The sequence below is a fragment of the Ruegeria sp. CF4 genome (assembly GCF_056537345.1).
The window spans coordinates 113,868-171,538 of the sequence record NZ_JBQFRJ010000005.1 but is presented as its reverse complement, the minus strand read 5'-3'; the positions used below and the strand labels follow the sequence as shown (position 1 = coordinate 171,538).

General features: G+C 55.4%; 44 protein-coding genes, 1 tRNA gene and 1 pseudogene (2 of these 46 cut by a window edge). 27 read left to right on the top strand and 19 right to left on the bottom strand.

Going from position 1 to position 57,671, the window contains the following annotated elements; genetic code table 11:
- Positions 1–357, top strand: the 3' portion of a protein-coding gene (locus ACR0NF_RS13120) for an HAD family hydrolase (RefSeq protein WP_480778392.1). 312 nt of this gene lie to the left of the window's left edge; only the last 357 of its 669 coding nucleotides appear in the window; the start codon falls outside the window, past its left edge; it ends in the stop codon at positions 355–357.
- Between the two features lie 244 nt (positions 358–601).
- On the opposite strand, the gene ACR0NF_RS13115 is transcribed toward ACR0NF_RS13120, so the two are convergent.
- Both ACR0NF_RS13115 and ACR0NF_RS13110 read right to left on the bottom strand, forming a co-directional pair.
- On the bottom strand, positions 602–1,360 hold the full coding sequence (locus ACR0NF_RS13115; protein WP_480778391.1) for an SDR family oxidoreductase: 759 nt from the start codon (positions 1,358–1,360) through the stop codon (positions 602–604).
- A gap of 267 nt (positions 1,361–1,627) precedes the next feature.
- Positions 1,628–1,954 carry a winged helix-turn-helix transcriptional regulator gene (locus ACR0NF_RS13110; RefSeq protein ID WP_480778390.1) on the bottom strand — a complete coding sequence of 109 codons (327 nt, stop codon included), beginning with the start codon at positions 1,952–1,954 and terminating at the stop codon, positions 1,628–1,630.
- Between the two features lie 116 nt (positions 1,955–2,070).
- On the opposite strand from ACR0NF_RS13110, the gene ACR0NF_RS13105 reads away from it, so the two are divergent.
- A complete protein-coding gene (locus ACR0NF_RS13105) occupies positions 2,071–2,361 on the top strand; it encodes a YciI family protein (RefSeq protein ID WP_480778389.1) in 291 nt (96 codons plus the stop codon).
- Between the two features lie 202 nt (positions 2,362–2,563).
- On the opposite strand, the gene ACR0NF_RS13100 is transcribed toward ACR0NF_RS13105, so the two are convergent.
- Positions 2,564–2,896, bottom strand: a complete 333-nt coding sequence (locus tag ACR0NF_RS13100; protein ID WP_480778388.1) for a bactofilin family protein — start codon at positions 2,894–2,896, stop codon at positions 2,564–2,566.
- A 270-nt stretch (positions 2,897–3,166) separates the two neighbouring features.
- Here ACR0NF_RS13100 and ACR0NF_RS13095 point away from each other — a divergent pair, with 270 nt between their 5' ends.
- Positions 3,167–3,892: a gamma-glutamylcyclotransferase gene (locus ACR0NF_RS13095; RefSeq protein WP_480778387.1), complete on the top strand. Its 726-nt coding sequence runs from the start codon at positions 3,167–3,169 to the stop codon at positions 3,890–3,892.
- 172 nt (positions 3,893–4,064) lie between these two features.
- Here ACR0NF_RS13095 and ACR0NF_RS13090 read toward each other — a convergent pair whose 3' ends face one another.
- Positions 4,065–4,955 carry an AraC family transcriptional regulator gene (locus tag ACR0NF_RS13090; protein WP_480778386.1) on the bottom strand — a complete coding sequence of 297 codons (891 nt, stop codon included), beginning with the start codon at positions 4,953–4,955 and terminating at the stop codon, positions 4,065–4,067.
- A gap of 161 nt (positions 4,956–5,116) precedes the next feature.
- Here ACR0NF_RS13090 and ACR0NF_RS13085 point away from each other — a divergent pair, with 161 nt between their 5' ends.
- A complete protein-coding gene (locus ACR0NF_RS13085) occupies positions 5,117–6,070 on the top strand; it encodes an SDR family oxidoreductase (protein ID WP_480778385.1) in 954 nt (317 codons plus the stop codon).
- 241 nt (positions 6,071–6,311) lie between these two features.
- A complete protein-coding gene (locus tag ACR0NF_RS13080) occupies positions 6,312–6,686 on the top strand; it encodes a nuclear transport factor 2 family protein (protein WP_480778384.1) in 375 nt (124 codons plus the stop codon).
- Here the strand turns inward: ACR0NF_RS13080 and ACR0NF_RS13075 are convergent.
- The 4 genes from ACR0NF_RS13075 to ACR0NF_RS13060 form a co-directional block, all read right to left on the bottom strand.
- Entirely contained in the window at positions 6,683–9,949 is a 3,267-nt protein-coding gene (locus tag ACR0NF_RS13075; protein ID WP_480778383.1) for an adenylate/guanylate cyclase domain-containing protein, read from the bottom strand. The two genes, ACR0NF_RS13080 and ACR0NF_RS13075, sit on opposite strands and share 4 nt — an antisense overlap.
- Before the next feature lie 568 nt (positions 9,950–10,517).
- Positions 10,518–11,090: a carboxymuconolactone decarboxylase family protein gene (locus ACR0NF_RS13070; RefSeq protein ID WP_480778382.1), complete on the bottom strand. Its 573-nt coding sequence runs from the start codon at positions 11,088–11,090 to the stop codon at positions 10,518–10,520.
- An 847-nt stretch (positions 11,091–11,937) separates the two neighbouring features.
- Positions 11,938–12,450, bottom strand: coding sequence for a hypothetical protein (locus ACR0NF_RS13065; RefSeq protein ID WP_480778381.1), 513 nt, complete (start codon positions 12,448–12,450; stop codon positions 11,938–11,940).
- A 694-nt stretch (positions 12,451–13,144) separates the two neighbouring features.
- Complete coding sequence (locus ACR0NF_RS13060; protein WP_480778380.1) at positions 13,145–13,729, bottom strand: 2OG-Fe(II) oxygenase family protein; 585 nt, start codon at positions 13,727–13,729, stop codon at positions 13,145–13,147.
- Between the two features lie 117 nt (positions 13,730–13,846).
- Between ACR0NF_RS13060 and ACR0NF_RS13055 the strand changes: the two genes are divergently transcribed.
- Complete coding sequence (locus ACR0NF_RS13055) at positions 13,847–15,178, top strand: preATP grasp domain-containing protein (protein ID WP_480778379.1); 1,332 nt, start codon at positions 13,847–13,849, stop codon at positions 15,176–15,178.
- Positions 15,090–16,001 carry a fatty acid desaturase family protein gene (locus ACR0NF_RS13050; protein WP_480472793.1) on the top strand — a complete coding sequence of 304 codons (912 nt, stop codon included), beginning with the start codon at positions 15,090–15,092 and terminating at the stop codon, positions 15,999–16,001. The genes ACR0NF_RS13055 and ACR0NF_RS13050 overlap by 89 nt, the downstream gene beginning before the upstream one ends.
- Positions 16,002–16,487: 486 nt before the next feature.
- On the opposite strand, the gene ACR0NF_RS13045 is transcribed toward ACR0NF_RS13050, so the two are convergent.
- From ACR0NF_RS13045 to ACR0NF_RS13010, 8 genes are all read right to left on the bottom strand, one after another.
- Positions 16,488–17,171, bottom strand: coding sequence for a type 1 glutamine amidotransferase (locus tag ACR0NF_RS13045; protein WP_480778378.1), 684 nt, complete (start codon positions 17,169–17,171; stop codon positions 16,488–16,490).
- A 10-nt stretch (positions 17,172–17,181) separates the two neighbouring features.
- The gene (gene speB, locus ACR0NF_RS13040; protein ID WP_480472789.1) at positions 17,182–18,153 is read right to left on the bottom strand and encodes an agmatinase; all 972 of its coding nucleotides are present in this window, start codon (positions 18,151–18,153) and stop codon (positions 17,182–17,184) included.
- Entirely contained in the window at positions 18,137–18,949 is an 813-nt protein-coding gene (locus ACR0NF_RS13035) for an ABC transporter permease subunit (RefSeq protein WP_480472787.1), read from the bottom strand. Before ACR0NF_RS13035 ends, speB begins: the two co-directional genes overlap by 17 nt.
- Positions 18,949–19,839: an ABC transporter permease subunit gene (locus ACR0NF_RS13030; protein WP_480472916.1), complete on the bottom strand. Its 891-nt coding sequence runs from the start codon at positions 19,837–19,839 to the stop codon at positions 18,949–18,951. Before ACR0NF_RS13030 ends, ACR0NF_RS13035 begins: the two co-directional genes overlap by 1 nt.
- A gap of 56 nt (positions 19,840–19,895) precedes the next feature.
- Entirely contained in the window at positions 19,896–21,035 is a 1,140-nt protein-coding gene (locus tag ACR0NF_RS13025) for an ABC transporter ATP-binding protein (protein WP_480472785.1), read from the bottom strand.
- 70 nt (positions 21,036–21,105) lie between these two features.
- Positions 21,106–22,188, bottom strand: a complete 1,083-nt coding sequence (locus ACR0NF_RS13020) for a polyamine ABC transporter substrate-binding protein (protein ID WP_480472783.1) — start codon at positions 22,186–22,188, stop codon at positions 21,106–21,108.
- A 48-nt stretch (positions 22,189–22,236) separates the two neighbouring features.
- On the bottom strand, positions 22,237–23,547 hold the full coding sequence (locus tag ACR0NF_RS13015; RefSeq protein ID WP_480472781.1) for an NAD(P)/FAD-dependent oxidoreductase: 1,311 nt from the start codon (positions 23,545–23,547) through the stop codon (positions 22,237–22,239).
- On the bottom strand, positions 23,547–24,896 hold the full coding sequence (locus tag ACR0NF_RS13010) for a glutamine synthetase family protein (protein ID WP_480778377.1): 1,350 nt from the start codon (positions 24,894–24,896) through the stop codon (positions 23,547–23,549). Before ACR0NF_RS13010 ends, ACR0NF_RS13015 begins: the two co-directional genes overlap by 1 nt.
- 131 nt (positions 24,897–25,027) lie before the next feature.
- Here ACR0NF_RS13010 and ACR0NF_RS13005 point away from each other — a divergent pair, with 131 nt between their 5' ends.
- The 4 genes and pseudogenes from ACR0NF_RS13005 to ACR0NF_RS12990 form a co-directional block, all read left to right on the top strand.
- Entirely contained in the window at positions 25,028–25,726 is a 699-nt protein-coding gene (locus ACR0NF_RS13005) for a GntR family transcriptional regulator (RefSeq protein WP_480778376.1), read from the top strand.
- A gap of 163 nt (positions 25,727–25,889) precedes the next feature.
- The gene (locus ACR0NF_RS13000) at positions 25,890–27,392 is read left to right on the top strand and encodes an aldehyde dehydrogenase (protein ID WP_480778375.1); all 1,503 of its coding nucleotides are present in this window, start codon (positions 25,890–25,892) and stop codon (positions 27,390–27,392) included.
- Positions 27,393–27,503: 111 nt separating this feature from the next.
- Positions 27,504–27,755: a transposase gene (locus ACR0NF_RS12995; RefSeq protein ID WP_480472773.1), complete on the top strand. Its 252-nt coding sequence runs from the start codon at positions 27,504–27,506 to the stop codon at positions 27,753–27,755.
- A gap of 93 nt (positions 27,756–27,848) precedes the next feature.
- Positions 27,849–28,292, top strand: a pseudogene (locus ACR0NF_RS12990) (IS5 family transposase); the annotation flags it as partial.
- A gap of 289 nt (positions 28,293–28,581) precedes the next feature.
- Here ACR0NF_RS12990 and ACR0NF_RS12985 read toward each other — a convergent pair.
- Positions 28,582–28,666, bottom strand: a tRNA-Leu gene (locus ACR0NF_RS12985).
- Between the two features lie 755 nt (positions 28,667–29,421).
- Between ACR0NF_RS12985 and ACR0NF_RS12980 the strand changes: the two genes are divergently transcribed.
- The 12 genes from ACR0NF_RS12980 (at position 29,422) to ACR0NF_RS12925 (ending at position 45,142) form a co-directional block, all read left to right on the top strand.
- A complete protein-coding gene (locus ACR0NF_RS12980; RefSeq protein ID WP_480472771.1) occupies positions 29,422–29,835 on the top strand; it encodes a hypothetical protein in 414 nt (137 codons plus the stop codon).
- Between the two features lie 2 nt (positions 29,836–29,837).
- Positions 29,838–31,838, top strand: a complete 2,001-nt coding sequence (locus ACR0NF_RS12975) for a dynamin family protein (protein ID WP_480472769.1) — start codon at positions 29,838–29,840, stop codon at positions 31,836–31,838.
- Positions 31,839–31,846: 8 nt separating this feature from the next.
- Complete coding sequence (locus tag ACR0NF_RS12970; RefSeq protein ID WP_480472767.1) at positions 31,847–33,505, top strand: dynamin family protein; 1,659 nt, start codon at positions 31,847–31,849, stop codon at positions 33,503–33,505.
- Between the two features lie 38 nt (positions 33,506–33,543).
- A complete protein-coding gene (locus ACR0NF_RS12965) occupies positions 33,544–33,945 on the top strand; it encodes a hypothetical protein (RefSeq protein ID WP_480472765.1) in 402 nt (133 codons plus the stop codon).
- A 23-nt stretch (positions 33,946–33,968) separates the two neighbouring features.
- Positions 33,969–34,811 carry a hypothetical protein gene (locus ACR0NF_RS12960; RefSeq protein WP_480472763.1) on the top strand — a complete coding sequence of 281 codons (843 nt, stop codon included), beginning with the start codon at positions 33,969–33,971 and terminating at the stop codon, positions 34,809–34,811.
- A gap of 70 nt (positions 34,812–34,881) precedes the next feature.
- Positions 34,882–36,921 carry a dynamin family protein gene (locus ACR0NF_RS12955; protein WP_480778374.1) on the top strand — a complete coding sequence of 680 codons (2,040 nt, stop codon included), beginning with the start codon at positions 34,882–34,884 and terminating at the stop codon, positions 36,919–36,921.
- Positions 36,918–38,204, top strand: coding sequence for a dynamin family protein (locus tag ACR0NF_RS12950; protein WP_480778373.1), 1,287 nt, complete (start codon positions 36,918–36,920; stop codon positions 38,202–38,204). Before ACR0NF_RS12955 ends, ACR0NF_RS12950 begins: the two co-directional genes overlap by 4 nt.
- A gap of 339 nt (positions 38,205–38,543) precedes the next feature.
- On the top strand, positions 38,544–40,724 hold the full coding sequence (locus ACR0NF_RS12945) for a serine/threonine-protein kinase (protein WP_480472757.1): 2,181 nt from the start codon (positions 38,544–38,546) through the stop codon (positions 40,722–40,724).
- Positions 40,725–40,927: 203 nt separating this feature from the next.
- Positions 40,928–41,926 (top strand): FHA domain-containing protein, encoded by a 999-nt coding sequence (locus ACR0NF_RS12940; protein ID WP_480778372.1) that lies wholly within the window; start codon positions 40,928–40,930, stop codon positions 41,924–41,926.
- The gene (locus ACR0NF_RS12935; protein ID WP_480472753.1) at positions 41,926–42,705 is read left to right on the top strand and encodes a PP2C family protein-serine/threonine phosphatase; all 780 of its coding nucleotides are present in this window, start codon (positions 41,926–41,928) and stop codon (positions 42,703–42,705) included. Before ACR0NF_RS12940 ends, ACR0NF_RS12935 begins: the two co-directional genes overlap by 1 nt.
- 23 nt (positions 42,706–42,728) lie before the next feature.
- Positions 42,729–43,991 carry a substrate-binding periplasmic protein gene (locus ACR0NF_RS12930; protein ID WP_480472751.1) on the top strand — a complete coding sequence of 421 codons (1,263 nt, stop codon included), beginning with the start codon at positions 42,729–42,731 and terminating at the stop codon, positions 43,989–43,991.
- Between the two features lie 44 nt (positions 43,992–44,035).
- On the top strand, positions 44,036–45,142 hold the full coding sequence (locus ACR0NF_RS12925) for a peptidoglycan-binding protein LysM (RefSeq protein ID WP_480472749.1): 1,107 nt from the start codon (positions 44,036–44,038) through the stop codon (positions 45,140–45,142).
- A gap of 368 nt (positions 45,143–45,510) precedes the next feature.
- On the opposite strand, the gene ACR0NF_RS12920 is transcribed toward ACR0NF_RS12925, so the two are convergent.
- Positions 45,511–47,724 carry an NADP-dependent isocitrate dehydrogenase gene (locus ACR0NF_RS12920; RefSeq protein ID WP_480472747.1) on the bottom strand — a complete coding sequence of 738 codons (2,214 nt, stop codon included), beginning with the start codon at positions 47,722–47,724 and terminating at the stop codon, positions 45,511–45,513.
- Positions 47,725–48,295: 571 nt separating this feature from the next.
- Between ACR0NF_RS12920 and ACR0NF_RS12915 the strand changes: the two genes are divergently transcribed.
- Together ACR0NF_RS12915 and ACR0NF_RS12910 are read left to right on the top strand one after the other, a co-directional pair.
- Positions 48,296–50,029 carry a type I secretion system permease/ATPase gene (locus ACR0NF_RS12915; RefSeq protein ID WP_480658693.1) on the top strand — a complete coding sequence of 578 codons (1,734 nt, stop codon included), beginning with the start codon at positions 48,296–48,298 and terminating at the stop codon, positions 50,027–50,029.
- Positions 50,029–51,336, top strand: coding sequence for an HlyD family type I secretion periplasmic adaptor subunit (locus ACR0NF_RS12910; protein ID WP_480472743.1), 1,308 nt, complete (start codon positions 50,029–50,031; stop codon positions 51,334–51,336). The genes ACR0NF_RS12915 and ACR0NF_RS12910 overlap by 1 nt, the downstream gene beginning before the upstream one ends.
- Before the next feature lie 3 nt (positions 51,337–51,339).
- Here the strand turns inward: ACR0NF_RS12910 and ACR0NF_RS12905 are convergent, their stop codons facing one another.
- A complete protein-coding gene (locus tag ACR0NF_RS12905) occupies positions 51,340–53,385 on the bottom strand; it encodes a dockerin type I domain-containing protein (protein ID WP_480778371.1) in 2,046 nt (681 codons plus the stop codon).
- A 220-nt stretch (positions 53,386–53,605) separates the two neighbouring features.
- Between ACR0NF_RS12905 and ACR0NF_RS12900 the strand changes: the two genes are divergently transcribed.
- Together ACR0NF_RS12900 and ACR0NF_RS12895 are read left to right on the top strand one after the other, a co-directional pair.
- Complete coding sequence (locus tag ACR0NF_RS12900) at positions 53,606–57,445, top strand: Ig-like domain-containing protein (RefSeq protein WP_480778370.1); 3,840 nt, start codon at positions 53,606–53,608, stop codon at positions 57,443–57,445.
- An 18-nt stretch (positions 57,446–57,463) separates the two neighbouring features.
- Positions 57,464–57,671, top strand: the beginning of a protein-coding gene (locus tag ACR0NF_RS12895) for a SapC family protein (protein WP_480472737.1). Its footprint extends 608 nt past the window's final position; the window shows 208 of its 816 coding nt (coding positions 1–208); the start codon lies at positions 57,464–57,466; its stop codon lies beyond the right edge, outside the window.

Here is a 57,671-nt window from a genome sequence, read left to right as displayed (position 1 = left end):
CTGGCAGTTGCAACTTCCACCAATACAGAGAGAGCCTGTTCGCAACTGGAAAAGTCAGGTTTATTCAAACATTTTGACTGTGTGATTGGTGGTGACATGGTCTCAAAGCACAAGCCGGACCCAGAGGCCTATCACAAGGCGGCAAAGCAACTTGGGTATCCGGCCTCAAATTGCATAGCATTTGAAGATAGTGAAATGGGAACGCGTGCGGCAGTAGCATCCGGTGCCAGAACGATACAAGTCCCCGACTTGCTACCTCCCTCGGAAGCCCTGAAAGCACTAGGACATCACATTGCTCCCGACCTAATAAAGGGAGCGATTGCCGTTGGATTGATTTCAATTCAAGACGTAGTCTGAGCGGCAGTTTTGTCCGCGTCTAGGTCATTCGCGAATTTGCAGTGCTTCAGATGGTGGTCAATGTCTGCTTCGGTGAAGCTGCACTGCAGCGTCAACTAAGTTGATCAATGTCGGGTACGGGCCGCGAATGGCTGTGCGAAACTCTCTGATCTTAGCCTATGCCGCGGCGCCTCCGAGGTCGGTTGAGAGCCCATTTTACCGGATGCTGCACTGTAAACGAGTGACCGCTTCAGCGACATTTACATCACGGAGCCAGACCACCTGCGACAGTTAGGACTGTGCCTGAAACGAACTCTGCTTGAGCTGATGCCAACCAAAGAGCGGCTTGGGCGATGTCGTCAGAACGGGCAATGCGCCCTAAAGGCGTCTTCGCCGCAACGGCACTCGGCCTATCTGGATTTCCCTCTCGTGCGTGCATGTCAGTCGCCGTCGATCCAACACGAATTGCTGTGACGCGAATACCGAGCGGTCCCAGCTCCTTTGCCGCTCCAATCGTAAGCGTTTCAAGCGCACCCTTGGACGCTGCATAGTGAACGTATTCACCCGGCGATCCCAACGTTGCCGCGAGCGATGACATGTTGACAATAGTACCTCCTGCGCCGCCACGATCTGTGCGCATACGACTTAGAGCTTCCTGAAGGCAGTAGATTGCACCAAAAACATTGGTTGCAAACGTATTTGCAAGAGTGCCTGCTTCCAGTTCCGCAAGAGGACTGGATCCACCGATAATACCGGCATTGTTGACCAGGCATGAAATTGGCCCGAAGCTCTCATCACATTCTGCGAACATAGCTGAGACGGCTTCTCTATCTGCGACATCCGCTTGGACAGCAAAAGCGCGGACGCAATTTGTTTTGCATTTTTCGACAGTTTCGAGAGCGCCCGGTTCATCGTGGTGATAGTTCACATATATGTTGTAGCCAGCTTCAGCAAAGGCCTGTGCAGTTGCGGCACCGATGCCCTTGCTGGCACCTGTAATGAGGACAACGGGTCGCATGGTCATATTGTCGTATCGCACGATTTCAGCATGTTGACGACTAAATTGAACACTACCTGAAGCTATCGTTGTGCATCCAATCCTTCCGCAAGAGCTGCCGTTAGCTCAATCGAGGCGAGCGGGCACTTGTCCGCCTTGCTACCATCTACGTGCTTCGCGGAGAACGACAGGTAAGAGCCCATCTTGCCCGATGCTGCGCTCTGCACAAACGGCGGGTGCTCTAGTGAGGTGGCAAAACTAAATCTCCAGTTTCTGGTTCCCGATGTGCTGCTATCAGTGCCGATTTCGACCCAGCCACCATGCGTGCATTTCTTCGAACATTGGTTTGAGCGCCAATCCGTCCTTTGTTGCACTATATTCAACGCGAGGCGGTATCTCCGTGAAGACCTCACGCTTCACTAAGCCATCTGCTTCAAGCGCGCGGAGTTGGTTCGTGAGCATCGTTTGGGAGATGCCATCAATGTCGCGGCGCAATTCACCGAACCTCTTTTTTCCGCGGAATATCAGCTCCTTCAAAATCGAGAGTTTCCACTTTCCACCGATCATCGTGAAGATGATTGGTGCGGTACACGGGTCGTCTTTCTTTTCGGGATTACACACCAAAATTCTCCAGTTTTCACTGTTACTACGGAAAAACTGCCTACTTTTCAAATTAATGTAGTGGTGCAACATCCGGCTAAATCAACACTTCTACAGGACATCGGAGAGCGGTGAATATGCACGTCATTCTACTGAAATTCGGAGAAAACAAAGCTTCAGCACCAGAACACATGGCAGATCACAAGGCTTGGATAGCTCAAGGGGTGTCCGATGGCGTTTTCCAATGCGTTGGTTCGCTGGATATAGGCGGTGGTTTTATCCTCGCGCACGGACAAGACGACACAGACTTGCGCCAACGCATTGCAGCAGACCCATTTGTAGAACATAATGTTGTGTCTGCTGAAGTTCTCCAAATTGATGTGAACCAAACGGTTCCTGAACTGTCGTACCTCGCAGAGGCAGACTAAGTTTCCAGACATGAGTGGGCCTCAAAAGCTGCCAATACCGAAAGTGAACCAGCCAACCTACACAATCGGCTCATTCAACGAACAAGCAGTTTGCTCGGCAACTGCCTTGAAGATATGCACCGTCGCTTTGAAGACTTACTCAAAACAATGCATCAAACATGTCTGAACTGTAACCACGCGATCGGTCTCTGGCAGGCATGCCCTACTGCCCGCCCGTAATACTGACCTTACCCACAACTCTGGCGCCGCTTTCAGTTGCCATCGTCTTGGCCGATACATCAGCCTGAATCTGTGCGCTCGACGCAATCTTCAGTTCGTCGCATTTCAGACTGCCTTTTTGCTTACCTTCAATAACAATCTTATTAGCTGACAATGCGCCGTCGACCGATCCGCCGATCTGAACGCTGATTGTCTCAGCGCTAACGTCTCCAAACACGCGGCCCTTGACCTCGACGCTTCCCGCACTTGAGTTGAGATCGCCTTCAATTATCAGATCTTCTTCAATGATTGAGCTTGCCACATCGAGATCCTCCAAGTGAGTTATCAGATACCCTATTTCGGATATCAGACTATGGCCACCGTCGTTCAAAGTGAATTGTTCCGTTAACAACAATGGGCCGCGCATGGGCGCAAGAATTAACATTGCAGGAACCCTGCCAATGTTCATTGCGCAGCTTCGATCGGGCCTTCATGCTGGAGATGTTGGATCGGCATCCGAGGGCGTTTTCCAATCCTTCAGCTCTTCCTACCCTGTCTGGACGGTCTTATGGTCGCTTCTAACCCGATATTCCTTCAGGAGTGCTCGATGCCGTTTCCAGATCATGTATTTAGACATGCGCCCGCTTTGCGTGGAAGAATTACGCCACCAGATACGTCCGAGATGCGGTTCGGGTACGAACGTTTCGCTGAACTCGACGCACAAGCGCTGGAAGAAGGTTGGCCACCGGGGTGGCGCATGAGCCATGAGGACCGCGAGGCCAATCGGCAAGAAATCCTTGCCGGCCGCTTGAAGACGGACCTTTGGGTGTTTGCCTATGGCTCGCTCATCTGGGACCCAGCCGTGCATGTAGCGGAGTATCGACGCGGACTTCTTCAAGGCTGGCACCGCAGCTTCTGTATGCGCTTGGAAGGCGGGCGTGGCAGCCACGACCGTCCGGGGCTGATGGCCGCGTTGGATGACGGCGGGCAATGTGACGGTGTTGTCTTCAGAATAGCAGCGGGTCTGGTAGATCAGGAAACAAAGTTTCTGTGGCATCGCGAAATGTTTGCCGGTGCTTATGAGCCGCGTTTCCTAGAAGTCGATACGCTGCAAGGTTCGGTGGAAGCCCTGGTGTTCGTTATGGATCAAAGCAACCGTCGATACCTGCCGAACCTCGACCAAGAAGAAGCGGCAAAGATGATTGCGGTAGCCGAAGGCGGTCTTGGCTCGAACTTCGACTATCTCCATTCCCTCGTCGGCCACTTGAACGAACTGGAAATTGAAGATCGCGAAATGCGTCAATTACTAGATCGCGCCCTTGTGCATCGATAAATGTAGATCAGGACTCATTGGTCTCCTTAGACGGATCGTAATACTCGTCCCTTCCGGGTAGCGCGGCCAAAACAAGGGCGACTCAAACCGGGCACTCAAATATGGAACAGTATGCTGCAGTCGCAGCCCGCTTTCCGGACCTTCACTACGCGCCTGAAATGGCAGGTGCTCTTTAGTTCAGTCGTTCGGACAACTGCGCCACGTGGCTCCATTGCCGGGGTGACTGTCCGTACATTCGCTTGAACTCGCGACTGAATTGAGAAGAGCTTTGATATCCCACATCCCAGGCCGCCTCTGATACGGTCTTTCCTTCGGCGATTTTCATCGCAGCGTTGTTCAGGCGCATCGATTTGATGAACTGGATCGGGGACATGGTCGTGGCTTCTTTGAACCGCCGATGGAAGACTGCGCGGCTCATACCCACATGGTCTGCCATATCGGCGATGGTAACCTGTTCCTTCAGGTGGTTCGAGAGATAGTCGATGGTACGCGCGATTTCGTTGCCGACACCAAAGGCACGCCTTGCGGCGGCCCCGGCCTCACCCATGAGCACCGCATAACACAACTCGCGCAATCGCCCCGGTCCTAGGACCTCCAGATCAACCGGATTGTCGAGCAGCTCTAGGAGCCGCAACAAAGCCTGCGTGAACCCCGCATCCCAAGACGCAAAAGCCAAAGCCGACGGCGCTTCGCCCCGAGACTGTCTATTGCCACCGGCAGCCGTCTCGATCTCCATGTTGAGCTCGCGCATCATTCGTGGATCCAAAGTGATCACCACTCCGAGTAGAGGATCTTCTTCAGACGCCTTTGGCGTACCCGCTTCGACCGGCAGGGTCATTGGGCACAGCAGATATTTGTCGCTGGCATAGACGTGGTGCTCACCGTCCAGCACAGCTTCTTTGGTCCCACTTAGAATGGCCACCACCGTGGGTTCGTAGACGGCAGGGACGCAAGGCATTGCCTCAGTCACCCGAAAAAGCTGGACACCCTGAAGCGCGATATCGAAAAGGCCCGCCTCTGGCAGATGGCGCTCGACTAGCACTTTGATGTGTTCTTTGCTCATGCTTTTTAGCTAGCAGAGAACTTTCATTTTTGCAATGTAGATGGGACGATTGTGCAACTAATCGAGAGGATATCGCCTGTTTCCGTGCCTGCCTAGGTTCTATCTGTACTTTCAAGCAACGATACCGTGAACCGCCAGCCCGGGCTGGCAGGAGACAGAAAATGGCAGATACGACACTTGGACCCAAAGGTTGGACACCCGAGCGCCTCGGCGACCAGTCAGGCAAAACGTACATCATCACCGGCGCAAACGCTGGCGCAGGTTTTCAAGCCACACGCATTCTTTTAAAGAAGAACGCCAAGGTGGTGATGCTAAACCGCTCGGCCGAGAAATCCGAGGCCGCAATAGCAGACCTAAAACGGGAATTCGGCGCGGAAACCGATGTGAGCTTCATTCGCATGGACCTGTCCGTACTGGATAGCGTGCGCGAGGCCGCCGAAGAGGTTCTGAAGACAGTACCACGCATCGACGCGCTGATTAATAACGCCGCCATCGCGCAGGTGCCGACGCGCAAGCTGACTGTAGACGGGTTCGAAAGCCAACTTGGCACCAACCACTACGGACATTTTCTGCTCAATGGCCTGCTCTTCGACCGCATCGCCGAAAGCAAGGGCCGGATCGTGGTCGTCGCCAGCCTCGGCTACAATATGGGTCTCAAGACCATCAAGTTCGACGATATGAACTGGGACGAGGGCTACGGCGCAAACACTGCTTACTCGCAGAGCAAGCTCGCGCAGATGATGTTTGCCTACGAATTGCAGGACCGGCTGGCCGCTGCGTTGCGCAAAGATGTAGAGATTTTCGTCTGCCATCCTGGCTCATCGGCGACCTCTCTGATCACAACAAGCGGCAGCCGAACGATGCGCTTCATCTGGTGGTTGCTGACCAAGACACCGATGGTTCAGACTGCAGAACAAGGCTCGTACCCTGAGGTCATGTGTGCGACCGAAGAGACCCTGACCGAGCAACGCGCACTCTACGGCCCAACAGGCCGCATGGAAGCGGTCGGCCCGGTCGGCAAGGGCACACTAAACGCTCACGCCTATGATAAAGCCGTCATGACACGGCTTTGGGATGAGTCCGAAAAAGCCGTCGGGTTCGAGTGGAGCCCCTGACCCAGAATAGCAAAGTTTCACCGCCGCCCTACGTGAGGGTCGCTTTTGAACCGGCCCAATCCTGCCGTTCACCGACCGCCCAAGATGCTGCGGTGCGGCCCGTCAGATCGGCCATTCGTTCGTTCCGGTGACATCACCACCCACGCGGCAGGTATGCGTCCAGACTTGCGACCTCCGTGACCAGACCCAATCGTGATAGCATGCTTGCCAGAAGAGCGACTCTGAGGGAAGGAGCATTTCAATGTCGGCAGAGAAGCAACTGGAAAACCTTAAGGCAAGCTGGGCGGCGCTTGCGGAAGGAGACATGGACAAGCTCGCCGGATTCTACGCGGAAGAGATGATTTTCGTGCTGCCCGGACAGGAGAATGTGTTGCAAGGCCGTACGGCATTCAGGGCTGCGCTGGACCGGATTGGAGAGGCTTTGCCGCCCGGCTTCGACATTAAGGATCTACGCTACTGCCCCGGTGAAAACGAGATCGTGAACATCGTGGAGTTCACTTCAGACAAGCTACCGGGCGGTTCGCAATGTGCGGTATTGTTCAGGTTCGGCACCGATGACTTGGTGATCGAGGAGCGATGGTACATCGATACCGAGCAGTGGAAGGTTGCGTTTTAGAGGGATGCATCGATCCGTGCGGCGGCATGCGTAAATCCTATGGCGAGCGCCTCGGCGCGTATAGTTCGGAGGCGTGCCTTTACATCCTCGCCGCGCCCGTCGCGAGCGAGGGCGCGACCACGTTCGCCGAAGAACCGGCTCCACGGCAGAGGTTCGCCGCTGGTGTATATCTCTAACTGTTCGGCGTACCGGTCGGCCTCGTCCCAATCCCTGAGATCGAGGGACACCTCGATAGCGTCACGATAGAACCAGAGCGGATTGTGTGCACCGACGCCTTGCACGACGAGTTCCTCTCCCTCCGCCAGGATCTCTCGCTGACGGTCACCGTCGCGGGTGACGAGCGCGAGGCTGCCAAGCGCCCGCCCGCCGAGGAAGCGCATGCTGGACTCTGACTGGTGAAATGCGTCAACCGCGCTCACAACCAAGCGTTCTGCCTTAGCATGGTCGCCCTGGAGCGCAGTCGCGCGGCCGAGATACTCGCGGCCAACATTTTCGAGATTTACCGAGCCGATCCGTTTTGCGACATCGATGGTGCTCAGCGCCCAGTCCCTGGTTGCCGCAATGTCAAAGAGCTCCAACGTGTAGATACCGACCAGTAGGGCCACCACCTCGGCGCGCGGATTGAAGTGCGATCTTGCCAGCTGCAGCGCTTCCTCGCAGTCCGCGAGGGCATCCTCTGTACGGCAGAGAAAGAGCAACGTCTGGCCGCGCATCGCAAGATTTGCCGCAATCGCGTCGTCGAGGCCGTGCTCACGGCCAAGAGAAACACAATCATCAAACCGTGCGTGGGCCGAGATCATCCGCGCTGCGGCAAACTCGGCGTCACCCAGATTGCCCTGCGCCTGCGCCTCTAGTTCCCGGGATCCCGCTTGCCGGGCGAGATCCAGCGATCGGCGGTTCTCGGCAAGACCAGCTGCGGTGTCGCCGCGTACGAAATGCACGCCTGCCTTAAGCTGGCAAATCCGGGCGCGCTCGTTCAGGAGAGGCGCGTCGCCCGCCTCGCGAAGCGCGTTTGAAAGCGTATCGAGCACGTCGTCGTAGGCCTCAGCGATGCGTTGCGCCTCGCCGATCCCGATAAGCGCCCTAGATCGTTCTGCTCCGCTATCTGCGGCATCATGGGCGGCGCGATATGCTTCGATCATCTGGTCGGTCTTGCCGAGGCGCCTCGACAGATCGCCCAGCAGCATTTGCAGATCGTATTGCTCTGGACCCGTTGAGAGCTCACTTCCGCGCGCGGCGAGTTGCATTGCGGTTTCGTAGCGGACTCGCGCCGCTTGGTCCTGCGCCGCCGCCAGAGCAGCGGCCGACGCCTCAGGCGAATCTGCGCAGTCGAGGTGCTGAGCATGCAAGATCAGATGGCTGGCTCGATAGTGCTCGGCTGCACGCAGATGAAGTTCGCGTCGCCTGTCGCGCAGGATCGACGCATTGACGCCTTCACGGATCAGGGCATGGGCGAAAAGATGTTCCTCACCCTCGAGCCTGACAAGCCGATGCCGGATGAGTGTCTCGCATTCGTAGGTAGGTTTCCCTATCAGATAGCGAAGCGCCGATAGTTCAAAGCGATTTCCGAGGACCGATGCCGCCATGATCGCCTCGCGATCGCGAACCGGAAGCCGGTCGATCCGTGCCAGCACAAGGCCGTGGATCGTATCCGGCAAAATTGTGCTCTGAACGTGGGATAGGTTACGCATCATCTGCTCAAGAAAGAGCGGGTTTCCTTCCGCACGCTCAACCAACTGCCCGAGGTCGATGGCAGGCCCATCGGCCAAGGCTTCGGCAAGCTGAACCGCATCTGCCTCTCGCAGCGGCTGCAACTCGATCGACGTTATCGGGCAGCCTCGGAAGAACCGGACAAAATCGGGGGAAAGTGTCCACCCCTCAATCCGGCTCGTCAGCATGAGAATTGCCGGGCAATAGGCCAGATCCGCTGCCAAGCCAGAGAGCACGTCAATCGTTGCCTGTTCCGCCCAGTGCACATCCTCCATAACAATTAGCCGTGGCGCCCGTGCGGCCTGCGCTGCGATAAGCGCACCAAGCGTCACGCCGATGCCGGCGAGCCGTTCATCGCTCGGCATCTTGGAATAGATCCGCTGCAAGTGGTTGGGCTGTGGTAGATCAAGCAAGTCGTTTAAGAAAACCAAATTCTCCGTGGCGGCGCTCCCGTCAACGAGAATCTGGTCAAGCATCTTGTGGCGTTCTGCTGCGTCTGTCTGAAGCGGCAATCCCAACAGGGTCGAGGCAAGGTCGCGCAGAACGCGAGGGCCACGGGCTGCGCCAAAATCGACAATGTGTACTCGGTGAGTTGTAAAACCCTGTGCGTCGGCGATCCCAATATATTCCTCGGTCAGCCGCGTTTTTCCGGTCCCAGCCTCGCCGCGTAACAACACGATATGTCCGGAGCCGTCCGCTCGGACGCACTCGGTGATTGACGTGAGCTGGCGTAGTTCAGCGGCGCGGCCAACAAAGGTCGTTGCGTAATCCGTTTGCTGCGATTCTCGGAAACACTCGAAGGCCCAGATCGGAACTGCCGCATCTAACCCCTGCACCGACGCCTCGCCCCGGGAAACAAAATCAGCAATCTGCGAGGTCGCTCGGTAGACCGATTCAGAAACCAGCGTCTCTTCAGGCGCCGCTATGCCGTCGAGACGGGAGGCCAAGTTCACGGTATTGCCGGTTACCGTGTACTCGTCATGTTGCTCGCTGCCCGTCCGACTGGCGACAACCTGACCGGAGGCGATCCCGATGTGGGCGCTTAGATCGAGACTTAGTCTATCGGACAGCTCGCGCATTGCATCGTGGATTTCTGACGCTGCACGCAGCGCCCGTTCAGGATCATCGGAGTGAGCGATCGGTGCGCCAAAGACGGCCATGACACAATCGCCGATGTGCTTATCGACCCTCCCAGCGTAGCTCTCGACGACCGCGTCCACGGCGGCGAAGTAGTTGTTCAAGAGCTTGTGTGCCTCCTCCGGGTCCAGACGTGCTGAAAGCCGCGTGTAGCCCGTTAAATCAGCGAACAACACCTTGACCTGTCGTCTTTGGCCAATAGCCGCTCCGGCACGATACGGAGTTACCTCGGTCGCTATCGCGGCGGCCTCGTTGACTGCCTTGAGAATCTTTTTCCTGTGACCAAGCAGTACACCGATTGAGGCCAGATCCGCGTCGGTCAATTCAGGCAACGTTTCGATGTCTATCGCGTTCTGCTCGAAGATCGCGACGTACCTGTCTAGACCAAGCTCCCTAAGCCATTCAGTGATCGACATCCGGAAAACACCCGAGGATAAAACCCGGTGCGACAATAGCAGACGCACGAAAATATGTCGCCGCCTCCCGATAGGTGACGAACTAGATGCGGTGCGCGAATCGTACGTGTGTCTTTCCAATGACTCGCTTTGGGCAGCAAGAGTTCCATCGCTCGCACGGCGATGGGTCGGTTTATCATCGTTCGCGTTGGTTAACACACCGCACTCAATCGATCACAAATGAGCTCTCTGCCGCCGTTGGAGCGTCCGCAGCATGGAGTTAACGCGCATAGATCGCGGCTTTGGGGACGGCCCTGATAGGCGATTTCAAGTAATCTCGTTGTCTCAGCGTCAAACTTAAGCAACTCGCTCCCCTTACAAAGCCCACAAGTTTCCAAAAACCTTATCAGAAAATGGGTTATCTACGAAAAGCAGGATGGATCGTTGAGTCTTGAGCGTGGATCCACCAACATTAAATGAATGCGCCGACTTGATCCGACGATTGATTTATCCCCGAGAGCGGAGGACGCTTCTGCCGCGATATCGGACCAGCCTTTCGGAGCGGTTCGAGAGTTCGAACAACATCAATTCAAGGGATGTCGAGGCCATTCTCCCGTCCGAAATCGGTATAGAAGCTGTCACTGCGATATCGGTTCAATGTGGCTTCGTCTGCTTGTCTTGGGTCGTTGCCAGGGCTTTGAACACCTGTACCTTCTATGAAGCGGTTCACGAGATTGAAGACACCGCAGACCTGGATAGCATCGAACAGCGCGCTCTCTGACCAGCCTGCCGCGTAGACTGCTATTGCGTCTGCTTCCGTCATTCGGGATGGAGAGACAGTAAGCTTTTCAATGTATGCTAGTAACGGTTTGAGTTGATCCTCGACCGGTGCCGTATCGCGGTCTTGCATCAGTGCCTCGATTGTCTCGACCTCAATGCCGTAGGCTTTGGCGAAAACGATGTGCGCACCATGGCAATACGCACAAGCATTCAAGCCAGAGACATAAGCTGCGATTAGTTCACGTTCAGCAACCGAGAGGTCGCTCTCGCCCCTCATCACAAGGCTTTCGTACGCGCAAAGCGGAGAAAGCTTGTCTGGAAAGGCTTGATAGACACTTCCCAGTGTTGCGTTCTCCGGCAGAGATGGAAACAGGCGTTTCATTCAATTCTCTTTCAATCTTGCTTTGGATCACTTCGTCTCAAAATGAGGAACTAACGTTGTTTACGCAACCTTAACGCAAATCCGGGTTCCGCACAGAATTTCCGTTGGAACACTACGAACGGCAGGTTTGCCTAACGAGACCCCAGCATGTTCGTCGTTTGGTTAAAGGCAATTTCATTTGAGCCGTTCTCGTAAGTCCTCATAGTATGGATTGAGCTCCAACCTGACGCCGAGAGAATTTGCGGAGAAAACAATGATGGACAAAATGGCCGCGTAAGGCCATCAAACCAAACCCAGGGACTCTCCGTGAGATGGAGGAAACTAGGGGCTCAGGTCATAAGACGAGGCAAAAGGAATAGATATTGAAGAAACTAGGCGGCATATCAACCGTCGGAGTATTGAGCGATCACCAAACGTCCGTAGTGACGTGCTAAACACGAAATCAATGATCTGCGATTGCTATGGCCTAGACCCAAAGCTTGACTATGATTTCAACGGCTGCCCTGAAGACACACCGCTATATCTGCACCACGCCCGACACCTTCGCGGTCCCGTGGAAGGTGAAACCCGGCGTTACTAAGTACCGGATGACTTCATGGTATTGGGTCCAAACTGCCATCTTATGATCCACATGATCAAAGATCCCTCGTACCTCTCGATACTTAGGCAAATGTTGCGCTTCAAATAGCGTGAGCCGTTTCTGTCGTCACGCCGTGTCAGAGTTAAAAACGATGATCTGTAAGCCGGAAACTACAAACTCATTCTGAATAGACTTCAGCTCTGGGAGAGTGGCTACTGATCACCCGTAAAGTTGCATTTTTAAGTGTTCAGCGTAACGCAACTGACTTTACCCAGTCCATTGAATTCTGGTAGCTTCGGTAAGGCAGTGTGCGTCCGTACCGGGGCTTAGAAATGGAGCGATAATGTCTCCGCGAGAGACTGAGTCCCTGAATTCTAAAAACGGCACAAACGGACCGTCCTCCTCAAGCTGGATCGCGATGTGTTCCTCGGCAGCTTGTTGATAAACGAGAATTGCGTTGTCAAAACCCGGCAAGTTTCCAATCGAACCGTAGGTCTCGGCATTCCCGTCAGACTTTTCACCTGCGTTGAGAACTATGACCGGTTCACAAGTATCATCACTGCTTCTTCCAACATCCGTAGCTCTGTCTTGAGTATCGAAGCGCACCACGGATGGTCCATCGATACGAACCTGACGCACAATAAACGCTATTTCGTCTCTTTCCGGTCCACTGGGGCGCACGACTATGCAGCCCGGGATTTCTTTGCCCCACCAGACACCGCGCAGCAAATTGCCATGTACGTGTACGGTTGCAAGGTTATTTGGGTCACTTTCCAGCATTTCCGTTCCTTTCTACTTTCGCTTCGAATGACAAGTTGACTGTCGGTATGATTTTCTTAGCTCAAATTGGATTTCAAATGATCTCCACACCATTTGCAGTTTGGCCGTGTGCATGCTTCTTGTGGGTCTCTAACGTTTGGACCCGAGGACCTAGACATAAAGAAATTCAAAGTTTGTCTTTCGCCCTGCACGACAGTTTTGACCTCATGCGGGAGCGAGCATGGCGTAATTAGAATATCACCTCGGACCGTCGAAAACGTCTGTTTTCCTTCTGTCGGATGATGAACAATGAAGTCACCGCCCTCGTAGTCACTTGAAAGCTGTACTATCAGAGCGAACTCGTTTGCTGGATCGCTTTCCTTGTCAACGTGAAGGCCTATCGAACCCATACTTGGCAAGCGGTGATGTTGGCATCTGCGAACGTTATATTCTGCACAGTCCGGGACCGATAGTCTTTCAAGCACGCCCGATAGAATGCTCAGGACTTTTGCAGCGACGATAGGCAAAGTTGGGGCAGGTTTTTCGCCGGGATGGCAGTGAATCAGCCTACGAACATATATTTTGATGTCTTTATCATCGCCGTTTGAGATTTCAGATTCGGGCACTTCGGAGAAAAGAGCTTCGAATTGCTCCAAGTCCTGTACCGAAAGTACTCTCTCGGAGCGAATTAGTCGTGAACCAAGCGCTATATCCATTAATTTGACTTCTCGGAGAAAAACCAAACGATGGACTTGCGTTCCCCAGATGTCACGGTCAGTACCTCATGTTCCCGGCGGCAATCTGCAATTATTACAGTGCCATATTCCGGAGCAAACGAAGACGATTTTCCGTCGTCCTGATGCACTTTGAACTCACCACCTTTAAAGGAATGACCTATCTGTAAAATCACAGCAAATTTGTACGCCGGGTTGCTATCCGCGTCTCGGTGCCTTCCTACGAATGATCCCTTGGTCATCCTGTGCGATTGGCATCGCCGAAGCTCCGCGGACTTTCTAAATCCAACGGCGTCTCGGATTCCAATTTTAAATCGGTCCGAAGAGACCACATCAACAAAAACTTTTGACGCTGCACAAGTAAACTGTGGGTCGGTATAGATCGGGTCGGTAACAATCCGCCTCACATAGATTGAGTGAGTATCACCCGCATCGCCGTCGCAAACGTGTTTTTCTTCTACGTCGTCGAGACATTCAGCAATACTAAAAAATTCATCTTTGTCAAACAGTTGTTCGAATTGCACGACCGTCGCGCCTTTCGCGACGAATTCATCTTTGCTATTCATTGTCCTCCAATTCACAATCGTTCGTCCGGTTGACGGACTGACTTCTCACATTCAATCTTCCAAAATGTTAGCACAATTCTTCTAATCAGAGTCTTTTTTTGACGGGGCAGAACTTCAATGGCGCGGTTGCACATATGCAATGCAGGAACCGAAGAGATGATGAGCGGAGCTATCTCTTCTCGCATAACGGAAAGCCTGCTTGCATCAGCACTTCGAAATGCTTGGATGGCTGAGCCGGGTGATATCTATGTAACAGCATGCCGGATTAGTCCGAAGCACACAGACTACATTGCCCGATGTATGTGCTTTCCAGAAAATTCAGTGGAATACACCCAGCTAACAGATTCTAGCAAAGTCCTTACTATTTCTGATGCGATGCTGCGCAATCTCGAGGTAAAAGAAGTTCTTGTTCGCCATATCCAGGGTGCGTCTTTCGATAATCTAAATGTTTGCTACTTCTCAACTGGTATCGCGAAGATTTTCCGTGAGGTCGGTTGCTCGGATGTTAAAGCTCTGAATTTCGCACTCAACTCTGGTCACAAGCTGCTAAATCGAAAGTCGATTTTTCGTGCTATTGCTTCAGGAATGAACGTGCAAATCCCATATGGGAGAGTTGCCTCTTCGATTGACGTGGTCTTGGAAACAATTTCTGAACTACTCAGAGAAACAGGCCATGTTATCGTTAAAGCGGACGATGGAAGCACTGGTGCCGGAAACTATGTGTTTTCTAACGCCCCGACCTACAGCCCCGGGGTCACGGAAGTCGTTGATTTGAGTTCTTCTCAATTAAGTACAGAAATGTTGCAACGGCGTCTCGGACCAGCGCTTCACGGTGAAGTCATAGTTGAGGTCTATCATGAAGAATGTCGCACTTACTACGTGGAGTTCGACATATCAGAGAGGCGCGGGTCACAGCTTGAGCATATCGGAGAGGTCCACTTCTGCCCATCCGCTAGAGATTCAAGGGCTGGTGAGTACGTTGGTTTGACTGTTCCGGCAGAGATTGACACGCAACATGGGCAAAAAGCTGTGGAAATGGGGACGAAGCTTGCGAACTTTGCGCTTGAGCTCGGCTACTCCGGTAAGCTCAATGTTGACTTCATACTTACCCGGAGCGGCCAACTAAAGGCGACAGAATTCAACGGCAGATGGGGCGGGGGAACAGTACTCTATGCAATTTCGACCCGGCTAAGCGAGCTAAATGATGGACGGCAGATCTTCTTGCGCTCGTGGCGCGGCGAGAGAAGGGATGATGAGTCTTGCAGATCAAAACTTGCAGCCAGTGCCCAGTTTGAAAACTCAAATTTTGAAGGTGTTTTGGATTTAACTGGTCAGAGTAACAATCTGTCGCTTGTTGAGTATGTGTTTGTTTCTTCTAGCCGCGAGCAACTTCAACACTTGTATGATGCACATGTGTATTGTCCTAAGCCAGTGGAATCAGAAGGTTAACAAGATGCCAAGGTGGTTTGGAATTGGAGTAATCTACGCTTTATCAAGCACTTTGAGTTTGTGGCTGGAAATGATCTATGTGTCTGGTTTTGTAGTTGTGCTACACTCCACAATTTTTGCTGGTTTCTTGAATGCGGCCCACGAATGTGTGCACAGTGTCCACACAAAAAGGTGGCGTGATGAAAGCTCGTTTGGAGTATTTTGGTGCACGCCACTCCTAATAAACTACGGACTATTCAAGTCCAAACACTTGGCTCATCATGCCAATATTGGCAAAGCCGACGATACTGATCCACCACATAAGTTTACTTCTCTGCGGGAGTATTTCTACAGAATGAGTGGCGTATGGTATTGGCCAGCGGTTCTTTCAAAGTTGGTGTGCAGCCCGAAGAGCGCGGATTTTCCTTTCAAGCCGTCTCATAGTCTACTAAAAAGTGCAAAAGTTGCGCGACTAACAATTTTTGTTTTCTTGATTGTTGCAATCGTCAGTACGGTTTTCTTCCCTGTTACAATGCTGCTTATCTACTGGCTTCCGCTTCTACTTGCTCCCACAGCAATATTATTCTTTAGCCTATCAGAACACTATGGCTGTGGAGAATATTCTGACGGACAGTTCGAAACGAGAAGCGTCCAGAGTAACGCTGTCATTAGATACTTGATTTGGGAGGCAAATTATCATGCTGAACATCATGCATATCCGGGAATTCCGTCTCGACGCTTGCGAGCGATTTGGGCGGAAAATCTGGTTCCCAAACGCAAGGTAGAAAGATCTTATTTGGCTTTTCACTTTAACGTTTTGCGCGAAATCTCTGCGTCTAAGTAGACGGCTTTCTTAGTGGATGGATGTTAGTTTATCCAAACCTCAGCTCTTTGACTGGCTATCTGGCTGTGTCGAACTACCTTAAAATTGATTGATTTTGAGAGGCACGGGAGTTCTCACGACCACGTCGTGAATAGTAGATCGTTGGGTTTCTAAAACACCCCCTTCCAGCAACTAACGATGACCTTTTCGAACTGATGCGTTTCGAGAGAGCTGCATAGAATGCCATCATTCGTCGTTGTGCCGAAAATGGTAGGTCTGGGCTCACAGTCATATTTCGCCGCTCGATGAATGAACGGCGGCCGACCAGCAAGGCTCCCTTTGGCTATGACATTATCGAATTGGAAACCTTCGCTGGCCGACAGGCACATCAACTTGTCGCAATTTCTGAACTATTTCTTCTGGCTTGTATCTCCTGTTCGCCATTCTCGGTCCCCCGTCTCTCAAGCATAACGGTGGTCCAAATCAATTCGGGCATTCCTGCTCACTTCACCTTGTCCGGTCTCGCTTGAAGAACTCTTCGAACTTGTCGGCATAACCGTCGGAAGTCAGCGTTTCCTCGTTCCGCGCCAGCGCGCCTTCAGCGATATTGTCAGGCAGGATATTGCGCCGGGCTTCAACCAGATCGGTTAGAAAGGCAGAGGTGAATTCCGGATGTGGCTGGATGGTCAACGCCTTGTCACCATAGGTTAGTATCGCGTTGGCGCAGAAATCTGACGAGCCAATCACCTCAGCTTGGTCAGGGATTTCTGTCACCTGATCCTGATGCCAGGCCAGGATGCGTTCACTAGGCCCATCCGTGACCTCGTAATCCGTCGCGCCGACCGACCACCCGCCAGCAAACTTCTCTACCTTGCCGCCCAACGCCTGCGCTAAGATCTGGTGACCAAAACACACCCCGACAATGGGAACTCCGGCATCAAAGACATCGCGCAGGAAGTCTTCAAGCGGTGGAATCCAGTCATGCCCCTCGTAGGCACCGAATTTCGATCCGGTAATCAGCCAGCCATCAGCGTCGTGGATCGACGCGGGCAGAACCCCATCCAGCGCTTTATAGGTCACAAAGTCGAAGCCGCGCCCGGCCAACATCTTCTTGAAGAAGTCGTCATAGTCGCCGTGCTTTTCGCGGAGCTCATCAGGGGAGCGCCCGGTCTGTAATATCCCGATTTTCATGTTCGGCCTCTCAGACACGCCCAACTTCGACGCCCTCGGCACCCGCAGCTTTGGCAAGCAGGCACAACCAGTCATGTGCCACCGTGGCAGCTGCAACCGCGGTGATCTCTGACACGTCATAGGGTGGCGAAACCTCGACCACGTCCATGCCAATCAGGTTCAACCCCTCAAGGCCACGTACGAATTCCAGCGCCTGCCACGACGCCAGGCCGCCGGACACCGGCGTACCGGTTCCGGGGGCAAAGGCCGGGTCCATGCCATCCACGTCAAAGGACAGATAAACCGGCGCATCGCCTGCTCTCTTTCGCGCCACCTCGATCGCGGCGTCGATACCGTTGCGGTGAATCCAGGGGCTGGTGAGAATTTCAAAGCCGAAGTCCTCGTCATTAAAGGTGCGTAGCCCCACTTGGGTGGACTTGCCAACATCGATGATGCCTTCGCGCGCGGCGCGCAGGAACATGGTGCCATGGTCCTGCATCTCGCCGTCATCGTCCCATGCATCGCAATGGGCATCGAACTGGATCAACGCCACCGGACCGTATTTTCTGGCATGCGCCTTGAGCAGTGGGTAGGCGATCGAGTGATCGCCTCCCAAGGTCAACATCTTGGCACCGCTTTCGATGATGAGGTCAGCATGAGCCTCGATTGCAGGACGCACGGTATCCGGATGATGAGGGTCAAGATGAACGTCACCGTAATCCACGACCGACAGCGTATCAAACTGGTCGAACCCGAATGGGAAGGCTTTGAGTTCGGCCAGTTGAACCGATGCGGCCCGGATCGCCTGCGGCCCCAACCGGCATCCGGGGCGAAAGGTGACGGCATTGTCATAGGGAACACCCGTCACCGCCACATCGACCCCTTCGAGATCCCGGCTGTAATTGCGACGCAGGAAGCTGAGCACGCCGCCATAAGTCATCTCATGCCAACGGCCTTTGGTGGTTTCCTTGCGCAGGAAGGCCTGATCACCCGTGTGAGGCATATTTCTTGCTCCTGTTGATTTGCAACGCGGCGGCAATGATGCCCAGCGACACCACGCCGATGATGATGGTGGCCAGTGCATTCACATCCGGGCTCACTCCAAGGCGGACCTTCGAGAAGATGACCATCGGCAGGGTCGAGGCACCCGGGCCCGACACGAAGCTGGCGATCACCAGGTCATCCAGGCTGAGTGTGAAGGCCAGAAGCCAACCTGACACCAACGCCGGAGAGATTACCGGCAGGGTCACGTCAAAGAACACGCGCACCGGCTTGGCCCCCAGATCCTGCGCCGCCTCTTCGATGGACATGTCCATATCGACAAGGCGCGATTGGATCACCACGGCGCTATAGGCGGCCCCGAAGGTGGCGTGCGCGATGATGATGGTCAGCATACCCCGACCGCCGGGCCATCCGATCAGCCCCTCCATCGCGACGAACAGGAGCAAAAGCGACAGACCAATGATCACCTCGGGCATCACCAAAGGTGCGGTGATCATCATGCTGAGGATCGACTTGGTTCGGAATTTCTCAAACCGGGTCAGAACGAAGGACCCCACGGTCCCGATTGTCACCGCCAGAGTTGCACTTAGAAAGGCAATCTTGGCACTGATCCAGGCAGCCTGCAGGATTTGCGGGTCCCGGAGCAGCTCACCATACCACTTGGTTGAAAAGCCGCCCCAGACAGTGACCAGCTTACTTTCATTGAAGCTGAAGACCACCAGCGAGAGGATAGGGGCATAGAGGAAGATGAATCCCAAAAGCCCGGTCACCTGAAGAAATCTCGATTTGCGTTTCATCATTTCGCTCCTTCTTCAGCGGCCTGCGCCTTACGCAGCATCATAATTGGAATGACCAGGACGAAGAGCATGACGATCGCCACGGCGCTCGCTATTGGCCAATCACGGTTCGAGAAGAACTCGTTCCACAGAACCCGCCCGATCATCAACGTATCGGGTCCACCCAGTAGCGCTGGGATCACGAATTCACCGACTGCGGGGATAAAGACCAGCATGCAGCCAGCGATGATTCCGCTCATCGACAAGGGTAGTGTGACGGTGAAAAACGTCGTCGCTGGACGTGCGCCCAGATCGGCGGAAGCTTCCAGATAGGATTCGTCCAGCTTCACCAGGTTGGCGTAGAGCGGTAGGATCATGAACGGAAGGTAGGTATAGACGATGCCAACATAGACGGCAAAATCGGTCTGCAGCATGATCAACGGCTCGTCGATGATACCGATGGTCAGAAGAAAGTTGTTGATGATCCCGTTGGCCTTGAGAAATCCGATCCAAGCGTAGACTCTGAGCAGGAACGAGGTCCAGAACGGCAACACCACTAGCATCAGCAGGATGTTGCGTTTGTCGACCGGCGACCGCGCAATCATATAAGCCATGGGATAGCCAATCAGCAGCGTGATTACCGTGGAAATCGCCGCGATCTTGACCGACTCGATATAGGCCGAGAGGTAAAGCGGATCATCCAGCAAAAACAGGTAGTTCCCGAAATTGAGTGTCAGGTTCAGGAATCCGTCATCCCACTCCCAGATCGGAAGATAGGGCGGACGTGCAATTGCCGCCTCGGACAGCGAAATCTTCGCCACGACGAGAAACGGGATGAGAAAAAACAGAAGCAGCCAGAAGGTCGGAATGGCAATGACCAACCCGCGGCCCCCTAGGCCCAGCTTTTCCAGGATACGGCCAAGGAAACGACCGCCCGGAAGTTTGGTATTGATATCGGCTTCGGTGCTCACGACGTCACCACAACACCGGCATTACCGGCCCATCCGAGATGCACTTTTTCGTCCCAGTCAAACGGATCGTCCCCGGACCGGGTCATGTTGGTCTGGCTGACGCGCACGCGTTTACCGCTGTCCAGACGCACGTGATAGACCGAGGAGTTGCCCATATATGCAATCTCGTCGATCACACCGGTCAATGTGTTGCGCACATCCGGTAGCTTTTCCTTGGAAATCATGACCTTTTCCGGGCGCACGGCCACGGCGGCCTTCTGACCCAGAACACCGCTGATCCCATGGGGGACGTAGAGGTCGCTGCCAGTTTCCTTTGAACTGATGATGACATGATCGTCGCCGTCTTCGGTGATGCGGCCCTCGAACACGTTCACCGAACCAATGAAATCAGCCACGAACCGGTTCTGCGGGTATTCGTAAATCTCGTGTGGCGTACCGACCTGGACGATCTCGCCTGCTGTCATGATACCGATACGGCTCGACAGGGTCATCGCCTCTTCCTGATCGTGGGTCACAACCACGAAAGTCACACCCAGGCTTTCCTGAATCTTGATCAGTTCGAACTGGGTTTCTTCACGCAGTTTCTTGTCCAATGCGCCCAGCGGTTCGTCCAGCATCAGAAGCTTGGGTTTCTTGACCAACGACCGGGCCAGCGCGACCCGCTGACGTTGACCACCCGACAATTGGTGCGGTTTGCGCGAGGCGAACTGATCCATCTGCACAAGCGACAGCATGTCGGTGACGCGGGTGGCGATTTCGGCCTTGGGCAGACCATCGCGTTTCAGGCCATAGGCGATGTTCTTTTCCACGGTCATGTGGGGGAACAGCGCGTAAGACTGAAACATCATGTTGGTTTCGCGGGCATAAGGGGCCACACCGGCCTGATCCTGACCATCAATAATGATCTGGCCCGAGGTCGGGGTTTCGAACCCCGAGAGCATCCGCAGAAGGGTGGATTTACCACAACCGGACCCGCCAAGTAGGCAGAAGATTTCGCCCTTGTAGATATCCAGCGACACGTTTTCCACGGCGGTGAACTGACCGAACATCTTGGTCACGTTCTTGATCTGCAAGAAGGGTTCCGCGTTCGGATCGGCCCAAGGTTTCGTTTCGGTTACGGATCTGGCTTCTGACATGTTCGCCCCCTGAAGAGTGAATTGCATCGGACCGGAACCCGCGTGTCGGGTTCCGGCAATGTTTGCCGGGTTATTGTCCGGTCTTGATTGTGGTCCAGGCGCGGGTCAGCGACCGGTCATAGCGCGAGCTGTGCGGCTTGAGCGAAAACAGGTTCGCTGCGACATCAGCGGGAGGATAGATGCCCGGATCACTGGCCACCTCTTCCACAACGAACTCGGTCGCGGCCGTGTTGGGATTGGCATAGTAGACATAGTTGGTAATCGCGGCTGCAACCTGCGGTTCAAGGATGTAGTTTATGAACTTCAGTGCGTTTTCCGGGTTCGGTGCATCGTCGGGCACCGCCAGCATGTCAAAACCGACCTGACCACCCTCAGCCGGGATGGCATAGGCCACGTTGATGCCCTGTCCTGCTTCGGCGGCACGGTCGCGCGCTTGTAGAACGTCGCCCGAATAGCCGACCGAGACACAGATATCGCCATTGGCAAGGTCGTTGATGTATTGCGACGAATGAAAGTAACGGATGTGCGGTCGCACCGCCATCAACAACTCGGTCGCTTTCTCCAGATCACCCTTGTCTTCCGAGTTGGGGTCCAGACCCAGATAGTTTAGCGCGGGCGCCATGATCTCGGAGGGGCTGTCCAGGACGGCAATACCGCAATCGGCCAGCTTACCGGCGGTTTCGGGATCAAAGATCATGTCCCAGCTGCCAATCTTGCCCTCGTCGATGCGTTCCTTCACCTTGTCGACGTTATAGCCAAGACCCGTGGTGAACATCATGTAGGGCACGCCGTATTTGTTATCGGGGTCGTTGACCGCGATCACGTCCAGGATACCCTGGTCCAAGTTCCCATAGTTGCTAAGCGCGCCTTTATCGATTTCGGCAAATACACCAGCCTGCGCTTGGCGCGCCATGAATTCGATCGAAGGCACAACAACATCATAGCCGCTGGCACCGGTCAGCATCTTGGCTTCCAGCACTTCGTTGCTGTCGAACACATCGTAGTTCACTTTGATTCCGGTTTCGGCCTCAAAATTGGCGATGGTGTCCTCGGCGATGTAGTCCGACCAGTTGTAGACGTTCAACTCACCCTCGGCCATGGCCGCGCCTGCGGTCAGGGCCAGTGTCGAACAAAAGATTGCAAGGTTTTTCATGGAATCCTCCCTTTGGATTTTGAAGATTTTGAGACTTGAGTTGGAAAATCAGACGCCCAGTTTGTCGCGTGCGGCGTACCACCACGATCCAACCATCGAGTACGGTACGCGGAACATCCGACCGCCTGGGAAAGGATACCACGGCACCTTCTCGAACACGTCGAAACGGGTCAGATCGCCGTCGATGGCTTCGGACAGGATACGCCCGAATGTGTGGCTGCCGGTCACGCCGTGTCCGCTATAGCCGTGGGCGAAGTAGGTGTTCTGCCCGATTCGACCCATTTGGGGTACGCGGCTGAACGAGAGGGCAAAGTTACCGCTCCAGGCATAGTCGATCTTGACGCCTTTGAGCTGCGGGAAAACCTTGTCCATGTTGCGGCGCAGCTTGGCCTCGATATTGCTTGGATCGCTGCCACCGTAAACGGTGCCACCGCCAAACAGCATGCGCTTGTCACCCGACAGGCGGTAGTAGTCGAGGATGTAGCGGATATCTTCAACACAGGCGTCCTGCGGCAGCAACGAATGCGCGAGCTCTTCACCCAGCGGTTCGGTCGCCATCACCTGGGTCGACACCGGCATAACGCGCCAGGTCAGTGTGGGAACGACATGTCCCAGATAGGCGTTACCGCACAGAACCAGCGTCTTACAGGTTATCGTGCCTTTGGCTGTCTTGATCACAGGCTTGGCCGCATCAGTGTCTACGTCCGTCACCGGTGACATTTCATAGATCGTACCGCCCAGCTTTTCGAACGCCGCCGCTTCACCAAGCGCGAGGTTCAGCGGGTGCATGTGGCCGCCCGAATGGTCGATCAGGCCACCTTCGTAGAGGTCGGAATTGATGTGCTCGCGCAGCTGGTTCTTGTCGAGCATCTCCTGGTTTTTGATGCCGTAACTGGCCCAGAGGTTCATCCGCTCTTCCAACTCGCGCATATGCGCCTTGGTCAGACCGGTGAAGATGTTCTTTTCTTTCAGGTCGCAGTCGATTTCATACGTCTTGATCCGTTCACGGATGATCTCGCCACCCTCTTGCACGAGACCGGCAACAAAGGTCGCGGTGTCCTGACCATAGCGTTTCTTGATCGTCTGAAGGCTGGCATTCAACCCGTTAACGATCTGACCGCCATTGCGCCCCGATGCGCCCCAACCCACACGAGCGCCCTCAACGATGGCAACTTTGTAGCCTTTTTCGACAAGGTGCAGCCCGGTGGACAGACCGCTATATCCCGCGCCAATGATACAAACATCAATCTCGTTGTTACCCTGCAACTCGGCACGCTTCGGCGACGGATTGGCCGAGGCGGCATAGTAGCTCGTTGTGTGCCGGCCGTCTCCGGCATAGGAATTCGTCATGGCGTTCATCACACGACCTCCAGGTAAGAGTGGTATTCAAAGTCGGTTACTTGGCGGGAGAATTTCCTGAGTTCTTGCTGTTTGCATTCGACAAACATGGTCTGAAGCCGGGATGAGAAGATCTCGGCGACGTGTCCGCCTTTCTGAAACGCTTCGATCGCGGTAGCCCAATCCAGCGGCAGATGCTCAATATCCTGGTTGTAGGCATCACCTACGATGGCCGGCGCAGGGGTCATCTTGCGTTCGATCCCTATCAGGGCGCCGCCCAAAATACTGGTCAAAACAAGGTAGGGGTTGGCGTCGGCCCCGGCGACCCGGTGCTCAATCCGCCGCGCCTTGTGACTGCCACCCGGGATACGGATTGCGGCGGTACGGTTTTCATAACCCCAGGCCACCCCCGTTGGCGCATGTGCGCCCGGCAGAAGGCGACGATAGGAATTGGCATGCGGCGCGAAGGTCAGGGTGTTTTCCTGCATCGTCGCCAAAAGGCCCGCCACGGCGTTCAGCATTGTTTCGGTGCCTTCCTCTCCGCCATTGTCGAAGACGTTATTGCCCTGTTCATCAAGCAGTGAGAAATGCACGTGGAAGCCGCTTCCGGCGCGGTCGCCGTAGGGTTTGGCCATGAAAGATGCCGCGAAGCCATGCTTGCGGGCTATACCCCGGACCAGACGCTTGAACAGCACCGCATCGTCAGCAGCACGCAGCGGATCATCCAAATGCATCAGGTTTATTTCAAACTGGCCCGCGCCGTTCTCGGAAATCGCCGCATCCGCCGGAATGCCCTGCTGGGCACAGGCGTCATAGACGTCATTCAGAAAGCCATCGAAATGCTCCAACTCATCAAGCGACAGCACGCCATCAGAATCTAGCCGCTTACCGGTTACCGGCGAACGCGGGGGGGCGGGGCGATCACCCGACGGATCGCAGAGATAGAATTCCAACTCAGTCGCTACCACAGGGGTCAGACCACGCGCCTTGAACCGGTCAACAACACCCCCCAATGCGCGACGCGGATCGCCAGTGAAGGGCGTGCCGTCTTCACGGCGCATCCACAGCATCGCCATCGCGGTGGGGCGCTCCGACCAAGTGATCGGCAGCAACTCGCGCCCGGTGAAGTCGCACAGACCGTCCGAGTCACCAGTCTCGAAAACCAATTCGCTATTCTCGATATCCTCGCCCCAGACGTCGACACTTACCACCGAGAGCGGCATCCGCATGCCGCCCTCGACGACTTTACCTGCCTGTTCAACTGGCACGCGTTTACCGCGCAATGTCCCGTTCAGATCGCTCACACAGGCAAAGATCGACTCGATCTCAGGCTTATCATCCAGCCATTTGGTTAAGTCCGCCTTGGTCATCTTTTCCTCCGTAGTGATATCGTATTTTATATTGTGATATCTTTTATAATTTTTAGATGCCATTTTGCACTTGAGTCAATTATTTTTTCGAATACTGTCACAAATATCGAAAGTTCCACTCGGGTAAGCACATGCCAAAGGATCAGAATTTGATCATCCCTGAATTCGGCTCAGACAAGGATCTGACCACCCAGGAATATGTGTATGAACGCCTGCGCCATGCGATCATGATCGGCGCGATTCGCCCCGGAACCACCTTGACGATGCGCGGATTGGCCGAAGCCCTGAAGCTCAGCCCCACCCCAATTCGCGAAGCTGTTCGGCGTCTGAGTTCGGAACATGCCATCGAAGTCATGCAGAATCGGCGCATGACCGTACCTCGTATGACACTTGGCCGTTTCGAGGAACTCGTGGCGCTGCGCGTTGCTCTCGAAGTGCATTCCGCAGAACGTGCGCTCCCTTATGTATCTGATATCATTATAGATAGAATGCGCTCAATCGATGATGCGATGGATGCAGAGATCGAGGAGAACAACCTGGACGGCCTGACGATCCTGAATCAGGAATTCCATCGCACGCTCTATACGGTCAACCCCAACCAAGTCTCTATGCCGGTGATCGAAAGTGTCTGGCTCCAGCTCGGACCGTTCCAACGGCAGGTCATCGAGCAGCTTAAGGAATACTACCTTGTCGATCGCCACAAAGAGATCCTCGCAGCGCTCAGGACTCGCGATGCGGCCGCGCTAGTTGTCGCCACCGAAAGCGATATCCGCGAAGGCATGAGTCGCAACGGGCGGAGGCTTCTGACCCAAATGGCGGGCGAAGCCTAGGCCAATCTCCCCCTAACCAGTTTTTCCAGGGCGTCATATACGGCGCCCTGCTGCTGTTTTTTGTCCAAGATTCGCGATCTTGGGTACAACTTTTACACTCAGTTGACTTTTTGTGATATCATTTTATAAGATGCGATATCTATTTTGCTGCAGAGGACGCGCCATGACCGAACTGACCTTTACCGACTGGCAGAATAAAGCAGCCACCCTTGATATCCGCTCACAAATGCTGATCGACGGCGACTTCGTCAGTGCGGCCTCCGGAAAGACCTTCGCCTCCATCAGCCCAGTGGATGGCCGACACCTTGCCGATGTGGCCTGCGGTGGCGAAGAAGACGTCAACCGCGCCGTCAAGGTCGCCCGCGCTGCCTTCGAAGACGGGCGCTGGTCAAGGCAGGCCCCGGCAGACTGTAAACTTGTGCTACGCCGCCTCGCCGATCTGATCCGCGCCCATCGCGACGAACTCGCCCTTTTGGAAACTCTCGACATGGGCAAACCGATCTCGGACAGCACCTCAATAGACGTACGTGCCGTGTCGAACTGCTTCGACTGGTACGCAGAGGCCATCGACAAAATTTATGACGAGGTTGCCCCCACCGCCCCAGGCACATTCGCCACGATCACCAAGGAACCGCTGGGCGTGGTAGCGGCTGTCGTGCCCTGGAACTTTCCAATGCTCATGGCCGCCTGGAAGGTCGCACCGGCCTTAGCGACCGGTAACTCGGTCATTCTAAAACCCGCCGAACAATCCTCGCTCTCCGCTATCCGCTTAGCCGAACTGGCGCTTGAAGCAGGCATTCCTCCGGGTGTCTTCAATGTCGTCACCGGCAACGGCCCAGAGGTTGGGCGCGCCTTGGGTCTGCATATGGATGTGGACGGTCTGTTCTTCACCGGTTCGACCCAAGTTGGTAAGTATTTCATGGAATACTCGGCCCAGTCCAACCTCAAACGTTTGGGCCTAGAACTGGGCGGCAAAAGCCCGAATATCATCCTGTCGAGCTATCGCGATGCAGAACATGCCGCGACAACCTCGGCCCATTCGGCCTTCTTCAACCAAGGTGAAATGTGCACCTGCCCAAGCCGCCTTGTCGTCGAACGCGCAATCCATGATCAGGTTGTCGAGACATTGGTTGAGATTGCCAAAACCTATGTCCCCGGCAACCCGCTGGATCCCCAAACCAACATGGGTGCACTGGTGGATGAACGTCACACAGATCGCGTCATGGAATTCGTAGACCACGCGCGCAACGACGGTGCCGATTTGGCCATCGGCGGCAAGCGTGTCAACCGCGAAACTAGCGGTTGCTATATCGAACCGACAATCTTCGATAATGCTACAAACGACATGCATATTGCACAGGAAGAAATCTTCGGTCCCATGCTGACTGTAATCCCAGTTGATACTGTGGACGAGGCGATCAAGGTGGCCAATGACAGCTGCTACGGTTTGGCCTCAGCGGTCTGGACTGACGATCTTGCGACGGCGCATAAAGTGTCCAAGAGCATTCGCGCAGGTCTTGTATACGTTAATTGCTATGATTGCGATGACATGACCACACCGTTCGGCGGCTTCAAGGAATCCGGCATCGGTCGGGACAAGTCGCTCCATGCGCTCGACAAATATACCGAGTTGAAAACGACTTGGATGAATGTAAGCGAAAGATAAATTGCGTTGTGAGTTTCGACTTCTAGAAGGCGAGTTTCTATCTCGTCCTAGGTCGTGTTGACAAAAGGGGTTCACTGCGCCTGCTGATCATGATTCAAGCCGGTATGTGCAATGGAGACCAGCTTGGAACGAAACCTAATGTCGGACGAGGAGTGGGCGTTCTTTGAACGGTTCATCCTTTCGGTCCGTTCCCCGAATGGACGCAGACCGACCAATCACCGTCTTGATTTAGATGGGATATTCTGGATCGCGCGCACCGGATCACCCCTGGCGAAACTTGCCCGAAGAGTTCGGCAAATGGTCCAGCGTTTACCGGTAATTCCGACGTTGGACGCTGGCGGGCCTTTGGGAGGATATTCTTGAGGCATTGAACCAAAGCGGAACTGTCCCAGACGCGCTCCAAATGGTTGATAGCACTGTTATTCGAGCCCGCCATCAGGCGGCGGGTGCAAAAGGGGGACTACGAGACAAGGTTTTGGCCGTTCAAGAGGTGGGTTCACGACCAAGATCCACCTCCGCGTCGACGCCCATGGACTACCAATGAGAACAGACATCACACCGGGGCAAACATCGGACTATCTGGGTTTTGATCTTGTGATGGCGGACAACCTCACCGAACCTCCGGTGCTGCTCGTTGGTCGGGGCTATGATGCTGATCGCATTCGCAAAACCATGAGCGAGCGCGATATTCTCACTCAAATCCCAATGCGCAAGACACGAAAGATGTGGGTCGGTGTGGATCGTGGGCTATATAAGCTGAGAAACATGGTTGAACGGTGCTTCAACAAACTCAAGAATGCCCGCCGTGTCGCCGCGCGATACGACAAAACTGCCGAAAACTACCTTGGCTTCGTCGATATCACATCTATCCGCCTTTGGTTCCGCCATTTGTCAACATGACCTAGGTTTCGGACGAACGTGAAAACTAAAGAAAAGTCCTTCAGCTTGAGGTGTTGGGCCCAAGAATCAGCCTACTTTTCTGTCAGTTAAGGCCTGCCAATTCTGAGGTGAAGTTGTCGCAAGGCTTCGAGAAAACCAATTTCGTATACCGCAGTTGGCACTTGCGCTGATTTTTAGGATAGCAAACAACGAAGTTGAGAATGGGTTTTTCAAAAGGTGGGCCAAGGGGTGGCTGAAAATAGATTCAAAAACGCAATATGTTGATAATTATGCGAATTTTTAAGGGATATGGTGCGGGTGGAGGGACTTGAACCCCCACGCCTTGCGGCGCCAGAACCTAAATCTGGTGCGTCTACCAATTTCGCCACACCCGCAATCCGGTGCCGAAGCACCGTTGTGAGGCGCTGAATAGCAAAGCTTTTGGGCGAGGGCGAGAGGTAAAATTTAACTCATCGCAAGATTATGTTTGGGGCATTGGGAAACAGTCGCTGGATGGGCGTTTTATGGGCCAGATTGGATGCCAGCTTGTTGCATGCTATCGTATTTGCGTTGGAAGCAATCGTTCCTTGGCGTCAATCCACCTCGTATAGCGTGTAAAATCAAATCCACACACTAATTCGTAACTCTTTGGTCGTAATTACGTTTCCAATATGGAAACAAAGTGCAATCTTCTAGTGTATTTTTTACTACTTTAGGTAGATTATACCTGATTTTACCAAGCCGAGCATCGCTTCCGGATATTTCCAAGCGATCGTATTGCGAGACTTTTCTTGACTGCCAAGGCTTTGAGAGGAGTAGAGAGGTCTAAGGGTTAGAGTCCTGATAGATATGGTTATTATATGAATCTACGCATAATTTTAGACACACCTGTTGACCTGCATCTGAAACAAAGTCAGCACATCAAGCATGCTGGATTTCGGGCGGTGAGCCTAATGTCGCTCCCTCATTGGTTGAGGCATTTCTATGGGGCGCGACCACAATTGCGCCACATTTCAAACGCCAAAAAATCTTATTCGCGTCAAAATAACACCGTGGTGATCGTAATTGATTAAGCGCAGGAGTTAATGAGTCTTTTTGCCATCTGGCACCGTACGAGTTTTTGCTCAACTCCAGTACAAGGGTCTCTGTCGTGACCAACCAGATCAAAACCGCTGCCTCCGAGCAAGACGTTGTAGGTCTTGCACGCGAAAGTTTCATTGGCGAGCTGAAAACCCTTAATCGCCAGCATCCTGGCACGGGTTTCGGAATCGCTCTTCGTACCCATTCAGGCAATCGATACCTGCTGGCCAATGCCCGCATGCCGCTGCCTGCACATAAATCCCAGGACTTCCCAACCGGACGCCGCGTGGCGTGTCTGGAAAATGGTGAGGGCTTCAGCTCGATCGAAATCTTGGCTGATTCCCTGGCTTATGAATCAATTTCCCCACGTTCCGAGGCTGCAATCCTCGGTAATGCGCTGGACCTGATCGCACGTATCGACACGCTTGCGAGCCTGCCGGACGGGGCAGGGGACCAGATCGCCGCAACTGGCACCGGAGGCTAAATATGGCGCGCAACGACCATCTTCTGTCTGTAGGAAACGAGGCTCTGTCTGAGATGACAGAGGCAATGTCCTCGTTGACGACACAGATCGATCAATTGACAGAGGTGGCGGATGCGCGCTCCTCGGCGCGGCTGGCGGCGCTGAAAACCAAGATGGAGAATTTCACTGCAAGCGTCACGCTTGTGGGGCAGGTGAAGGCAGGGAAATCTTCGATCGTGAACATTCTGGCGGGTCGGCCGAACCTGCTGCCCTCGGATGTGAACCCGTGGACATCTGTTGTTACCACCCTGAACATCAACACCCGGACTGAGGGCGATACCAGGTCCAAATTTACCTTCTTCGAGCAGGAAGAATGGGACAACCTGATGGTTGGCGGTGGGCGTCTTGGTGAGCTTGCCAATCGTGCCGGTGCGGATGACGAGATGGATGATATCCGTCGCCAGATCGCTGAAATGAAATCGAAATCCGAAGATCGCCTGGGTAAGCACTTTGATCTGATATTGGGTCAAAGCCACCAGTACGACTATTTCGACGATGAGCTGATCCAGCGCTATGTCTGTCTTGGGGATGAAGACGATCCGGACATCAACCCCAAGACCGGTCGCTTCGCCGACGTCACGAAGTCGGCTGAATTGTTCATGGATATCCCGCAATATCCGATCTCGCTGAAGCTGTGCGATACGCCCGGCGTCAATGACACGTTTATGGTGCGCGAGCAGATTACGCTGCGCAGCTTGCGAGGGTCCGAGGTTTGTGTCGTGGTGCTGGCGGCAAGTCAGGCATTGACCACCATGGATATGGCGCTGATGCGGATCATCGCGCAGTTTGAGAATCGCCAGATCATTCTATTCGTAAACCGGATCGATGAACTGTCCGACCCGGTTACCCAGGTGCCCGAGATTCGGGATCGCATTCAGGACACACTGAAGCAGAACAATATCGACGCCAACACCAGCGTTGTTTTCGGCAGTGCGCTGTGGGCCGAGGCCGCGCTGACCGGAAACCCGGACATTCTGACTGAGGAATCGCGCGAGGCGCTGAACACATTCTATCTTGCCGCCGGGTTTGGTGATCAGGCCGCGTCATTGAACAAGATCTGGGCGCTTTCGGGACTGCCTGATCTGTTGCTTGCAATGAATGAACGGATTGCCGAAGGGGCGGGGGGCCGCCTTCTGGATCGCGTCCGCCACCGTGCGCGTAACATTGCCAGCCAGATTCGAGCGACCGCAGTCGCCAAGACGCTATCCAGCACAGACGGCATTGTCCGCGATCTAGATGGTGCATCACCGGAAGATGCTATCGCAACGGTGTCCGACGAATACCAAAAGAAAGTCGCTGAACTTACGGGCAAACTGCGTGACAAGGTGTTGGAACGACTGGCCTCAGCCGAGGCAAACTTTGTCAAACGCGCGACGGATTCGCTGATTTCTCATTTGGAACAGAATGGGGAGCAGGGGACGTGGCAATATGATCCCGCAGGTCTGCGCACTTTGCAGAAAGCGGCCTATTTCAGCTTTGCACGCGCGATGCGGAAGGATGCCGGTGCATTGTATGCCGCCGCCGCTGCGGATGTCGAAGCGCTCTATCATAAGCTGTTGGGCAACCATCTGGGTGAGTTCAATATCGAAGCACCCATCGTACCGCGTGTCCCGCCACCTTTGGGGATTGGCCGCACCATTGCGCTGGATTTGCAAAGCACATGGTGGCGCCGATGGTGGCAAAAACGCAAAGGGTTCGAAGCCTATGCGGCGGACTACACGCGCCTGATAGCGTCAGAGGCGAACTCGATCACCAAGGATATCGAGGAAAACCAGATTGCAGCCGTTTTGGAAAATGTCCGCGCTACCCTGACCGATTTCATGGCTGAGCAGAAAGATACATTGCTCAGTATTTCGCAATCGCCAGACAGGGCTGCGGCACAGGTGGCCGAGCAGAAGCCGCAGAAGTCGCGTGACGATATTCTGGGTGACATCCTGAAAGACCTTAGTAACGAAGCAGCATAAGAAGAGTTATGGTAAAAGAATCACAAACCCGCTTCGTCTCTCCCAAGGCCTGGAACCGCATCGAGCAGTGGTCCCGGCGCAAGCCTGTGTTTGCACTTATGGGTGAGTTCAGCGCAGGCAAATCCACGCTGATGAATTTTCTTTTGCGTAAGCAAGCCTTGCCGACGCAGGTTACAGCGACGCAGCTGCCGCCGATCTGGTTCAGTTGGGGTAATCGACCGGCATATATAAAACGCCACGATGGCAGCACGCAGACGATCGAACTGGATCAGCTTGAACAGGTCGGCGTCAATGACGCGCAATTTGTACGGATTTTTCTTGAGGCCGACATTCTTGAGGCCGTCGACCTGATCGACACGCCCGGTATTTCGGATCCGAAAATCTCGACCGATGTGTGGCAGCGTGCCGTTGGACAGGCCAATGGCGTCCTGTGGTGTACTCATTCGACACAAGCTTGGCGTGAAACTGAGCGCGCCACGTGGGTGTCCCTGCCAGAACGTTTGCAGCATAAATCGCTGTTGTTGGTGACCCGAGCGGACGCGCTGAACCAAAAGGATCGCCAGAAAGTCCTGCGCCGCGTGAACCGCGAAGCCGGGCATCTGTTCAATCGCACAATCCTGTTCTCTGCCCGCGACGCTATTCTGGCCCGTGACAAGACCGGCGATGCCGAGCTTTGGTCACGCAGCGGTGGCGGCAAGATGGTGGACAGCTTCCTTGAGATCACGGAACAGATCATGGACAACCGTGCCGACATGCTGGCGCGTTACCAGATCGACAAATCTCTGCCAGATGCGCAGAAAGTGCAGCCTTTGCGCCCGGCTGGGAAAGAGGAAGAGGCACCGCTCAAGCTTGTTGATCCGGTAGATCAGCCTGTGGATGAAGTGGATGTAGTCACCAGCTTCCCGGTGCGCCCCGTACGGGTGGAACGCCGCTCGGACGAGGCTGAACGTCCCCGCATCGATGCGGGCGAAGCAGAGCGCATGCGGGCCGAAATGGAAGCTGAAGCAGAACCGGCCGAGGAAGATCTGCGCGCCCTCTTCGCTGAAAAAGAAGAGGAACTGCTTGATCTCAACCTATTGGCAAATCCCGTTACCGATGTCGATGAGTTCGACTTCGTCGAAGACGACGATGAACAAGATGACGCCGAGGCAGAGCTGATCGTTCTGGGCCCCGATGCCGACGAACGGGAAACGCAGGAGACGGTGGTAGAGGGCCAAGAAGGCGCAGATGACCAGCAGCGCTCTGAGGATGACATCGCAACCTCAGTGTCTTCGATCACTGCACTGCTTGCTGAACAGGACGAAGCGCAGGACGAAGACTATGAGCCAGAGCCGGAGTCAAATGCACTGACGTCGGTACGCGTTGTTGCCGTGAACGCTGAGCTATCGGATGCGGAAATCGACGAAGCTGAAGAGGCCACTCCGTCCGCGGACAGCGCGATGAACGCTTCGCCAGGCACACAACCCAGCGCGTTTGCGATGTGGAATGAAATTGTCGCGAGCGAGACACTGCCGGATGATGCAAAAGGCCTGCAAAGCGCCTTTGCCGCCTTCCTGACCGAGTTCGATCAGATCGCCCGCGAACACAGCGCGCGCAAGGACAAAGAGGTGTTGCGCGCTGTTCCCAAACACACCGACAGTGGCGGAGCGGAATGGCATGCGGTTTGATCCGAACCTGATTTCAAGACACGAAGGCAGGTGACGATATGTCGATTGAGCTTGCTTTGAGTTCGGCCATCGAGACGATACCCGACTGCGTTGCAGCCGGGTATGTCGATATGGAAACCGGGATGTTGTTGGGGACCAGCGCCGAAGATTCTGACAGCGCAGATGCACTGGATCATTTGGCACTTGCGGTGGCGAACCTGTTCCAAGGGCGGGGCGTCAAAGGGTTCGAGGAGCTGTTGCGGACAGCTCAGATTGACGACGTTGAGCATCCGGGATTTGGGGAAATCGCGGTGTTTTCTGAAGATCGTCTGCACATCTTTCTCAGGACGCAGAAATATCCTGATCATGTGGTGTGCTACATCTGTCGCAACAATACGAACGTGGGACTTGCACTTACGAAATCACATCTCAGCCTCGGGCCGGTAGCGGCGGCGGTTTAGACGGGACCAGAGGGGGTCACGGTATGATGGATAGCGAAATTCTGGAACTGCTCGAAGACATCGGGCGTTCGTCGGTGGCTCGTTTGTCGCCGGTGACCTTTCTTGCGGGTGACAATGCCAAGTCTCGCAGGCAGCAGGTTCTGGGCACAATCAGACGTACGATCCTGCCTCGGCGGATCGAATTTACTGCTGCGGATGGCGCGGTATTGGCCATCGAGGTCAACAGCTCGCGGATCACCGAAGTTTTCACCTGCGCCTCGGGGCCTGTGCCGGATTTCGGAACCGAAACTCGTGAAGATCTGACGGAACGACTGGCCCAGTTGGTGACGGACATATCGACGGCCACTGGCCCGCTGGAGATGGTGTCGCTGCGCCCTGATACCGCGCTTGAGGCGGACGATGTCGGTATCACCTTCTCTGAGATTGAAGCCGCCTGCGATAAAATCGACATCTCTGATGAGCCTCGCATGTCAGTCGTGCCTGACCCCGAGCCCGATACCGATCAGCAGCCTGAATCCGACATAGCGATGCAGTTTTACACGGGATCTGAGCGGTTTGCTCTTGGGCGAGTCCTGATCGGAGATGCTGAGGAGCACTCTTTCGATGGCATCTGCGCGCCGGATCAACCTGCACATCCCGGAACCGATCTGCTATCCCGCTTCGCGCGTGATCTTGCCGGATGGAATGCAGATGGATCTGATGTCCTGTCACAACCGCAACTGATCGTCATGCGCCCGTCAGGCGGTCAGGGTGCAGGTCTTGCTGTACTAAGCGACGGTCAACAGACCGCCGCTGCCGTCCATGATGCCCGCAAGTTGGGGGCCGTTGTAAACCTTTGGAAGTCCTTGAAAACCGCCGTCGAATGACCGCGTTCCTGCCAAATAGTGTCCATTTTGCAAAACTAAATCTAAAATACGAGTTACCAGGGTAAATCTAATGAGTGAACTGAATCGTCGCGAACTTATTCGCATAGCCGAAGACATGAATGAGGTGAGCAATGACGAGACCCGTCAATTCATCTCGCGGATCATCGACGATCTGTCGAACCTGAAGCCGTCGATTGCCTTTGTCGGTCAGATCAAGGCAGGAAAGTCGCGCCTGATCAACGGCTTCACCGGTCAGGCCGAATATCTGCCTTCGGATGTGAACCCCTGGACCACCGTGATCACCGACATGCATTTCGGCCATCCCTCGGGTCGGATCTCGGGCGCCGAGTTCCATTTCTTTGACAACCGCCAATGGCAGGCTCTGATTGCCGAAGGCGAAGAGCTGCGCAACATGTTCCCGGATGAAGAGGACAGCTATAAGCGCGAGATGATCGAAGAGCAGGTCGAAGCGATGAAAACCCGCGCTAAGCTGCGTTTGGGCGAAAGCTATAAGCACCTGCTGGGCGAGCATCACGATCTGGACGAGCTGACCTCGGATGATCTTGCTCGCTATGTGTGCGCGGGGGATGATCCAACCGAAGAAGGTGGCCACGACCCGGGCTCGGACCGGGGTCTGTACAGCGATATCACCCGTAAGGCCGAGGTCTATTTCGACATTGGCCATTTCCCGTATCCGGTCACCGTGACCGACACGCCGGGCGTTAATGATCCCTTGCTGATCCGTGAAGAGATTTCGCGCCAGTATCTCAAGGAATCTGATTTCTTCGTGGTCGTCCTGTCCGCGCATCAGGCCCTTTCGCGGGCAGATCTGAAACTGTTCCGCCTGATGCAGGCGTTGGAATTGGGTCAGATCGTGGTGTTTATCAACCGTGTGGATGAACTGGGCGGTGGTGCCGACGATGCCTCGAAAGTTCGCGCCGACGTGATGGACGGGCTGGAACAGGCACTTGGAAACTCGGATATCGATGTGCTGATGGGCAGTGCCCAGTGGGCACATTACGCGCTGACCGGGGATGAGACCGGCATTGATCACGATGAGATTCTGGCTTGGCTGCGAGCGCATCCAGAGCAGATGAAGCAATATCTGTCGGGTGTGGAAGAGATCAAGCAAGGCCCCGGCCCTATCAGCCGCGAGGGCGTATTGCGTTTTGCAGCCATGATCGCCTCGGGGCTGCCCGACTTGCGCCGGCATGTCACTAAGGCGCTGACCGAAGGGCCTCGCCAGGAACAAATGCACATGGCGTGGCAGCACTTGAACAGTTTTGCGCAGGGCGAGCTGGAGCGCAGCACCGCCCATCTGCGCGCGATCGAGGCGCAGGACGAACCGGATACCGCAGATGCGGATGAAAACAATCAGACGCTGGCCGAACTGCGCGCGATGGTTGCCGAAAAGACCGAGGCGATCACCAATGACATGGATAACGTGTTGGCCAATCTGCGAGGCGTGATGGATGACACTGTGGCCGAGGCGGTCTCGATTGTCGTTCGCGGTCCCGACGGGCAATCGCCTCTGCTGGCCAAGGATGGCGAGACCGAGCTGAACTTTACCCCTCTGCGCGAACGGATGCGGGAGCTGGTGCAGGGTGCAACGCAGGTCGTGCGCCAGCGGATGCTGAGCGAGCTTTATGCTGTCGACATGCAAAGCAACGCGGCCTTGCGTGCCCTGCCCGGTTGGCAGGAACCAGTGGATAATCGTATGAACACAAGCGCTGTCCGGTGGTTCCGCCCGGATACCAGCGCCCTGACCCGGGGTATTACGGTAGAGCTACGTGTCACGTGGCTGTCCCGCCTGATCTCGCGCCGTAGTGTTCTGAACCGGGCCGAGCGGATGATTGTGCAGGAATTTGAGATGATCGGCGACGATCTTGTGGACACCGCCCGTAGCGATCTGACAGAACGGTTGCAAACTGTTCTGGATCACTATCTGGCGCTGCTGGCCGGACATCTGGAACACCGGAGCGGCAGCGGCACAAATGCGCGCGCCGAAGCGCAACGAGCCGTCGATCAGGCGCGCCGCATTACGGATGAGCTGGGATCGGTGCATGGAACCGCACCCGTAGACACACGACAGGCAGAGGCTGCAGAATGATTGAATTCCCCGGAACCGAGCAGGAAGTGCGCCAGTTGGAGCGCTTTTTGACCGTCACCGAAAAGCAGCCTACCTCGTCTGAGCTGGACGAGATGCGTGCTCGCGCTCTGGCCCATGCCGAGCGGCTGTCGAATGCGGTGTCGATCGGGTTTGCCGGGGAGTTTGGCGCAGGGAAGTCCAGCCTCGCCAATATGCTGGCCGGTGCGGACATCCTGCCGACGGGGCCGCAGCATCTGAAACTGCCTTTGGTCATAGTGGCCTATGCAGAGGTCCCGGAAACCACTGTCGGATGGTGGGACAAGGAGCCCAAAATCTATTCAGGGATCGCTTTGGAAAAAGCTGCGGCCGACAATCCGGACTTCATTTCGGTTGGGTTGAACACCCCTGCCCTGCAGGAAATCTCATTGTTTGATCTGCCCGGTGCGGGTGCATTGGACGACACCTATAAGCCAACCTTGGATCTTTTAAGATATGTGGATTGCGCGATCTGGTGCACCAACGGTACGAATGCGTGGCGCGAAACCGAGCGTCACTTGTGGTCGAAGGTTCCACAAAAATTGCGCGATAACAGCCTGTTGGCAATTACACACGCCGATCTCCCCCCCGTTCGCGATGCATTGGACCGGGTCGTTGGGCGCTTAAACAAGGAAAAAGACGGTCTGTTTCGTGCAGTTGTGCCGATTGGAACTCCTGTGGCCGTGCGCGCGATGGAGCGCGAGCCCGAGCCTGATTTTGAACTTTGGGAATCCTGCGGCGGACAAAATCTGGCCGAGCAGGTGCTTCAAATCGCTTTGGATCATCGTCAGCATGATCTGGACGCGGCGCGCAAGGATTTGGCGCAGGAATTCCTGCCTTATCTGGATCAGTTGAAAAGTGAGGATCCCGAGACCCTCAGCACGGAAAGCCACGCGGTTCACACCAGCCTGGAATCCGCCCTACCCCCTTTGGATAACCCCATTCTCGAGGACTGGCTGGCTGCGATTGCGAGCATCTATGACGATCTGCGCGAAAGTTCTGAAATCGAACCTGCAGCCTTCCTTCAAAGCTGTCAGGAGATCGTCGAGGATTTTGCAGAACGGTTGGAGTCCGGTCAGGAAATCGACCCAGAGGCCGACTGGATTCCAGCAGAGTTCGAAAAGGCAACGGATTTGCTTCTACTACTGCAATTCGAGAGCGGCGATGCACCTCTGAAGGACGCAATCAGCATCCTCGCACAGCTCAGCGACAACCTCGCCTGGGCTGGAAGCACGGTTGCGTCTGCGCCACCCAGAACCGGCACCTAAGAATTTCCCGCTAAAATTGAGCCGCAATGCGGCGATTCGAGGCTGCAAGAATCAATCCGTTATTGTTTCGAATTCGTAGACCAAACAGCGAATTCTGGAAGATAGACTTCAGATTTTTCCACCGTATATTACAATATATAGTATTCACTAACGATATAGACACAAAATAAGCTGTTTACAAAATTTTGATCCTTAGTGAAGCCATCAGGCGGCCCCAATAAAGTCAAATTTGAAACGTCTAACCGTCTCAAGTGTCCTGCGGTTGTGTTTGGTTGTGAGTTCGCGGGCTAAAGCCCTGGTTATCCATACCGCAACAATGAGTAATATGGGCGGGAAGATATGAGCCACAACCAGGCTGTCGGCGCAACGCACGACGAACCTCAGATCGAAGGATTGCAACCGGGCGCAAAGCTGCTGCGGGGTCAGTATGAAATCCTCCGTTTCCTCAGCAACGGTGGGTTTGGAATTACCTATCTTGCACGCGATAGCCTAGACCGGGATGTAGTCATCAAGGAATGCTATCCGGGTGCGCTCTGCCAACGGAATGGTGACTTAGTTGAGCCCGCCAATCCCGATCACAAGGACGACTTGCGTGCTATCATCGACCTGTTCATTCAGGAAGCCCGCAATCATGCCCGGCTGGTCCATCCCAACATCGTTGATGTGCACCAGGTATTTGAGGACAACAACACCGCCTATATCGCGATGGACCTGATCCGGGGTTGCGATCTGCTGGACTATGTCGAGAACCCTGAAAACAAAAGCGGCCCTGACTTCATCGTCCAGGTCACTGAAAAGATGCTGTCGGCGGTCTCGTTCATCCATCAAAGTGGCATGCTGCATCGCGATATCTCGCCGGACAATATCCTGATCGATGAAAACGGCGAACCGATCCTGATCGACTTTGGTGCGGCGCGCGAACAGGCGGCCAACAAATCGGCGGCATTGCTGACCCTGCGGGTGATCAAGGATGGATATTCGCCGCATGAATTCTATGTGCGCGGCGCGGAACAGGGTCCAAGCAGCGACCTTTATGTGTTGGCTGCCACGCTCTATCACGCAATCAGCGGTGAGCGCCCGATTGATGGCCAGACCCGCCTGAACGCCTTCAATAACGGGCAAGACGATCCCTATGAACCTCTGGCCGGGCGTTTCAAAGGTTATCCTGATGGGTTCCTCGAAGCGATCGACAAAGCGATGGAAGTCCACACCACTGATCGCCTGCAATCCGCTCTGGATTGGTTGCGGATGTTCCGAGGTCCGGGCGTCATGTTCGATACTTTTGCCTATCGGCCGGTCTCGGTCATTGTGGGTATGGATCGTCTGGATGAGCAGGCAGAAAAGGAACGCATTAAGGCCGAAAGCGAAAACGCCGAAGCCGTTGTGACCGCTCTGCTGGCTGGAAACGCGGATCTGACACTTGGCAACGAAGAGAAGTCCGAAGACGAGCTGGCACAGTTTTCGCCGCAGGAGCAGAACGTCGCCGCCGTTGATACCGTGGTCAAAAGCGGTTCGGGTGGCAGCGGCAAGATGATTGCAGGGGTTGCGGTCGTTGTCGCGGCTCTTGCCGCCGGAGGATATTTCGTGATGTCGGGCAATCAATCGACGCCCGAGGCAACCCCAGCAACAGCGCAGGCACCGGCCACTCTGGCGCCTGTTGATGCTGAACCGGAACCGGTCGAGCAGACCGCCGAAGCCACGACAGAGCCGCAACAGGCCGAACCCGCTTTGGCATCGGAACCACAACCTACGCCAGAACAACCTGTCGAGCAGACACAGGCCGCGTTGGAGGATCCGGTTGTTACTGAGGTTCCAACTGAGGAAACGCCTCCAATTGCTACTGAGGAAGTGGCGCCTGACGCGGCGGCGGCCGAACCTGCCAAGGTTGCAGAGGCTCCGACCACTGCGGTGAATCTGGTGCAGGATCAGATTGCATTCGGGCATTGGGACGTCGAAGTTCCGTTCTCAATGTCTAAACGCCGCAGTTCCACCGGCAACGTCATTGCAATCAATGGCGTGGACGAGGGTCAGGATATGTCGGTGATCGGTGATTGGGTGCAGCGTGGTGCTACGATCTTTACGCTGAACGGTGAGCCTGTTCGGGCAGATGCCTCGCTCGCGGGACAGATTCTGGACAATTTCTCGGTCGATCCCGACGGCTATATTCGTGTCGCCGCGCGTTATCGCCCGCTGGGTCAGACCCGGGCGCAAAACGGGTTACTGGCTTTGCCCGCTTACCGGATGTTTGGCTTGCAAAATGGGTACGCATTCGATGTTCGGCATGCGGGGGACGCCGGTTGGCAAACCGTTGTAGCCGCTGTCCCGGCCGAAGCAGCTGGTGAATTGCAGGCTGGTGACATTCTGCTGCGTGAGGCTCAGACCGGCGTCGCGATCGACGGCCCCGAAAGTCTGGATGCCGTTCTTGCCCAGCTTGTGTCTGAAAACCAACCCGATGCGCGCCTGAGTGTTCTGCGCAACGGCGGCGAAAGCTCGGCGGTCATGCCGCTGGCACAGGAGTAATTCAAACCGGTTCATTGTGAAAATCGCCAGCGTGTGTGTGCTGAGGGTGGCGCATCATCGTCACCCCGTCGGGAACCGGCCCGGCGCGAAGTTACAAGTTTCCATGTTTCCCATTCATCAGTGCCCCTGTGCGTGATGCACGGCGGTTTGTAGCAGCCCCGCGGGACGAAACCCGTGTCAGAATTCAAGAAGGTGTCGACACCATGTTCAAATATAAAAGCCCTCTCAGCCGGCTTCTCGAAGGTGCCGGAAAACCTAAAGAAGAAGAAAACGTAGAACCCGAAGCGGTACAGGAGGACAAGCCTGAACCGATCGCGGATTTCAACGCTCTGCGCGCTGCGCTGGGTGGCGGCAATATGGCGACGGAGAGCTACGAAGACTCAGACGAGTTGATCCCCGAAGAGGCGATGCCCGAATTCGATGAGGATGCATCCACGGTCGAAACTGTAGAGATCGAAGAAGAACTTGCCGCACCGGAAGAGGTCGAAGAAGAAGAACCGATCGTTACCCTTCATCTCAGCGCGGAAGATGCAGTTCAGGCTGTCGAAGAGATCGAAGAGGAAAATATCATTGCCGCGGTTGTCGAAGAGACCGCACCGTCTGAGCCTGAAGAAACGCCCGAGCTGCAGCCGGAAGCTGAAGCGGAGCCGGAGGTTGTGGCAGAGGAGCCCCAACCTGCCCCGGAACCCACCCCAGCGCCTGTCATTGAAGCTCCGGTCGCGGCCCCTGCCCCGGTCGAAGATCGCCGGTCGCGCGTAAAGACCACATTCCTGGGTTTTGAACGAGCAGACACGCATGTTCAGGAACTGATCGAAACCGCCGAACCTGTTGCCAAGACGGAAACTGCGCAGCAGACTTTCCCCGTCGGCTGGCTCGTCATCACAGCCGGTCCTGGCCGTGGGTCGTGCATTACCCTTACCGAAGGTCTGATGCAGATTGGCCGGAACGACGATCAGGCCATTCAACTGGATTTCGGAGATACCGGTATCTCGCGCAGCAACCATGCTGTGATCGCCTATGATCCCGAGGACCGGAAATGCTATCTGGGACATGGTGGCAAAGCGAACCTCGTGCGGCTGAACGGTAAGCCGGTTCTCAGCACTGTTGCTCTGTCCAGCGGCGATTTGATCCGTATCAGCGAAACTTCGATCCGCTTTGCCGCCTTCTGCGATGATGGCTTTGACTGGCGGGATGCTGATTGATGCTGGCGACCCCTGCATATGACATTGCTCTGATCCTGGACCAGGGTCAGCGCGACACGCAGGAAGACGCGATTGCCGCGCGGGTCTTTGATACGGCCAATGCGGGTTATGTCGTGATCGCTGACGGTATGGGCGGGCACGACGCGGGCGAGGTTGCATCCGAACTTGTAATCTCGGCCTGGCAAGAGGCGCTGGACGCGCAGCTTGAACGCAATGACGTGACTGAGGGCGCTCTGCTCGACGCCCTGCCCATGGCAGCCATACAGGCGAATGCCGAGGTGGCGAGCCATGGCGAAACCTCCGGGGCCCGGCTGGGATCAACCTTGCTGGGAACCTTGCTGGTGAACCAGAACCTGTTCTGGATTTCGATCGGCGATAGCCCTCTCTATCTGTTTCGTGACGAGACTCTGTCGCAGATCAACGAGGACCACTCGATGGCGCCTGAGATCGATGCGAAGCTGGCGCAAGGTCTGCTGAGCGCGGAAGAAGCGCAGGGTCATCCTGACCGCAACCAGCTGACCTCGGTCATCATGGGGGCCGCTATTCCAAAGGTGGATTGCCCCGAAAAGCCGCTGGCGCTTAGCGCGGCAGATATTCTGATCCTTGGGAGCGATGGGCTTCAATATCTCAGCAATGCCGAGATCGAAGAACTTCTGCGTCAGCACAAGCATTCCCCGGCACGTGACATCGCGGATGCGCTTCTACAGGCGCTGCATACCAAGGCGGATCCGGATCAGGACAATATCTCAATCGCCGTGGTCAAACCGGCGCAGAACTAAACAAGGCAGGGATACAGGACAACATGAGAACCCATCTGATCATATCCAGTCTGGCTCTTGCGGCCGCAACAGGGGCGGCCTCCGCGCAAGAAGCCTGTTCGACCTACGAGATCCAGCGTGGCGACAGCCTGCGAGAACTGGCGATTAAGGTCTACGCCACCGAAGATTACCGGTTTATCTATGATGTGAATCGCGATGTCATCGGTCCTAACCCGAATATCATTCGTGTTGGCGACATTCTGGCCTTCCCTTGCCTGGAAGATATCGGCCGCGCCCCTGAATTGCCGGATACCGAAGCGGGCCGCATGGCAGCGGAAATGGCATCGGAACTGGTCAAGGCCGCAGAAGAGCGTGCTGCAAAAGCGATCGCCGAGGCCGAGGCCCGCGTCGCCGCAGCTGAGGCCGAGGCCAAAAAGGCTAGCGAAGATGCAGTCCTCGCGGCCAAAGTAGAAGCCAAGAAAGAGATCGAGGCTGCCCGCGCCGAGGGTGCTGCGCTGATCCGCAATGCGGATGGTGGTGAACGTCCCGAAATCCGCGATCGTCAACTTCTGCTGATCACCGGGGGTAACTACGCACCCTTCACCGATGAGGCACTGCCGAACCGGGGTCTCTATACCGATCTGGTCGAAACCGCGATGCTGCGGGCCGCGCCGGAACAGCCCTACAAGATTCAGTTCGTCAACGATTGGTCATCGCATCTGGACCTGCTGATGCCGACCCTCGCGTTCGATGCGACCTTCCCGTGGTCGCGCCCGAATTGCGAAGAAGCTGAGGCCTTGTCCGAAAGTGATCGAACCCGCTGCGAGACCTACAATTTCTCGAACCCTTTCTATGAAGTGGTCGATACATTCTTCGCAAAGGCTGGTTCGGGCTATGAGGAAACTCTGACTTATTCAGATTTCGTCGACGCCACGATCTGCCGACCCGAGGGATGGTCCCTGTCGCATATGGATGCGGTCGGCCTTTATGAGCCTGCGATCAAGTTGATACGCCCGGTCTCACCTGATGACTGTTTCCACGCGGTGATGGATGGTTCGGCCGATATCGTTGCGGTCGAAGCCCATCTGGCCGTCGAGGCCATTGGGCGACTGGGCTATGAGCATCAGATCATCGAAAACCCCAATCTGGCGGCAATCAAGTCGCTTAACGTCATGACCCACAAAGATAATCCAGATGGAGAAGCGATCCTCGAAACGCTGAACCAAGGTCTGGCGATCATGCAGCAATCAGGCGAGTGGCGCGACATCGTTTCAACCGCCCTGCGCCATCAAATGGAAAATGGTTAAGGCCCCAATTGGCCTGGCAAAACAAAAGTCTGGAGGAAGTGGACATGTTTAACAAGAAACTAAAGAAAGCAGTACTGTCGGCAACAGCCCTCACCGCGCTGAGCGCAGGTGCAGCTGCCGCGCAAGAGGCCTGCTCTAACTATACCGTTCAGGATGGTGATACACTGGCAACCATCGCCATTGCCGCCTATGGCACCTCGAACTATCAGCCGATTTTCAATGCGAACCGCAACGCGATCACCAATCCAGGTTCGCTTGAAAATGGCTTGGTTCTGGCTTTGCCCTGTGAGGATGGCAGCCTGCCAAACGGCCAGAGCGCGCAGGAACTGATTGCTGCTGAAGAAAAGCGTGCAGCGAGTGTCAAACGCTCGAATGTTTATGCACCGCCGATCAAGATGGTTGCGGGCAACGGCTGGGAGCCGTTCACGACTGAAGCCCTGAACGGTGGTGGCATCATGACTCGCCTGGCTACAACAAGCCTTCAGCGTGCAGGCAATAGCCGCGACTTCTCGGTCAGCTTCGTAGATGACTGGAGTTCGCATCTGGACACACTATTGCCACTGGGTGCATTTGATATTTCGATCGCGTGGACTGTACCGGATTGTACCAACCGCTCCTATGAGTGGTCTGCAGAAACCGAAGCCCGGTGTACTCAATTTGTCGCTTCAGTTCCGGTATATGACATCGTTGGTGGCTTCTTCACTTTGCCTGAAAGCGAATACGCAAAGGCGACGGATTTCTCCGACCTTGAGGGCTCGACCGTTTGCCGCATGGCAGGCTGGAGCATGGTGGTGCTGGAAGAACAAGGTCTGAACCGCGAGAATACAACTGTTGTTCAGCCCAATTCGGCCCGAGAATGCCTTGATGCGGTATTGACCGGAACTGCAGATGTGGCGGCGTTCGAGGTCGACCTGTTCGCGTCGACAATGAAAGACATGGGTTTGACTTCGGCTGACATCGTTGAAAATCCGTATGTATCCACTCTGTCGTCGATGAGCTTCCTCGCGCATCGCACCAATCCGTTCGCACGTGAATACATCGCGATGATGAACAAGGGTCTGATTGAGATGCGTGAATCCGGCGAATGGTACGCAATTATCTCGGACACGCTGCGCGAACAGAACGAAAAGCTGAACGCGGCGTCCAACTAATCCCTCGGTCGAAAAGACCAAATTTGGGCTGGTCTCGGGACCGGCCCTTTTTTTGTTGTGCGACCGGGTTTCACTTCTACGTCGGGAGCGCATACGGTCGCGAAACAAGGTATGCACCTTTTTGTATAGTCATAATATATATGAATGCTTCTTTTAGCGCATAAAAAGCGCCTCGCTACGGGAATCCCCCAATATTCAGCTCGAGTATTTCGCGTAGTGTGGATTTAACAGCACCGGTGAGGCGTCAGCCCCACCACTCACTCAGAAAAGGGTTGGCTATGGGGGCCAACCCTTTTCTTATTGGAGCAACGAAAAAACCGGCCCAGAAGGGCCGGCTTGATCATTCATCAACAAATTTGAGGCGGCGATCAGCCGATCAGTGCATTCAGTGTTGCACTGGGGCGCATTACAGCCGCTGTTTTGGTTGGGTCGGTATGATAATAACCTCCCAAGTCTGCCGCCGCACCTTGGGCTGCTGCCAGCTCAGACAAGATTTGCCCTTCCTTGTCAGCCAGTTCCTTTGCCAAAGGCGCAAACTCAGCTGCCAGATCTGCATCATCTGACTGCGAAGCCAAAGCCTCGGCCCAATAGCGTGCGAACCAGTAGTGGCTGTCGCGGTTGTCCGGCTGACCGACTTTGCGGCTGGGCGACTTGTTGTTGTCCAGAATTCCTTGCGTTGCAGCCTCGGCAGCGGTTCCCAGAACACCAGCTTTGGCGTTACCTTTGCTGTCTGCCAAGAAGTTCAGGGATTCCCCCAGCGCGCAGAACTCACCCATCGAGTCCCAGCGCAGGTGGTTTTCCTCAACCAACTGCTGAACATGTTTCGGGGCCGAGCCACCGGCACCGGTTTCGAACAGGCCACCGCCATTCATCAGTTTGACGATGGACAGCATCTTGGCCGAGGTGCCCAGCTCCAGAATCGGGAACAGATCGGTCAGATAATCCCGCAACACGTTACCGGTGATAGCGATGCTGTCGTTCCCTGCAGTGATGGTTTCCAACGACTGACGGGTCGCTTCACGCGGTGCCATGGTCAGGAACTTGTCGGCTACGCCAGCAGCTTCCAGCGCCGGTTTGACGTATTTGATCAGCTCAGCATCATGGGCGCGGTTCGCGTCCAGCCAGAAGATCGCCTCAGAGCCCGTCAAACGCTGACGATCCATCGCCAGCTGAATCCAGTTCTCGATCGGTGCCTTCTTCACGGTGCAGGCGCGCCAGATATCACCCTTTTCCACCGCATGCTCATGCAATGTCTCACCATTGGCCAGAACAATGCGGATGGTGCCGTCCGCGGGCGCTTCAAATGTGGTCGGGTGCGAGCCATATTCTTCTGCCTTTTGCGCCATCAGGCCAACGTTGGCGACGGCACCGGCAGTGGCTGGGTTCAGCGCACCATTGGCTTTGAAGAAGTTGATCGCCTCGTCATACACCGGCGCGTAGCAACGGTCAGGGATGACGCAGTTGGTATCACCCTTGGAACCGGTCTCGTCCCAGCCTTTGCCACCCGCGCGGATCACGGCGGGCATTGAGGCATCAATGATGACATCAGACGGCACGTGCAGGTTGGTGATGCCCTTGTCGCTGTCGACCATATACATCGACGGACGGTCACCTTTCAGCGCGTCAATGGCGGCCACGATATCCGCATTGTCCTTCACACGTTCCAGCAGGTCGCCCAGACCCGAGTTGGGGTTCACACCCAGCGCGTCCAGCTCTGCGCCGAATTTCTCGAACACCGGGGCCAGCCATGCCTTGACCGCGTAACCGAAGATAATCGGGTCAGAGACCTTCATCATGGTCGCCTTCATATGCAGCGAGAACATGGTACCGTCGCTCTTGGTGTCCTCGATGGCATCTGCCAGGAAGGATGACAGCGCCTTTACCGACATAAAGGTTGCGTCGGCCACGGTGCCTTCAGCCAAAGGCCAGCCGTCTTTCAGAACGGTGACGTTGCCATCATTGCCAACAAATTCGATCTTCGCATCGCCTGCTTGCCCGGCTGTGATGGTGGCTGATTTCTCATTCGCATAGAAATCATTGCCGGACATCGACGATACTTTTGTCTTGCTGTCCGAAGCCCACTCACCCATCGAGTGTGGGTTCTTCTGGGCGTAGTTCTTCACCGCACGCGCCGCGCGGCGGTCAGAGTTCCCCTCGCGCAGAACAGGGTTCACGGCTGAGCCCTTGATGGCGTCGTAACGCGCACGGATCGCCTTTTCCTCATCGCTTGAGGGTTCTTCTGGATAGTTGGGGATGTCATAGCCCTGCGATTGCAGTTCTTCGATGGCAGCCACCAGCTGCGGGACCGAGGCCGAGATGTTTGGCAGTTTGATCACGTTGGCGTCGGGTGTCTTCACCAGTTCACCCAGAGCAGCCAGATCATCAGTGATTCGCTGTTCGTCAGTCAGGTTTTCCGGGAAGGTGGCTATGATGCGCCCAGCCAGAGAAATATCCTTGGTTCCGACGCTGACACCCGCAGCGGATGCGAACTTGCGGATGATGGGCAGGAACGATGCGCTCGCCAGTTCCGGCGCTTCGTCTACAATGGTATACAATATATCGAAGTTCGATTTTTCTGCCATATTCCCTTACCTTTTTTAAAGCCTTTCGGGGCGTGCGATCCAAGAGTGTGTGCCAACGCTCAATACTGGCACCGAGCCGTAACGAGGCGGTGACGCCCCACGGATGACTCTGATTTGACAGGGCCTCCCTTAAATCAGGATTGGCTTGGGATCAATCGTGTTTGGGCGCGCAAATTGACACGGTTTGGCGAAATGCCGATTTCAAAGGAACCCGTTTAACCGGCCCTGACCCCTGATTACCGACTGCAACAATCAACGTACGTCCACCTCATTGGAAGGGTTGAAAGTCGCCGACAACTTTAGCGGTCTCTGAAACCACCGGTACGTTTAACCTTGTCTTGACCGGAACCCGAGGCCAGCGAGGAGTTGTAATGTTCAGCGTAATTCTGCCTGCAGCACGCGCGAACCTGTTCATTGCTTGCTCAAACCTGTTCGCCTGAATTAAACGCCCGTTGTTCGTGGTTTGGGGGATAGATATAGTTAGCCCGCAGGTCAGGCCGCGTATAAGATCAGAATGTTCGGCTTCGGGCGCGTATTACTTATCATTGGTTGGGGGCCAACTTTAGTGAGTATGAAAAATCAGCCAAATGCGTCGCAGCGCCATGAACTGCGAAAGGTGATGGGTCAGGGGCGAAGCTTTCTGGCGCTGGCCTTTTTGTTCAGCGTTTTTGTCAATCTTCTGATGCTGACTGGCCCTCTGTTTATGTTGCAGGTGTATGATCGCGTTTTGGGATCGCGCTCGGTCGAGACATTGTCGGCGTTGTTCCTACTTGTCGCTCTGCTCTACGGCTTGATGGCTATGCTCGACTATGCGCGCGGGCGCATCGTTGCCCGGTTCGGGGCGCGGTTTCAGTCTTCGCTGGATGAACGGGTCTTCGAAGGAACGATGCGACGGGCACTGTTCCCGCAATTCCGCTCGGCCCCTGCGACTGCCTTGCGTGATCTTGAATCGATCCGCTCCCTTTGTGCATCGCCCGTGCTGCTGGCCGTGATGGATTTGCCTTGGACGCCGATCTTTGTCGCCGCGATTTTCTTGTTCCACCCGCTTCTGGGATGGTTGGCTGTCGGCGGCGGTACGCTTCTCATAGTGATCGCCATGCTGAACCAAATGCTGACCCACCGGAAGGTCGCCGAAGCACAGAGTGCGTCGGCCAAGGCTAATGCGTTCTCTGAGCATGCGCGACAGGCGGCCGAAGTTGTCCGTTCGCAAGGTATGCAGGAGGATGTGGCGCGCCGCTGGATGAAACAGCGATCCGAAGCGTTGTCTCAATCAATCTCCGCCAGCGACTGGACAGGCAGCTTTACCTCGCTGACCAAATCTCTGCGGCTATTCCTGCAGTCTGCGATGCTCGCTTTGGGGGCATTGCTTGTTCTGCGCAATGAGATGACGCCGGGTGCAATGATTGCAGGGACCATTCTTCTGGGTCGCGCACTTGCCCCCGTGGAAATGGCTGTCGGGCAATGGTCGATGATCGAACGGGCGCGCACCGCCTGGATCAACCTGAACAAATTTCTGGATGCCACACCGCCCGAGGCGTCGCGTACGAAGCTGCCGGTGCCCAAGGCGCATCTTGTGTCCAAGACTCTGACGGTGGTGCCACCCGGCGCTAAAATTCCCACTTTGCGGAATGCGAACCTGAACCTCGAACCGGGAAAAGCTCTGGGCGTGATCGGTAAAAGCGGTTCGGGCAAGACAACACTTGCAAAAGCTCTGCTTGGATTGTGGATGCCTGCCGCAGGTGAAATACGTTTGGCCGGAGCCACTTTGGATCAGTACGACCCGGATGATCTGGGGCGCCACATTGGGTATCTGCCGCAGGAAGTCACATTGTTTAACGGCACCGTCGCCGAAAATATCGCACGGATGTCACAAACTCCGGACCCAGAGGCTGTGGTCGCTGCGGCCAAAACCGCAAATGCGCATGAGCTTATTTTGAGCCTCGAGAAAGGGTATGATACCTTTCTGGAAGGCAATGACAGCCAGCTTTCGGGCGGCCAGAAACAGCGTATCGCCCTTGCGCGTGCGCTTTATGGAAATCCAGTGTTGCTGATTCTGGACGAGCCGAACTCGGCCCTTGATGCAGATGGCACGCTTGCGCTGAACAACGCCGTGCGTGAGTTCAAGGCCGCGGGTAAGTCCGTCATCATCATGACGCACAGACCGCAGGCGATTTCGGAATGTGATGATCTGGTGGTCGTCGAAAAAGGCCAGATCGTGAAATCTGGCAAGCGCGATGAGGTGCTCAGCACGATGGTGCAGAATGCCAACGTTATCAAACGGCATCTGAACAAGGTGGGTGAGTAATGTTCAAGAAGGGTGAAAAGACGGCGTGGAGCATCACGGCACCCGCTCTGGTCGGGCTGTTGGCACTGGCCATTCTTGTTCTGGGACTAGGCGTTTGGAGCATTCGGACTCAACTGGCGGGCGCAATCATCTCGCAAGGGGTGGTTGAAGTCCAAAGCAACCGCCAGGTGATCGAACACCCCGACGGTGGGGTGGTTGGCGAGATTTTTGTGCGCGATGGCGACGACGTCGCGCGCGGGCAACTGCTGTTGCGTCTCGATGACACGTTTCTTGCGTCAGAGAAGACGATCGTTGAGTCACAGCTGTTTGAGCTTATGGCGCGCAAAACGAGGCTGGAATCAGAACGAGATGGTGTAGACGCTTCTGAACTTGATGCCCGTCTCGGTGAGCTTCAGGCGCAGGAGCATATCGGAGAGGACCTTCTAGCGGGCCAGCAGCGCCTGTTCGATGCGCGTCTGGACACGCTCACTCAGCAGATTGACCAGTTGGGTAAGCAGAAGATTCAGATCGAAGATGAAATCGAAGGTATACAGGCGCAATTGGCTGCATTGCGCACGCAGGTTGTGCTGATCACCAATGAGTTGAGAGATCAGGAAGGGTTGCTGCAACGCGGCCTGACACAGGCCAGCCGCGTCTCGGCGCTGCAGCGGGAAGAGGCCAGTTTGAACGGTGAAATCGGACAGCTGGAATCCACGATTGCACGCCTGAACGGACAAATCTCCACTACCGAGATCCAGATTGTTCAGCTGAAAGCAACCCGTCGGGAAGAAGCAATTGCCGAGCTTCGGGATGTCCAATCCCGGGTTGTGGAACTTGCCGAACGCCGTTTGTCATTGACCGAAAGATTGTCTCGTCTGGATATTCGAGCACCGGTGGCAGGCACCGTTTACGATAGTCAGGTCTTTGCCATCCAGTCGGTCATTCAGCCTGCAGAGCCCATGATGTACGTTGTTCCGCAGGATACGCCCTTGCTCGTGGCCGCACGCGTTGATGCATTGCACGTCGATCAGTTGCACCGCGGGCAGGAGGTCGCCCTGCGCTTTCCTGCCTTCAACCAGCGCGAAACGCCCGAGCTTGACGGTCATGTAATCAACGTGTCCGCAGATACATTCACCGATGAAACGACCGGCTTTACCTTCTACCGCGCCGAGGTGGAGCCCGATGACGGACAACTTGAACGCCTGAACGGTCAGGAGTTGCTGCCCGGTATGCCGGTTGAGGCGATGATCAAGACAGATGAGCGTACCCCCCTGTCCTATCTGATCAAACCGCTCGCGGACTACTTCTATCGCGCGTTCAGGGAATAAGCCTTAGGGGGCCTCAATATTGCCGAGCAGGATTGATGTCATGTCGGTGGTGAATGCACCATCGACAATGGTGATATCCGTTCCTGTAGTGTAGTCGACATTGTTTCTGGTGATCCCTGACAGGTCCTGATCCGCCTCCAGAAACACCCACTCCGGTTCGTGTGGAGAGGGTAGGCCGACGACAGTTTGCAGAATGACCAAAGCGTCCAGTGCACTCACCTTTCCATCCTGCGTGACATCTGCCGCTATGAGGTTCTGAGGTGTCGCGGGTCCCCAGGTTGGGTCCAGCCCGACCGCGATGCGTAGCACCTGAAGCGCATCAAGGGCGGTGATATCATTGCTCGCGTTCGAATAGGATTTGACGATATCCAGCTTGCCGGAAAAGGTGCCATCGGGGACATTCAGATCGAATACGCCCTGCTCATCCGCCTGTGCCACGACGGTTGCGCCGCCGTCAGGAGTGAACCTGATTTCCGCATCGGTCAACGCCGGGTTCTGGCTGCTTGAGTCAATGGTAACCGGGCCGGAAACCCCATCAGATGCATTGTTGTCCGGTCCGCTGCCAAGACCTGTTGGGATATGGTCCGGGCCGTCAATGCCGGTGCCAAAGATATCCGTGCTGGTTAGAGAGGTGCCTTGCGCCGAAAGTACCTCAATCGTTTCTTCGCGATATGCAATTCGAGCACCTTGCGCGGTTGTGGTAAAACTCAATTGCGCCGGGGAGCGTAGAAATGAATAGTCGGTCAGATCAAGCCGATCGATTCCGACCTCAAAGTCTGTGATGGTTGTGACACCGCTGCTTTCGCGCAGCACGAAGATATCTGCGCCCGTCCCACCCGTCATGGTGGTTGCGCTGGTACCCGTGATCAGAATGTCATCCCCTGCCCCGCCGTTCAGATTGGTATCCAGGAGCCCGCCTTTCAGCATATCATCCCCGGCAGTACCGCTGAGCGACCCAAAACCTTGATCGATAATACCCAGATTTGCGACCGAAACACTTAACTGCGTGAGGCCCGGGTCCCGTTGTGAGGCTGCAAAGATCTGCAGTTCGTCCCCGATATGCGCAACGCCTAACGTTTCGACATTCTGCAACCCGCTAGCGGTTGTGTCTTCGAAACTGTCCATATGAATCAGCTGACCATCCGGGGTCATTGTAAACAAGGTAATGCCGTCATCCCCACCCCCGGCGACGACAAAGACGCGGCCATCAACTTCGATCACAGAAAGGTCCTGCACCGATGCAAATCGAGTATGCAATGTATCAAGCACGTGATCGGTTGCTTTAAGCGTTCCGTTACTGCTCAGGTTCATGACGCTAATGGAATTGCTGTTCGCGCCCGCGACAACAACCCAGGACTTGCCGTATGCCTGCACCGCCTCAATCGCAGTCGGCGCGCCGATACCCAACGTTTGAAGGCTGGCGGCCCCATCCGTGAGGGTCAGAGCCCCCGTGTTGGGATCTACGGCAAAGCTTCTGATCGTGCTGCTTGCCGTATCCACCGTGAGTATGAAGTGGTTTCCACCCGATTGCGCGGCCTGCATCGCGTCCGCGCGACCCGAGGTCAGACCCGTCAGGGTCAGAGACCCATCTCCGTTCACGCGATAGATGCCAATCTGGGCGCTATCCGTGTGCGCGAGGGTCAGAAAACTGTCGGTTCCGATCGCGGATTGCGCCGCGGCCGAGATATCGCCTCCGCCCGAAAGCCCCGTGGTTTCTTGCAGCGCACCGATGGTCCCATCGGTGTTCAGATCATACCCGACCAGCCCCACAGCGGTATCCACATCCAATACCAACCGGGTCTCGGTACCCAAAGTAACAAGTGCTCCGCCTCGCCCGACCTGCTGTGCGATGGAAGCTCCAAAATATTCCTGATCCTGCAATGCCGGAGCAGCCGTATCTGTCAGGTGCCACGAGGCAATCCCCCCCTGCAGCCCGGTCGCACTATAGAGATACGTTTCGCCGTTAAACGTTTTTAAAGCCAGATCGCCGATACCTGAATCGAGCGCTGCGGTCCCCGTTGCAACCACTCTGTCGAACTGAAGCATCATCGTTGTTTGCCCCCAATGCCAACATTGGCACTGCAATCAGAATGACCCGATGCTCCGGTGCGAAACCAGAGCAGGAATGTGGTGAAAACAAGGACTTCGGTTTCAGTTTTATTCAAGTTTTCCCATCTGGCCCCATTGCCTTCAGGACGGGAAGACCAACCGGTTCCGGCGGGTTGCCATCTGTCGACTGACAGAACGCGACCACCGATTGTGAGGGAAGATGACCAAAGACATCGATTCGACCGATACTCAGATCTCCGAGACATCACAGCACAACGGACAGACGCGCAGCTGGATCGACAAAAAGCTTCAACGATGGGCCGGGCGCGGATTGCTGGGGGGGTTGGGCACCACCTTAATGGCTCTGCCTGCGCTGGCGCAGGCTACGGATGACGCGCTTTCTTCGTTCCAGTTTGCCGAAGCAATTACTGGTGTGCGCTCGGCACAACTCATGCCGAACGGGGACGTGCAACTGAAGATGATGGACGGACGTACAGTCGTTGTAGGGGCCGAGAATATTCAGGTTCTTGAAAACGGTTCAATCATGATCGCTGACGAAGCTGCGATGGAAATTGCACAGCTCGCGGCTGTCGAAGTTGCGGGCGCAGCCGCTGCGGGCGGTGGCATCAGTGGTGCCGGACTGGCGTTGGGCGGTCTCGGTCTTGCCGGTGCGGCAGCAGCTGCCGGAGGTGGCGGTGGGGGTGGAGGTCGTGATGATGAGAGTACCGAGGAACCTTCCGTGGTTCCCCCTACGCCCCGACCTCCAAGCCTAAATCTGGCTGAGCTGCAATCTAACGCGCTCAGCGATATCAGCACACAGACCGTCGCACCTGATGGGACGGCGTCAGTTGAAGTCATGATCGGAACGGTTACCAAAACCGCTACCCCAGCAGTCGACGGAAGCTGGAGCGTGTCGTTAACACAGGCCGAGGCTCAGGCCCTCTCTCAGGGGATTTCGGCCGTGACCGTTCAATATCTCGACGGTGATGGAACAGTCCTGTCGGTTGGGGTCGCGCAGTTTGATGTCGATACCATACCCCCAACTCTTTCCATCGACACCTTTTCCCATGGCGCGGTTCTGAATGCAGCCGAACAGGGGATCGACCTGACAATCTCCGGGGCAACCGATGCCGAGAACGGACAGGCCGTGACAGTTTCAGTCAACGGCCAGGATTACAGCGGCACCGTTACGAACGGAGGATGGAGCGTTACGGTCCCCGCGAGCGATCTTGCCTCGCTATCAGATGCGGCGACGATATTGGTAACCGCGAACGTCTCCGATCTCGCCGGTAACCCGGCAGTACAAGCAAGTGGCAGTTTTGACTCCGATTTCAGCGCGCCCACGCTGACGCTGAACCCGGTTGCCGGAGGATTAATCGAATTGATCGACGTGAGCGCCGATCTGGTTCTGAACGGATCGTCGAACGCCGAGGACGGTCAGCAGGTTTCCGTTACCTTCAACGGACAAAACTACACCGGCGCTGTGTCCGGAGGCGGCTGGAGCGTGACTATTTCGAGCGCAGATCTAGCCAGCCTGTCGACGGTCACCCCCGTCGCTATCTCGGTCGCTGTCACTGACTCCGCAGGCAACTCCGCAACGCCGGTCTCGGTGTCTGTGCCCGTAGATCTGACGGGTCCGTCTATCGCCATCGATCCACTGTCAGTTGGGGACGTGCTCAATGCGGCTGAGGCAGGTTCGAGTTTGGCGGTAAGTGGCACGGTTGGGAATGTTGCAGATGGTCAGACCGTCACAGTCACTCTGGATGGTCAAACCTATACTGGAATTGTCTCCGGCAGTGCGTGGAACGTTAGTATCCCCAGCGCGGATCTTACAACGTTGGCAGATGGTGAAGCCTTCACGTTAACCGCTGATGTGAGTGATAGCGATGGACTTAACGCGCCGCAGGCAGGGCTCGGGTTTGTTAAGGATGCGACCCCGCCATCGCTGAGTATTGATACATTCTCGACGGGCGCAGTGATGAATGCCGCCGAACAAGGCGCGGATTTGGTTATCACCGGGTCGACGACCGCCGAAGACGGTCAAACAGTGACGCTTATCTTCGAAGGCCAGCCGTACACCGGAACCACAATGAGCGGCGCATGGAGCGTAACGGTACCGACGGCCGACCTCAGTTCTTTGTCGGATGGGGCAACAGTTAATGTAACCGCTGACATCTTTGATAACGCCGGCAACCCTGCAGTGCAGGCAACCGGCAGCTTTGACACGGATTTCTCTGCACCTTCCCTTTCAATCACAACGACATCTGGGGGGACTGTTTTGAACACGATGGAAAGGGATAGCGGCCTGACGATCTCGGGCACCTCTGATGCTGTCGACGGCTCACAAATTGTAATCGAGATACGTCGCCCTGACGGTTCGCTCGAAACAAGCGGCACAACGACCGTAAGCGGCGGGATCTGGAATTATGTGGCCCCCTCGGGTGATCTGAGTGGTTTGCAGGATGGAGCAACCTACCAGATAAAAGCTTCTGTTTCGGACGCCGCAGGCAACAGCGCGAGCACAAATACCAGCTTTGATACCGATCTGAGCGCACCCACCCTCTCGTTAGATGCGCTTGCGGTCGGGGGAACTCTGGATGTTCTCGAACAAGCGACGGATCTGCAGATCACCGGCGCAACAAGCGCAGAGAATGGTCAAATCGTTACCGTCAACCTGAATGGCCAGGACTATTTTGCGACCGTGACAAACGGCAGTTGGGTCGCAACGGTTCCCGCACTGGATCTGGCCGCTTTGGCGGACGCGAGTACGTTCTCGATCACTGCTTCAGTGCAAGATGCCGCGGGAAATGCGGCTGCGAATGCCACGACATCTCTTACCACGGATTTCCGCCCGATACTGAGTATGAGCGACGTAGGAACCAATGAGGCTCTGTCGCTGAGCGATTTGCAGAATGGCGGCACCACGATTACAGGTAGTTCGGTTGGGCTGAGTGCCGGACAGGCCGTTACAGTTACGTTCAATGGCGCTCCGGTAGGCAGCGGGACTGTTGCCGTCGATGGCTCCTGGTCGCTCAGCATCCCGGCTTCACAGTTCGTATCTGTCGAAGCCGGGGACGACCTGAGCTTTGAAGCGCAGGCATCGGTTGCAGCGGGACAAGACCCTACGCCCGCCACCAATCAGGCCATCGCCCACATGCCTGCGGCCTACACGATCGCTGAAGCTGGTCGAAGCGGATCGACAGTGACCTTCGAAGTTTATGCCGACCCAGACCGAGATATCTCGGGGGGGGTGGATTTTACTGCGGATCTTGGGTTTGACCCGGCGGTTGCAACCTATGATACCAGCTCGGAGGTTGAAAACAGCGATTTCACCTTCTTCCTCGCAAATCCGCAAGGGGCTGCAACCATCAGTTTCGCAGGTGCTTCGACAAGTTTTAGTGATTTGTCACAACCTATCATGACGTTCACGATGACCGTACAGGATGCGTCGCAGCCGATCATCTTGTCACTAACAACCCCGGATGGCGGCCCATCTCAGTTTCACCTGGGAACGGATGGGGCCGATACGCTGACTGCAAGCGCCCTTGACGATGTCATTCGCGGGGCTGGCGGCGACGATGCGATTGACCTCACCAGCGCAGGACGGGACGTTGTCGTGTTCGAGGTTGATCCAACGATCAACGGCACAGATACGATCACGGGCTTCACTTTGGGGCCCGCTGCCGAAGTCACCGATGCAATCAGGTTCGCGGGGCTCGATACCAGCAGCTTGCGTGGAAACGGCACCGGTTTTGAGAGCCTGAACCTCGGAGGATCGATAGGGCAAGACACAGGCTTCGTCGGATTGCAGACGGCATTATCGGACCTCGATAGCGACACGATTGCAGCCGCAGCGGAAACCTTTGGCGGGGCGCAAGCGGGTGACGAAATCTATCTGATGGCAACGGATGGGAATGACAGTCTTCTGGTGAAAGTCGATTACTCATCATCTGATACCGCCACAGTTGAGACGATAGCACAGTTCGATGGGCTCGCTGATCTGACTGATCTCAATGCAGATAATATTTTGCTTTCGGACCCAACGGGTGCAAGCGCCTGATTGAGGCTGGTGGTGCAGATGGATGATAAAATCATGGCAAATATTGGCGTTGTTCCTGTAACTCATGAACGGCATGGGCATCGGTACTGGCAGCGTTTCACCACTTACGATTTTGCTGCCAGCCAGGTTACTTGTCCCGTGGTCAGTCCCGAGGTTCTGCAAGTAGCGGCTGCATATCCGATGCTCTTTCAGTCGGATGGCGAGCGTATCGAACCTGTTGCTCTAT

What these genes read in the sequence shown, in the direction of transcription:
- ACR0NF_RS12935 (WP_480472753.1), top strand. Translation starts at nt 41,926, where the DNA reads ATGCTGGCGACCCCTGCATATGACATTGCTCTGATCCTGGACCAGGGT.
- ACR0NF_RS12945 (WP_480472757.1), top strand. Translation starts at nt 38,544, where the DNA reads ATGAGCCACAACCAGGCTGTCGGCGCAACGCACGACGAACCTCAGATC.
- ACR0NF_RS12900 (WP_480778370.1), top strand. Translation starts at nt 53,606, where the DNA reads ATGACCAAAGACATCGATTCGACCGATACTCAGATCTCCGAGACATCA.
- ACR0NF_RS13070 (WP_480778382.1), bottom strand. Translation starts at nt 11,090, where the DNA reads ATGAAACGCCTGTTTCCATCTCTGCCGGAGAACGCAACACTGGGAAGT.
- ACR0NF_RS12965 (WP_480472765.1), top strand. Translation starts at nt 33,544, where the DNA reads ATGTCGATTGAGCTTGCTTTGAGTTCGGCCATCGAGACGATACCCGAC.
- ACR0NF_RS13105 (WP_480778389.1), top strand. Translation starts at nt 2,071, where the DNA reads ATGCACGTCATTCTACTGAAATTCGGAGAAAACAAAGCTTCAGCACCA.
- ACR0NF_RS13010 (WP_480778377.1), bottom strand. Translation starts at nt 24,896, where the DNA reads ATGACCAAGGCGGACTTAACCAAATGGCTGGATGATAAGCCTGAGATC.
- ACR0NF_RS13055 (WP_480778379.1), top strand. Translation starts at nt 13,847, where the DNA reads ATGGCGCGGTTGCACATATGCAATGCAGGAACCGAAGAGATGATGAGC.
- ACR0NF_RS13090 (WP_480778386.1), bottom strand. Translation starts at nt 4,955, where the DNA reads ATGAGCAAAGAACACATCAAAGTGCTAGTCGAGCGCCATCTGCCAGAG.
- ACR0NF_RS12955 (WP_480778374.1), top strand. Translation starts at nt 34,882, where the DNA reads ATGAGTGAACTGAATCGTCGCGAACTTATTCGCATAGCCGAAGACATG.
- ACR0NF_RS12970 (WP_480472767.1), top strand. Translation starts at nt 31,847, where the DNA reads ATGGTAAAAGAATCACAAACCCGCTTCGTCTCTCCCAAGGCCTGGAAC.
- ACR0NF_RS13015 (WP_480472781.1), bottom strand. Translation starts at nt 23,547, where the DNA reads ATGAACGCCATGACGAATTCCTATGCCGGAGACGGCCGGCACACAACG.
- ACR0NF_RS12920 (WP_480472747.1), bottom strand. Translation starts at nt 47,724, where the DNA reads ATGGCAGAAAAATCGAACTTCGATATATTGTATACCATTGTAGACGAA.
- ACR0NF_RS13115 (WP_480778391.1), bottom strand. Translation starts at nt 1,360, where the DNA reads ATGACCATGCGACCCGTTGTCCTCATTACAGGTGCCAGCAAGGGCATC.
- ACR0NF_RS12960 (WP_480472763.1), top strand. Translation starts at nt 33,969, where the DNA reads ATGATGGATAGCGAAATTCTGGAACTGCTCGAAGACATCGGGCGTTCG.
- ACR0NF_RS13035 (WP_480472787.1), bottom strand. Translation starts at nt 18,949, where the DNA reads ATGAAACGCAAATCGAGATTTCTTCAGGTGACCGGGCTTTTGGGATTC.
- ACR0NF_RS13045 (WP_480778378.1), bottom strand. Translation starts at nt 17,171, where the DNA reads ATGAAAATCGGGATATTACAGACCGGGCGCTCCCCTGATGAGCTCCGC.
- ACR0NF_RS13080 (WP_480778384.1), top strand. Translation starts at nt 6,312, where the DNA reads ATGTCGGCAGAGAAGCAACTGGAAAACCTTAAGGCAAGCTGGGCGGCG.
- ACR0NF_RS12925 (WP_480472749.1), top strand. Translation starts at nt 44,036, where the DNA reads ATGTTTAACAAGAAACTAAAGAAAGCAGTACTGTCGGCAACAGCCCTC.
- ACR0NF_RS12915 (WP_480658693.1), top strand. Translation starts at nt 48,296, where the DNA reads ATGAAAAATCAGCCAAATGCGTCGCAGCGCCATGAACTGCGAAAGGTG.
- ACR0NF_RS13020 (WP_480472783.1), bottom strand. Translation starts at nt 22,188, where the DNA reads ATGAAAAACCTTGCAATCTTTTGTTCGACACTGGCCCTGACCGCAGGC.
- speB (WP_480472789.1), bottom strand. Translation starts at nt 18,153, where the DNA reads ATGCCTCACACGGGTGATCAGGCCTTCCTGCGCAAGGAAACCACCAAA.
- ACR0NF_RS12930 (WP_480472751.1), top strand. Translation starts at nt 42,729, where the DNA reads ATGAGAACCCATCTGATCATATCCAGTCTGGCTCTTGCGGCCGCAACA.
- ACR0NF_RS13095 (WP_480778387.1), top strand. Translation starts at nt 3,167, where the DNA reads ATGCCGTTTCCAGATCATGTATTTAGACATGCGCCCGCTTTGCGTGGA.
- ACR0NF_RS13000 (WP_480778375.1), top strand. Translation starts at nt 25,890, where the DNA reads ATGACCGAACTGACCTTTACCGACTGGCAGAATAAAGCAGCCACCCTT.
- ACR0NF_RS12975 (WP_480472769.1), top strand. Translation starts at nt 29,838, where the DNA reads ATGGCGCGCAACGACCATCTTCTGTCTGTAGGAAACGAGGCTCTGTCT.
- ACR0NF_RS12905 (WP_480778371.1), bottom strand. Translation starts at nt 53,385, where the DNA reads ATGATGCTTCAGTTCGACAGAGTGGTTGCAACGGGGACCGCAGCGCTC.
- ACR0NF_RS13005 (WP_480778376.1), top strand. Translation starts at nt 25,028, where the DNA reads ATGCCAAAGGATCAGAATTTGATCATCCCTGAATTCGGCTCAGACAAG.
- ACR0NF_RS13025 (WP_480472785.1), bottom strand. Translation starts at nt 21,035, where the DNA reads ATGTCAGAAGCCAGATCCGTAACCGAAACGAAACCTTGGGCCGATCCG.
- ACR0NF_RS13060 (WP_480778380.1), bottom strand. Translation starts at nt 13,729, where the DNA reads ATGAATAGCAAAGATGAATTCGTCGCGAAAGGCGCGACGGTCGTGCAA.
- ACR0NF_RS13085 (WP_480778385.1), top strand. Translation starts at nt 5,117, where the DNA reads ATGGCAGATACGACACTTGGACCCAAAGGTTGGACACCCGAGCGCCTC.
- ACR0NF_RS13050 (WP_480472793.1), top strand. Translation starts at nt 15,090, where the DNA reads ATGTGTTTGTTTCTTCTAGCCGCGAGCAACTTCAACACTTGTATGATG.
- ACR0NF_RS13065 (WP_480778381.1), bottom strand. Translation starts at nt 12,450, where the DNA reads ATGCTGGAAAGTGACCCAAATAACCTTGCAACCGTACACGTACATGGC.
- ACR0NF_RS13075 (WP_480778383.1), bottom strand. Translation starts at nt 9,949, where the DNA reads ATGTCGATCACTGAATGGCTTAGGGAGCTTGGTCTAGACAGGTACGTC.
- ACR0NF_RS12940 (WP_480778372.1), top strand. Translation starts at nt 40,928, where the DNA reads ATGTTCAAATATAAAAGCCCTCTCAGCCGGCTTCTCGAAGGTGCCGGA.
- ACR0NF_RS12950 (WP_480778373.1), top strand. Translation starts at nt 36,918, where the DNA reads ATGATTGAATTCCCCGGAACCGAGCAGGAAGTGCGCCAGTTGGAGCGC.
- ACR0NF_RS12995 (WP_480472773.1), top strand. Translation starts at nt 27,504, where the DNA reads ATGGAGACCAGCTTGGAACGAAACCTAATGTCGGACGAGGAGTGGGCG.
- ACR0NF_RS12910 (WP_480472743.1), top strand. Translation starts at nt 50,029, where the DNA reads ATGTTCAAGAAGGGTGAAAAGACGGCGTGGAGCATCACGGCACCCGCT.